The sequence below is a fragment of the Frankia sp. CgJB1 genome (genome assembly GCF_977947065.1).
In genome coordinates this window covers 1-54,934 of sequence record NZ_CDWTNB010000005.1, presented here as the reverse complement: position 1 = coordinate 54,934, position 54,934 = coordinate 1, and the positions used below count along the sequence as shown (strand labels likewise).

The window sequence follows — 54,934 nt, the reverse complement described above, 5'->3', positions numbered from 1 at the left end:
GACGACGAGCATCCGGCAGAAGCTCGCCGCCTTCTACAACGATACGCAGTAGGTCAGAACTCGGCGCACGGCTTCGACATCCGACACAGGTACGAACGGGCTCCGCACGACGCGCCATCGCAAGTCTATCCCGCTCGGCCCCGAGAATGGCCACCCGCGGCAGGCGATCGCCACGGTACCGCAGCTGGTCCCGATCGTCGAGGCGCACCAGCGGAGCCCCGTTCGGATCCGCTCCCACCGCCCTCGCCGGAGTCCTCGGTGTCAGAGTGGATGTCGATGCGCCACCCCGTCAGCCGGGCGGCGAGCCGGGCGTTCTGCCCCTCGCGACCGATGGCCAACGACAGCTGGTAATCGGGCACCACCACCCGCGCCGAGCGGCTCGCCGGGTCCGTCACCTCGACCCGGGCCACCCGGGCCGGGGACAGCGCGCTCCCGACAAAGGTTGCCGGGTCGGCCGACCAGTCGACGATGTCGATCTTCTCGCCCCGCAGCTCGGCCATGACGGCACGCACCCGGCTGCCCATCGGCCCGATGCACGCGCCCTTGGGGTTGACCCCGGCCACCCGGGACCGCACCGCTATCTTGCTGCGATGCCCAGCCTCGCGGGCGATCGCGGCGAGTTCCACGGTGCCGTCGGCGACCTCGGGCACCTCCAGCCGGAACAGCCCCTTCACCAGCTCGGGATGGGTGCGGGACAACGTCACCGTGGGTCCGTGCTGCCCCCGCGCGACGTGCACCACATAACACTTGATCCGGTCACCGTGCTCGAGCCGCTCGCCGGGAACCTGCTCGGCCGGCGGCAGGACACCCTCGACGGTGCCGAGATTGACGAGCACGACCCTGGAGCCGGCCCGCTGTTCGTGATGTTGCACCACACCGGAGACGATCTCGTGCTCCCGGTCAGCGTACTGGCCGTAGGTGACCTCCTGCTGGGCCTCGCGCAGCCGCTGCATGATCACCTGTTTAGCGATCATAGTCGCGATCCGCCCGAAGTCCGCCGGGGTGTCGTCGTACTCCCGGCTGGTGCCGTCCGGACCCCGTTCCCGGGCGAGGACGGAGACATCTCCGGTCGTCCGGTCGATCACCACCCGGGCGTCCTGCGCGGACCCGGCCGTGTGGTGATAGGCCGTCAGCAGTGCCGTCTCCATCGCCTGCACCAAGGTGTCAAAGGCAATGTCCTTCTCCTGCTCGATTCCGCGCAGCGCGGCCACGTCGAGCTTCACCGGGTCATCTCCTTACCGGCCGCGCCCCGGGGGCCGGCCTCCCGGCCGTCGTCATTAGGATTCCCTCCCCGGCGCCGCCGGAAGATCGTCGCTCGGCTCCCCAGACCCGAGATCGGCTGTCTCGCCGGGTTCCACCAACGCGGCGGACGAAGACGGCGTCTCCACCGACTCGACAGAAAGATCATCATACGCCTCGGCCGAGAACTCGACCTCGACAGTAGCCCGGGCCACCTGTGCGAAGGTCACCCGCGCAAGCCGCCGGCGCGGGGGGCGTCCGGGCCGCGCGGGATCCGTCGCCACCGCCAGGTCCGCCCCCGATTCGTCGGCGGAGAGGACACGCCCGGCGAGAACGATGCCGTCTCGATCACATACCGTGACAAGCCTGCCGATCGCGCGGCGCCAGTGCCGAGGCTCGGTCAGCGGCCGTTCGACGCCCGGTGAGGTGACCTCGAAAACATAAGGCCCGGCGACCAGGCCCTGGCCGTTGGTCTCGGCGGCGTCGAGCAGCTCGGAGGCGAGCCGGCTGGCGTCCGCGACCGCGTCCAGGTCGACTCCGCCGTCGCGGTCCACCACCACCCGCACCACGCTGCGCGATCCGGCCCGTGCCACCGTCACATCCTCGAGATCGAAACCCGCGTCGGCGAAGCCGGCCGCCAGCCGAGCCCGCAGCGCCGTCCGAACGCCGCCGCGCCCGCGGGCCGATCCGGATGGGCTCCGGTCGCGCGCGCGGCCGGCCTCCCCCGCCCCTGCCACTTCGACCGTCCCTTCCCGCATCCGCGATGCCTGATCATCCGCCGGACCCACGACGCCGCTCCCCACGCCGTAGGCCGGCCGCCACATTGTCATCTCCCGGGGGCGATACCCAGGTTCGGCCGGCGCCATCAAGCCGTGCGACCCTCGTCGACCCGACCTGCGGCACCGTCGAACAACGAGGACCGACCGCCGACGGTCCCGCCGGGCTGGGCCGTCACAGGGGCGAACGGCATCCCGGGTGAGATCCATAGCCTACGTCCGCCCCGACCGGAGTCCGTCGCGACCCGGGGGTAACCGGATCAGGCCGCGCGGACCACACGGCGATCCGGACGACAGCAGGGGATGTGCGAAGCTGCGACGGTGGATCCGGCGAACCTCACCCACGCCTCCCGACGACGGGTCCTCGCCGGGCTGACCGGCCTCACCCTCACCGGATTTGCCGGATTTACCGGATTCGAGGCCGCCGGGTGCAGCACCACGGTCGCGACGAACCGGACCGGTCCCGCAGTGGGCCTGGGCGGCGACGACCGCCGGGCGGCGAGGGCCGCCGCCGTCCGGGCGACCGCGCTGGCCGCGGCATACCGGACGGCGGCCGAGCGCCACCCGTCCCTGCGTCCCCTGTTCGACACGCTGCGGGCCCATCACGAAGTCCAGCTCCGGACCTTGGCCGAACAGTTCCCGGGCTCCGCACCGACCACGCCGGCCCAGGCAGCCATACCGACCCAGGCGGCCATGCCGACCCGGACGATCGGGCGCGACGGCGCCGGGACGGCGGGAACGGCGCAGCTCGTCGACGAGTCACCCACGGCCCGCGCCGCCACCATCGCCTCCCTGACCGGGATGGAGGGTGCGGCGACGAACGCGGCCCGCACCGACTGCCTGCGCGCGGGCGGTCCGCTCGCGTCCCTGCTGGCGAGCATGTGCGCCGCCGGGACCGCACATGCGGAGCTGCTGGCCCTCTCTGCGAGCCGGGTGTCCGGATGACCGCCGGCACACCACCGGGCGATCCGGCGTCGGCGACCCCCACGGAATCGACCGCCGCAACCGACCACCCGGATCCCGCGGGTGTCGCGGCGCTGGTCACGATGCTCACGGCCACGTATGCCGCCGTCTACGCCGCCGCGGCGGCGGGAGGTGCCCTCGCGCCGCTCGGCCCGGCCGCGGCGCAGGCGCGCGAGCTCGCACGACTGAGCTATCTGGCGCACCAGGCGCTGCGCGACGACCTCATCACCGCGATCCGGGCCCGCGGCGGGGAGGCGCCACCGGCACTGCCCGCCTATCGACTCCCCGTCGCACCGGAGGGAATCGGGGCGGCACTGGCCCTCCTGGCCAGGATCGAGGACGCCTGCGCCATGGCGGCCCACGACGCCGTCACCGTGCTCGTCGGGGACGTCCGTGCGCTGGCCCTGGACGCGCTGACCGGCACCGCCGTACGCGCGCAGCGGGCCCGCATCGCGGCCGGCATGCCGCTGGCGGCCGCGAGCCGCGCGCTACCGGGGACGTGACCTGGTGTCCAGGGAGGCCGGGCCCGCTCCAGGAAGCGGGCCGCTCCCGTCAGCGGGTGACCCACGCGTCGGGGTCGCCGCCGAGGGTGGTCACGATGTCCGGAAGCTGACCACTCGCCACGTCAGCGAGGGTCACGGCCTCCAGCACCCGCCGCAGGTTCACCCGAACCGCGATCCACACATCCTGCAGGTTCTTGGCCGCGCCGTCGTAGTTCGTGTCCTCGGGACGCCGGCCTCGCACGCTGGCGAGCGGACCGTCGGTCGCCCGGATCACCGTGGCGATGGTGATCCGGTCGGGAGGAAGGCTCAGCTGGTATCCCCCGTCCGCGCCCCGGCGGCTCTGGACCAGCCCCGCCCGGCGTAGATCGGTGAGGATGTTCTCGAGGAAGCGCAGCGGCAGATCCTGCGCCGCGGCAAGCGCCTCGCCCTTGACGAGCCGACCGTTGCTCGCGGCCAACGTCAGGAGTGCGCGCAATGCGTAGTCGGCGCGAGCGGAGATCTGCATGCATCCATTCTGCCGCCGGTCCTCGCCGAATGGGTGGGCCGGGTCGGCAGCGGGCGAGGCGCGGCCCCGCGCCAACGGGCGCTGTTCCCGCCGCCGGCTCGGTCGAACGAGCCTGCCGGCCAACGAACCTGCCGGCCGGGGAATCGGGGACTTCCTCAGCCAGCCCTCTCGGGATGGGGGGCGTCCGTGCCGCCGTCGGCGGAGGAGGTGGCCGTGGTGGCGGCTCCGACCGCCGCCACTTCCTTTGTACCGGCCGCGGCGGACCCGCCGGCGCTGCCGCCCCGGCGACGCCGAGCCGCCCGGACCGCCGTCGTATCCTCCGCAACCAGCCCACGGCGCTGCCGCATCCGCTGGTCCACCGCGTTGAATCCGGCATCGATGAGCACCCCGACCACGAAGATCGTGATCATCGAGGCCAGTACCCCGACCGTGTCGAGCAGTTCGCGGGCATTCTGCAGGTCGGCCCCGACGGACGGATGCCCCGGAACGATGACCAGCAACTCGCCGGCCATCAGGCTGCGCCAGGCGAACGCCCAGCCCTGCTTCAGGCCCGCGAGCACCGAGGGCAGGGCCGCCGGTACCACGATATACCGGTAGAGGGACAGACCACGCGCGCCCATGCTGCGGCCGACCTGGACCAGTAGAGGCGGCACGTAGTCCACGCCGTAGATGACGCCGTTGGCCACCGACGGCGCCGCCCCGAGCACCACCACGAACATGATCGCGGACTCGCTGAGCTTGAACAGCAGGACGGCGAGCGGGAACCAGACGATCGAGGGCATCGTCTGCACCGCGGTGATGAACGATCCCACCGCGGTACGCAGGACCCCGAAGCGGGACACCGCGATCCCGACCACGGTGCCGATGAGCACGGCGAGGGCGTATCCCTCCAGGGCCCGGACCAGGGTGCGGGCCAGAGCGTCCCAGAAGTGTCCGCTGCCCAGCTGGTCGACGAACTCGCCCAGCGCCTCGCCCGGCCCGGGCAGCACATAGCTGGGCTTCCAGCCGCTCCAGACGACGATCTGCCAAAACAGCAGGAACAGGAGCAGAGCGCCGAGCTTCGGCCAGGTGGCCGCCCAGGCGCGGGCCGCGAACGGCCGCCGTTGCGCGGTCGGGATGTCCAGCGCGTCGAGGCCGGCGAGGGCCACGTCGACGTCGAGGGGCTCGCCGGCCTCGACGCGCCCGGCACTCTTACGGCTGGGGACGCTGACGTCAGTGGCCATGGCGGCCAACCTCCTCGCGTAGCCGCGCGGTCACCTCGGTGGCGAGCTCCGAAACGTGGGTGGAGTCGAGCCGGCGGGGGCGGTCGATATCGACGTCGAAGATCTCCACGACCCGGCCGGGCCGGGAGGACAGCAGCACGATGCGGTCACCGAGCCGGACCGCCTCGCGCACATCGTGGGTGACGAAGATGACGGTGACCCCCGTCTCCCGCCAGATCCGTTCGAGTTCGTCGTGGAGCAGATCGCGGGTCATCGCGTCGAGCGCACCGAACGGCTCGTCCATGCACAGGATGTCGGCCTCCTGCGCGAAGGCCCGGGCCAGGCTCACCCGCTGGCGCATGCCGCCGGACAGCTCATGGGGGCGCTTCGCGGACAGGCCGGCCAGCCGGACCATCGCGAGCAGGCTCTCGACCCGGTCCCGCCGCTCGGCCTTGCCGATCCCCCGCAGCCGCAGCGGCACCTCCACGTTGCCGCCCGCCGTCAGCCAGGGCAGCAACGCCGAATCCTGGAACATCATCCCGACCCGCCGGCCGGTGGTGTCAACGACGCCCACGGAGGGCTGGTCGAGACCGGCGATCAGGGCGAGCAGGGTCGATTTCCCACAGCCGGACGCACCGAGGAGACAGACGAACTCGCCCGCCCGGACATCCAGGGAGACGTTGTCGAGCGCCTTGACGCTGGCGGGCCCGGATCCGAAGACCCGGCTGACGCGGTGGATGCGCAGCGCGGTGTCGGTGAGTACAGCGGTGTCGGTGAGTACAGCGGTCATGGTTCATTCCCCCGTCGCGGTGTATGCGGCCGGTGTGCATGGACGGACGGACGGATGGACCAAGCCGGGGCATCGATGATCGACACCCCGGTCCGGTCGTCGCCCTGTGGTCTCGGACCGAGGTTCAGCCGGCCCGGCTACCGGGGGTGCCGCGGGTCAGGAGTCGGAGACCGTCGGTGTGCCCTGCTTGGCGAGGATCTCGTTGAGGACCGTCAGATCGAACAGACCGTCGAGCTTCGGGTTCTCGATGAGGCCGAGCTCCTCCTGGTGCTTCGCTGAGGTGAACAGGGACGCCGCGATCGGGTCCGGAGTGAAGGTCAGCCCCTTCCAGGCCGAGGTGAGGATCTTGTCGGACAGCGGCTTGCCGCTCAGCTTGCCCAGTGCCGTGTTGGTGACCTTCGCGCCGGCGTCACGGTCGGCGTTGAGCGCGTTGATCGATTCCACGTTCGCCGTGATGAGCCGGCGGACGATCTCCGGGTTCTTCTTCAGGTAGTCCGTGCTCACCAGAAGCACCGTCGTGACGAACTGGCCCTTGGTCTCCGGCCACTCGTCGGCCTCGTTGACGAGCACCTTGCCCCCCGCGGCGACGAGCCGGGAGGCTATCGGCTCGGGCACCCAGGACCCGTCGATGGCCTTGCTGGCGAAGGCGTCCACCGTCACGGTGTTGTCCTGGGGCTTGATGGAGACATCACCCCCGCCCTGGGGGTCGGTCTTCAGCCCGTTCTCCTTGAGGAAGTACCGCAGCGCCACGTCCTGGGTGTTGCCCAGGCTCGGGGTGGCGAGCGTGGTGCCCTTGAGCTGCGCGACGGAGGTGATCTCAGGCTTGACCACCAGCGACGCACCACCCGAGGTGGCGCCGGAGACGATCCGAACCGCCTCCCCGTGCGACTTGATGAAGCTGTTGACCGCCGGGTTGGGACCGATATAGCCGGCATCGATGGCGCCGGACAGAATCGCCTCCGCCTCCTGCACGCCGGAGTTGAAGGTCGACGTCTTGAGCGTGACTCCAGAACCGAGGTCCTTGGCGAAGATCCCCTTCTCGACGCCGTAGAGAGCTGGCGCGTGGGTGAGGTTCGGGAAGTACCCGAGCCGCAGGGTGCCGGTGACCTGGCCGTCCGAGGCGACCGTCTGGGAGTCCCCGTCGTCACTCGAGCAGCCCACCACCGCCAGTACGAGCGCCCCCGCGGCGATGAGTGGCGTCGCTGCACGCCACAGTCTGCTCGGTCTCATAGATACCCCCTCACGCAGGCTGACGCCCGCGCCATGCATGTCGATCGAAGTCATCGGGATGGTAAGCATGCCAGATGGTGCCCATCCTGGCCATGTGACTTCATCGCGATGACATCGTTCTGCAATATCTTTGACCGGCCAGATGCACATAGCCGACAAAACGGACATTGCTGGGGATCAAAGAGGCCCCGGACACCATCGGAGCGGGTCCGGGATGGTCTCAGACCGGGATCGATCTCAGGACAAGATCAACATCAGAACAGGATCGACGCGAAGGTCCCGACCCGCTGGAAGCCCACCCGGTCGTAGACCCGGCGGGCGGCATGGTTGAAGTCGTTGACGTACAGGCTGACCAGTGGGGCGAAGGCGGCCCGCGCCAGCGCGACCACACTCGCGGTTCCCGCGGCGCCAAGGCCGCGCCCACGCAGCGCCGGGTCGACCCAGACGCCCTGGATCTGGCAGACGTCGCCCGCGACGGCGCCGATCTCGGCCTTGAACAGCACCCGGCCGTCGGCGATGTGGGCGAAGGAACGCCGCTGACCGACGAACTCGGCGACGCGGGCGCGGTAGAGGGCACCGCCGTCAGCGAGCACCGGGGACACCCCGATCTCCTCGGTGAACATGGCGATGCAGGCCGGCAGGATGACGTCCAGCTCGTCCGGGCGCACCGGGCGCACCGCCGGATCTGGGGCGACCCGCGGCGGGCGGTCGATCACGAGCAGGAGCTGGTCGGCCCGTACCTCCCGGGCCCGCCCCCAGGTCGGCTCCAGATGCTTCCACATCGCCGTCACGGAGGAGGAGACGCCGACGATGGACGAGCAGCGCCGTCCCTGCAGGCGAGCCCGCTCGGCGAACAGTCTCGCCGAGGTGGGGCCTGCCGCCACGGGCCAGAGGTTGGCGCCGGAATAACACAGAGCGACCAGGCAGCCATCCACGGTGTGCCCCCACATCTCGGCGCCGAGACGCCACGGGTCGAGCCCGGCCGCCTCGACCCGAGATGCGACGAACACATCGGCGACCGGGTTGCGGGCCAAGAGCTCGCGGACGGCCGGAAGATCCCTGTCGTCAAGCAGACGGGTCGGCGCGGACCGCAGAGGTAGGCCCATCCGGTCGAACGTTAACCCACGGAAACCGAGGGTTCGCCGGACGGGGTGCCGTCCGGCGCCATCGCCTCGGCCAGCCGCATGGCTTCCTCAATGAGGGTTTCCACTATCTGTGCCTCCGGAACGGTCTTCACGACCTCACCTCGGACGAAGATCTGACCCTTGCCGTTCCCGGAGGCGACGCCGAGATCGGCCTCCCTGGCCTCGCCCGGCCCGTTCACGACGCAGCCCATGACGGCGACGCGCAACGGGACCTCCATGCCCTCGAGACCGGCGCTGACCTGATTGGCAAGGGTGTAGACGTCAACCTGAGCCCGACCGCAGGAGGGGCAGGATACGATCTCGAGCTTACGCTGCCGAAGTCCTAGGGACTCCAGGATCGCGGTGCCGACCTTCACCTCCTCGACCGGCGGTGCCGACAGCGACACTCTGATCGTGTCACCGATTCCCTCGGCGAGCAGGGCCCCGAAGGCGACCGCGGACTTGACCGTGCCCTGGAAGGACGGCCCGGCCTCGGTGACACCGAGGTGCAGCGGGTAGTCGCAGGCCTGGGCGAGCAGCCGGTACGCCTGGATCATGACGACCGGGTCGTGGTGCTTCACCGAGATCTTGATGTCACGGAAGTCGTGCTCCTCGAACAGCGAGCATTCCCACAGGGCCGACTCCGTCAGCGCCTCCGGCGTGGCCTTGCCGTACTTCGCCAACAGCCGCTTGTCGAGCGAACCCGCGTTGACCCCGATCCGGATCGGAACGCCGGCGGCCTTCGCCGCGCGAGCAATCTCCCCGATCTTGTCGTCAAAAGCCTTGATGTTGCCGGGGTTGACCCGGACCGCGGCGCAGCCCGCGTCGATCGCGGCGAAGACGTACTTGGGCTGGAAATGGATATCGGCAATCACCGGGATCGGGGATTTGCGGGCGATCGCGGCGAGGGCGTCAGCGTCGTCCTGGCTTGGCACCGCGACCCGGACGATTTGGCATCCCGACGCTGTCAGCTGTGCGATCTGCTGCAGCGTGGCGTTGACGTCTGACGTCAACGTGGTGCACATCGACTGAACGGAGACCGGAGCGTCACCCCCGACCGGGACGTTGCCCACGTGGATCTGCCGGCTGTGCCGCCGCGTGCCGAGCGGACGGGCCGGAGCGGTTGGCATGCCCAGAGTTACGGTCACGTTGTCCTCACTGGCGAATCGGAGACGAAGATCGACGTGCGACTGACTCGGCCTGTCGGCTGCAGGAGGCAGGAGGCAGGAGGCACACCGTCGCGCATGTTCATACGGAATTACTGATTCAGGCGAATGGGATTGACAATGTCGGCGGACAGGACAAGCAGACTGAACCCGAGCAGTACGACGACCGTGGCGTACGTGGCTGGTAACAGTTTGGCGAAATCCACCTTCTGTACCGGACCGCGATAACCCCGGAGCCTGCGTAGGCCATGCCGGGCCTGCTCGAAGCCCAGCACGGCAATATGACCGCCGTCCAACGGGAGTAGGGGCAACAGGTTAAAAATTCCGACCGCGAGATTGATCGCGGCGACCAGAATGAGAAGATTCCGCACCCGGTCCACGGCCGAACTGCCCTCGGCCGAGACCACATCACCACCGATACGCGCCGCTCCCACCACGCTGATGAAACCCTGGGGGTCGCGGTCGTCGCTGAAGATATTAGCGATATCACCGATCCGGCGGGTCAGCGTCTCGTACATACCGGTGAACCCGGACCCGATGACATCGAAGGTGCGGGGCACGGCTTCGATCGGGTTGTAGTGCACTGTCTCGGTTCCCGGTCTGACGCCCAAGGCGCCGACCCGGTCGTCGCCCACCTGCCCGGTCTCCCGATCGCGCCTGACCTCCACCAGGTTCGGCGTGAGGGTGAGGGTGCGGCCGTCCCGTTCGACGACCATCACCGCAGGCCCCGCTCCGTGCGCACGCACCTGCCGGGTGAACTGCGCCCAAGTCGTGACCGGAACTCCGCCGAAGCTGACGATCCGGTCGCCCGGCCGCAGACCGGCCGCCGCGGCCGGCCCCGGTCCGGAACAGGTCGCGGTCGTGGCGACGCAGCTCGTCGCGCCGACCCTCGACTCGCTGATCGTGGTCGTGCCCAGGACGACAAGCACTCCGTAGACCAACACGATGGCGATGACGAAATGCACGAAAGAACCAGCCGACATGACCACGAGCCGGGCTCGCGCCCGCGCATTGTGGAAGGCGCGGGGTTCATCGGCCAGATCGATCTCCTCGAGCGGAGTCATCCCCTCGATCTTGACGAAACCGCCGGCCGGAATGGCCTTGATGCCGTACTCGGTCTCCCCCCGCCGCCAGGACCAGATAGTCGGCCCGAAACCGACGAAGAACTTGGAGGCCTTCATACCGTAGTGCCGGGCCGTCACGAAATGCCCGGCCTCGTGCGCGACGACCGACACCAGCAGGGCCAGTGCGAACGCCACAATGCCGAGAAGCTCCATCAGACCGCCCTCTCGGCGCCGGGGGGGCGACTCACACCATGTCCCGTTCGGTCTCGCGCCGGATCAGCCGCCCGGCCGCCGCCCGCGCGGCCCGTTCGGTGGCGAACACCTCCTCCACGCTGGGATGATCGATCACTTCGTGCTCGGCGATGACCTCGGCCACCAGGTCGACAATACGGATGAAGGGCAGCCGCCCGGCGAGGAAGGCGGCCACCGCCTCCTCGTTCGCGGCGTTGAAGACCGCGGGGGCGGTGCCGCCGCGCCGCCCGGCCGTGCGGGCGAGCTCCACCGCCGGGAACGCCACCTCGTCCAGCGGTTCGAAGGTGAGCGCCTGCGCCCGCGACCAGTCCATCGGCGGCTGCGCCTGCGCCACCCGGTCCGGCCAGCCGAGCGCCAGCGCGATGGGCAGCCGCATGTCCGGCGGGGAGACCTGAGCGATCGTCGAGCCGTCGGTGAACTCGACCATCGAGTGCACCAACGACTGGGGGTGCACGACGACCTCGATGTCGTCGTAGGGAACCCCGAAGAACAGGTGCGCCTCGATCAGCTCGAGCCCCTTGTTCATCAGGGTCGCCGAGTTGATCGTCACCAGGGGTCCCATATCCCAGGTGGGATGGGCCAACGCCTGCTCCGGGGTAACGGCGGCAAGCTCGTCGCGGCGGCGCCCGCGGAAGGGACCTCCGCTGGCGGTCAGCACCAGCTTGCGTACCTCGTCCCGTCGCCCGCCCCGCAGGCACTGCGCCAGTGCGGAGTGCTCGGAATCCACCGGCACCAGGCGGTCGGGGTCGCCACCGAGCGCGTCGAGCACCAACGGCCCCCCGGCGACCAGCGATTCCTTGTTCGCCAACGCCACCGTCCGGCCGGCGGCCAGCGCCGCGAGCGTCGGGGCCAACCCGACCGAGCCGGTGATGCCGTTGAGGACGATGTCGCACGGCCACGCCGCGATCTCGCTCGCGGCGTCGGGACCGGCGAGAATCTTTGGCACGGGGAACTCACCCCGACGGTAGCCCCGCCGCGACGCCTCGGCGAAGAAGGCCAACTGGAGGTCCTGAGCGGCCGAGGCCGCCGCCACTCCCACGGCCTGGACGCCGAGGTCCAGTGCCTGAGCGGCGAGCAGGTCCACCCGGGACCCGCCGCCCATCAACGCCACCACCCGGAACCGCTGCGGGTTGCGGCGTACGACATCTATCGCCTGGGTTCCGATCGAACCGGTGGACCCGAGCAGGACAACCTCACGCAGGATCGAAGCCTCCACCACGTCACCCATTCTCTCAGGCCCACCGACCGCTCGGCACCGCCCTGTTTGGTTCATGACAGGTGCCACCCGAAGATGCGCAATGGGTCCGGTGACAACTACGTTTCGTCAGGTCTGGTGGGCAGGACTTTGCGGTCGCCGCCCACCCCGATCGGCCACCCCGATCCGGGTGGCACGTCGGCCCGGTCGGTCACGTCGACGACGGCTCCGACGTCTGCTCATCCCCGGCCGGGCGAGAAAGAAGGTGTGGCGCCGGTTGCCGGCTGCCCGGACGGTTCGGCACCGGGGATGGCATCCGGGGAGGCGGACGACGCCGACGTGGTGGCGGGTCCGGAGGATGCGGCGGGTCCAGAGGATCCAGCCGCCGGTGCCGCGGGAGTCGGACTGGTGGCGACGCCCGGGCTGGCGGGACCGGCGGAGACGGCAGGGCCGGGCAGGCCACTCGTCGCGGACGTAGGCGTGTAACCGAAATAGGTCAACGCCACGATGGTGGCACTCAGGCTGACGGAGGTCGGACCCAGCGCCGGACGTGCCTGCGCCCCCGGCCAGGTGTGCCCCGCGCCCTGCATGGCCAACAGCCCGACGTCATGGCCGGCTGGGCAGCCGCTCCACACGGTGCGCTGCCAGGCAGCCGTGTCCCGGGAGGTCTGGCGGGCTCCGCTGCAGCCCAGAGCGGAGGCGTACCGGGCGAGCCGGTCCTCCACGGGCTGGGCGACGACTCCGGTGAAGGGGGCCGGCCGCGAAGCGCCTCCGCCGGTATACGGCGCGATCTGGTCCGAGGTCCCATGGATCTCCAGGACGTTGGTGGCGGGCTTGGCGCAGGAGCCGGGCAGCACGCTCGACCCGACGGTCACCGCCGCCGCAAGACGGCCCGGCAGCGCGCAGGCCAGCGTGAGCACCATGTTCGCGCCGTCCGCGTAGCCCACGGCGAAGACGCGTCCCGCCTCCAGGCACATCTGACCGACGAGGTCGTTGAGCAGCGCGCCGACGAAGAGCACGTCGTCGGGTCCCACCGCCTTCGATCTGGTGAAGTTCCACCGCCCCTGCATCCCGATCGGGGCGGCGACCACGAAGCCCGCCTTCGTCCCCTGATCGGCGAGCCGCGTGTACGCTTCCAGATCTTCCGGCGCCTGGTTCAGATCATGGAAATTGAAGATCAGCGGTAGTGGCCTGACCCGAGGACCCGCGGCCGGTACGGCGAGGACGTAGCCGCGCTCGGCTCCTCCCACCCGCAGCGTGCGGGTACCGATCCCGGACGGCAGGGTCTTCCCGGTGACGCAGCCGCTCTCGGGGGGTGGTGGGACCGTGGGCAACGGTATGGCCGACGCCACGGCGGCACCGGCGGCACGGCCGCCGGACGCCCCGAGAGCGGCCTGGGTCGCCGAGGTCTTCGCCGGCCCCGGCTCCTGGGACATCGCGTACCACAGGAGCAGCAGCAACACCCCGGCAGCGGCCGTGATCGGCAGCCATACGGTGTTCGTCGCCCGGATATCCGGGCGGGAGGCCCCCCGGCGTCGGCTCGTCGGACTACCGAAGGACACGGTCACCGTCAGACGTCGCGCTCCCCGCGCCACCGAACTCGGCGGGACGGTCGGATCCGACCTGCTCCGGCTGGTCCGTCCGCTCCGGCTTCCCGGCCGGCTCGGCCGCAAGCTGTCCGCAGGCTGCCGCGATCTCCCGGCCCCGGGTGTCGCGCACCGTCGTCACGATGCCGCGGTCACGGAGCCGGCGGACGAACGCGCGCTGGCCGGCCGGGACGCTGGCGCGCCATGAGGATCCACCGGTTGGATTCAACGGAATGAGGTTCACATGCGCGAGCCGGCCTACGAGCAGGTCCGCGAGGGCGTCGGCGCGTTCCACGTCATCGTTGACCCCATCGATCAGCGCGTACTCGACGCTTACCCGTCTGCCGGTCACCTCGGCGTACTCCCAGGCGGCCGCGAGCACCTCGGCCACCGGCCAACGGGTGTTGATGGGGACGAGTTCGTTCCGCAGAACGTCGTCCGGGGCGTGCAGGGACACCGCCAGAGTCACCGGCAGGCCCTCTCCGGCGAGGCGACGGATCGCCGGAACGAGGCCGACAGTGCTGACCGTCAGGCCGCGCGCCGACAGGCCCCGCCCGTCGGGAGGGTGAGCGGTGAGGCGGCGTAGCGCGACAATCACCGCGGCGTAGTTCGCCAGCGGCTCGCCCATCCCCATGAAGACCACGTTCGACAACCTGGTCGCGCCGCCCGCGAGCTCACGGCGCTGAAGAACCCGGGCGGCGTGCACGACCTGTTCGACGATCTCCGCGGTCGACAGGTTGCGGGTCAGCCCGCCCTGACCGGTGGCGCAGAACGGGCAGCCCATGCCGCAGCCCGCCTGGCTCGACACACAGACCGTCGCGCGACCCGGATATCTCATGATCACAGACTCGAGAGATGCGCCGTCCACGGCCCGCCACGCCGTCTTGCGGGTCAGACCGTCGTCGCAGCTCAGCGTCCGCACCGGGACGAGCAGCCTCGGCAGCAGGGCGTCGAGGAGCGGCTGGCGGTCCCGCTCCGGCAGGTCGGTCATCGCCTCGGGCTCATCGGCGGCGATCAACCGGGCATAATAGTGCCGGGCCACCTGATCGGCGCGGAAGGCCGGCTGCCCCAGCGACACCGCGACGTCACGTCGTTCCTGACGGGTCAGGTCGGCGAGGTGGCGCGGCACTCGGCCCGCTCGCCGGGTGAGCGTCAGCCGCACGGGCCAGCCCGCCTCGGCAGGTGAGGGCTGGTCCGGACGTCCGGATTCGGCGGTCGTGGCAGTCATCGCGGATCCAGTCTGCCAGGTGACCGCGACCGAGACGAATGCACGGATCTGTCCGAAGGGACCCACGAGAGGCGAGACCGGTCGGCTGAACCCGGTTCCGATCAGTTCAGGAAGGAAGTGATCAGAAGCCAGGCGACCGGGGCGGTGCACAACAACGAGTCCAAGCGGTCCATCAGGCCACCATGGCCGGGCAGCAGACTGCTCATGTCCTTGATGCCGATGTCGCGCTTGAGCAGGGACTCACCCAGGTCGCCGATCGTCGCGGTACACGCGACCGCCAGCCCGAGCAGAACGCCCTGCCAGGCCTCGGCCCCCAGCGGCCAGGCCAGCACGATCCCGGCGACGATCACACAGGTCACCGCCGAACCGACGAATCCCTCCCACGACTTCCCCGGGGAGACGGTAGGGGCCATCTTGTGCCGACCGCCGGAGAGGACACCGGCCGTGTAACCACCGACGTCGCTGGCCACCACCGTTCCCAGAAAGGCGACGACTCGCCAGCGACCATCGGAGGGTTCGGTGAGCAGCGCGGCGAAGCCAGCCGGAAAGCCGATGTAGCCGGCCACGAAGGCGGCGCCGGCGACGTCGCGGAGCAGACCCGTGGACGGCCCGAAAGCACGGACCAGCGCCGCCACGCCGATGGTGCCGGCGAGAGTCAGCAGCAGGCCGGTGGTCCCATCGACGTACGCGACGACCGGCATGGCCGCCGCCCCGGCAACCAGGGGAACCCGTACCTGCGTCAGTCGGATCGCGCGGACCACCTCGTGGGTGCCCAGGGCCATCGCAACACTGATCACCCCGACAAAGATCACCCGCAGGGTGAACAGCGGAACGAGGATGACGGCACCGAGAAAGATGCCGACACCGATGGCGGCCGGCAGGTTGCGGCCGGCACGTGAGGGCCGGGGCACCATCCCGGCGGGCCGACCGTGATTACCGGGCCCGCGGGGATTACCGGACTCAAGCGGATTACCGGGCCCATGCGAGGATCCCGGCGGCGCGGATGACCCGGACTCAGCCACCGCGCGGCCGTCGACAGTCGTCATGGCCGCCCGGCCGTGGGCAGCGACCGCCGCATCGCGCACGCGTCATGCGCGGATCCGGGGACCGTCCAGACGATTCCGAGACCATGGGAATCGAACATCGGAGCAGGCGGCCGGCATCGAGAACGGACGCAGGAATGATCAAACCGAGAGAAGATCCGATTCCTTGAGCCGAAGAAGTTCATCCACCTGCCCGACGTATCGGTGGGTTGCCTCGTCGAGATCCTTCTCACCCCGCCGGCCCTCGTCCTCGCCGGCATCGCCGTCCCGCACGATCCGATCGATCGTGTCCTTGGCGTGACGTCGGACGTTGCGGATGCTCACCCGGGCTTCCTCGGCCTTAGTCCGAGTTACCTTGACAAGATCGCGACGCCGTTGCTCGGACAGCTCCGGAAAAACACACCGGATGATCGTGCCGTCGTTGCTCGGGTTGACCCCGAGATCGGAATCGCGCACAGCCTTCTCGATCGCCCCCAGAGACGACTTGTCGTAAGGCGTAATGATCACCATACGCGGCTCCGGGATATGGAACGACGCGAGCTGCTGCACCGGTGTCGGAGCGCCGTAGTAATCCACCAGGATCTTGGAGAAGACCGCGGGAGTGATACGCCCCGTGCGGATGTTCGCGAAGTCCTCCTTGGCGACCGAGACCGCCTTCTCCATCTTCTCCTCGGCCTCGAGAAGCGTGTCGTCGATCACCGCATTTCCTTCCGTCTGTTCCTGGTCCGCCGGCGTCCACCGGGCGCCGGTCCTGTTATCATCGCAGTTCGGCCGAGCGCAGCCGAGTTCGTCGTCCCAGAGGCGAAGCCGTCCCGCCCGGTCCCGGATTCGCCTGACCGAGATCGCACAGCCGCCGCATGCAGTGTGCCTTACCACGGCGTCCCCGCTGACCTGGGCCGACACGGCACGCCGACCGGGCCGGGAAGCATCATCTTGTCATCTCGAGGCGTGGCCATCCCGATGCCGGTGGCGTGCCGGACCACCGCACCCACCGAGAAGCCTCGGAGCCGCCGGCCGCCCGATCAGGGAGCCGGCGATCCGACGACGCTCAGGCCTGGCGGATGTTGAACCGGGAGAACCGACCGACCTCGATCTTCTCACCCAGCGACGCGCCGGCCTGGTCAAGCAGAGCTCGGATGGTCACCTTGCCGTCCTTCACCCATGGCTGGTCAAGCAGCACGCTACTCTTCACATACCCGTTGACACGTCCTTCAACAATCTTCGCGATCGCCTGCTCGGGCTTGCCCTCCTCGCGGGCCGCGGCCTCGTAGATCTTTCGCTCCGCCTCGAGGACCTCGTTCGGGATCTGCTCGGCGGTGACATACAGCGGGTCCGCCGCGGCGATGTGCTGCGCGAGATCGCGGGCGAGTTGCTTGAAGTCCTCGGTCTTGGCCACGAAGTCCGTCTCGCAGCGAAGCTCGACGAGCACGCCGAGGGTAGGCGGGAGCTGCGGGCCGGTCCGGTGCAGGTAGGACTCGACCAGGCCGTTGGCGGCGCTGCGTGCCGCACGCTTGGCGACCTGTGCCTTGCCCTTCTCCCGCAGCCAGGACTTGGCCTTCTCGAAGTCCCCGGCGTTGTCGACCAGCGCCTTCTTGACGTCGCTCATCCCAGCGCCGGTGAGCTCCCGGAGCTTCCGGATGTCAGCGACTGAAATCTCTGCCATGGTGCTCTTCTCGTCGGTGTGGGTCTGGATGCTGTCGTAGTTCTACCGGCCCCGGCCCCGCGGTGCCCTTCGGGCGTCGCGGGAGCGCCCACCCGAGCGGCCCGGGGCCCGGGTCCGACCACCGGAACCAGGCCTGACATTCGGGAGCGGTGGTCCCCGACCCGACTCGGGGAACCACCGTCTTCCTCACACGATGTCACCGCTGGTCGATCGCCATCACCGCGGGCGAATGAGACGCGGTAGCGGGTCAGACCGTGGTGCCGACCGCGGCGTCCGGTCGTGTCCCGTCCGCGGGCCCCGCCGTCGCCGGCTCCACCGCACCCGGGGCCTCGACAGGTGCCTCACCACGCAGCAGTGCCTGCTCCCACTCGGCGAGCGGCTCCTTACCCGCAGACTGCTCGGGCTTGGCATCGGCAGAGCTCGAGGCGCCCGCACGGGCCATCAGACCGTCCGCGACCGCATCGGCGACCACCCGGGTGAGCAGCGCAGCGCTGCGGATCGCGTCGTCGTTGCCGGGGATCGGGTAATCGACCTCGTCCGGGTCGCAGTTCGTGTCGAGAATCGCCACGACGGGAATGCCGAGCTTGCGGGCCTCACCGACGGCGATGTGCTCCTTCTTCGTGTCGACGACCCACACCGCGCTCGGCACCCGGCTCATGTCGCGGATACCGCCGAGGGTGCGCTCGAGCTTGACCTTCTCCCGGGTCAGCACGAGCTGTTCCTTCTTCGTGCGCACCTCGGTGCCGCCGGTTACCTCGATCTCCTCGAGCTCCTTGAGCCGCTGAAGACGCTTGTAGACCGTGGAGAAGTTGGTCAGCATGCCACCGAGCCACCGCTCCTTGACGTACGGCATCCCGACTCGGGCCGCATGTTCCTCGATTGCCTCCTGGGCCTGCTTCTTCGTCCCGATGAACAGGACCGTCCCACCGTGCGCCACGGTCTCCTTGACGAAGTCGTAGGCGCGGTCGATGTAGGACAGCGTCTGCTGCAGGTCGATGATGTAAATGCCGTTACGTTCGGTGAAGATGTACCGCTTCATCTTCGGATTCCAGCGCTTGGTCTGGTGCCCGAAGTGCACACCGCTCTCCAGCAGCTGCTTCATGGTGACGACGGCCATCGGACGTCGCTCCTTCCCGCCCGGCCTGGGCCGGGACGCCTCGGTTGTGACGGCGCCATCTGACGACGGCAGCCCCTGACGCCCGATTGGTCGTGGCCGTCGCTGTGCGGCGGACCGAGGAGACCCTTCCGATGATCCGGATCGGATCATCGGAAGTGGGCGTGCGAACTGGGCCCGGTGGACGGGCCCTGCGAGCGATGATACCTGCCGGGTACGAGGATCCATCGGGCGACCACATCGGATCGGATCAACGGACCGGCCGGCGATGTCCACAGAGCGCGGGCACCGACAGCATGCGGCGGGAGTTATCCACAGATCACACGGCCGGTCTACCCAACGGCACCAAAACGCCGCACCGTGGACGAGGCCGGTCCGCTCCCCCCTCGGATCGGCACAGCGGCGGCCGGACGAGCGGACCTGGACCGGGTCCGGCCGCCGCGCCTCCCCCGGACCCGGAGGTGTCACCGTCATGCCCCCTTTGCCACGCTTCGACCCGCTCTGGCTCGTCATCCCGGCGGTCGCCATCCTGATCGCCCTGGGACGGCCCACTACGATGCCGATCAAGCCGCACGCCGACGGGCCACGCCTCGTCCTGGCCGCACGTGATCCGCAACGGAGCACCACCGCCTTGTCCGAGCCCTTGTCCGAGCCCGGGCGGTCCGCCCCGTCCGGTGCGACCGACTCCGCCGGTGGGCTCGGCCCCGGTGACGGGTTCGGTACCGCGCCCCGCCACGACGTCATCGAGCAGGCCCTGGGGGTCAGCCAGGTTCGGGCCGTGGTGGGGACCCCGGTCCCACCTCCTCTCAGGCTCACCCCCGGCACGTCGGCGGAACCCTCGACGACACCTGCTCCGTCCACAGCGCGGTCGACGCCGGCGGCGCATCCGGCCCCCTCGCCTCGCGCCCCCTCGCCGAAGGCAACCTCGTCACCTCGACGACCGGCGACTCCCACCGTCCGGCCTCCCTCCGCCCCACGATCTCCCCGGCCGGCGGACCGCCGAGCCGGGGAACGAACGCGGCCGGCCGTGACCCCGCCGGCCGCCGGCCCGCCGGGCGGCGGAGAAGGGGACGAGCACCCGGACCCGCCACCCGGCGACGTCGGACCGGAGAACTCCGCGGCACCGCCGGCCCACGGCGGCAGGGTCCGGGCTCTGCGATGGACGTTGTCGGGGGCCGTCACGGTGAGCCGCGGTTTCGAACGCCCGCTTTCGCCCTACGGACCGGGTCATCGCGGAATCGACCTCAAAGGATTCGGAATGAAATAACTTGTTCACTTCGGGATCCTCGCGAGCCCGTGACCTGCGAAGACGCATATTGGCTTGCATTAATTACTTCATTACGAATTCAAAGCCTCTCCGGCCGCCCCGGTTCTCGCCGCAGCCGACGGGGTGGTGAGTTTCGCCGGGTCCGTGGCGAACCGCGGCATCGTCACCGTCACGCATGGCGACCTCCGCACGACCTACGAACCACTGACGCCGGCGATCAGTCCCGGAACCGCGGTCCGAGCCGGGGACCTGCTCGGCTGGATGAGCGATGGCCATCCAGGCTGTCCGGTGGCCGCATGCCTGCACTGGGGGCTTCTGCGCCGGACGGACTACCTCAATCCTCTGCTGTTCTTCCGCAGAACTCCGCCCCGCCTCCTGCCCCTCGTCCCCCTAGCAGATCGCTCCCCTGGGTCCCCGGCCTTCTCTCAAGCCCGGGGATGAGCCTGCTCAAAGGCCGCGCGCAACCGTTCCGGCGTCACGTGGGTATAGATCTGCGTGGTCGCGAGACTTGCATGGCCGAGAAACTCCTGGACGGAGCGCAGATCGGCCCCGCCTTCCAGCATGTGCGTCGCCGCCGAATGTCGCAGACCATGCGGAGTCCGACCGGCCGGAGCAACACCGGCCGCCACCCTCGTCGTCAGAATCCGCCGTACCGTGCGCGGGTCGAGGCGACCTCCGCGCAGGCCGAGGAGCAGCGCACGCCCGCTACGGGCGGTCATCAGCCGCGGCCGTCCCGTTGATCGCCAGGACCGCAGGGAGGCCACCGCCGGCACACTGAACGGCACGCTGCGCTCCTTGCCGCCCTTACCGAGAACCCGCAGCAACCTCCGGTTGTCATCAATGTGCCCCAGGTCAAGACCGCACAGCTCGGACACCCGGATTCCGCTGCCGTACAGGAGCTCGAGAACGAGTGCGTCCCGCAGCTCCACCGCCCGCCGTACGGCCCGCTCGGAGTCTGCCGTCGAGTCCGGCAGCCCGGACGGCTGCGACGTGCCCGGGGGCGACACATCAGGCGAAGGGTTCTCAAGGAGCTGACGCGCGGCCGCGGCGGTAAGCACCTCAGGCACCCTTCTGACCGTACGGTTACCTACGAGCCGTGCGGCGACGTCGGTGTCGAGGAAGCCACGGCGCGCCGCATAGGAGGAGAAGACCCGGGCCATCGAGGCGCGCCGGGCCAGGCTTGCCGGCGCCGCCCCGGCGGCGCGCATCGAGGCGAGCCAGCTCCGCAGAAGCGCCAGATCGAGGTCGGCGAGGACCGAACAGCCCATCCGCTCCGCGTGAGCGCGCAGGTTAGCGAGGTCGGCGGTGTAGGCACGCACGGTCTCAGGAGATCGGTCCAGCTCCGCGGTGAGATGGCGGAGAAAACCCGCGACCGCCGTCTCCCAGCCGGACTCGGGTGTCTCGACTATCTCGCCTGGCCGGGCGTCTGATCCACGCGTCGATCGGGGGTGCTGCCGCGGCGGAAGTCGACCGTCGGCGGGCTCCTCGGTGCTCTCGCCTCGCAGGGCCATGCGACGACCGTGGCGGCATCGGCGGTTCTCGTCAAGACGCCGCGGCGTCCGCGACATTGCACCCGAGGACATTGCACCCAAGCTGCCTCAGGTCTCCCCATCGGGGTTTTCGCCGTCGAGTCCCGGATCCGCGGTACTGCGCGTCGGGGAACGATCGGCCCCGCCGTGGGCGGCACCCGGTCGGGTACCGGACCGCCTGCCGGACGTGGCGGGATGGGACGGGTTCGACGGCGCTCGGCCCAGATTCGTGAGGCGGTAACCGCCCGCCACGTTCTCGACCAGCCCCTCCACCACGAGTGGGCCCAGCATCGCCAGCACCGCCTCGGGGCGCAGGCCGGTGCGGCGCGCCAGCACAGCCACCCCGACGGCAGCGCGGGCCGGCATCGCGTCGAGAAGCTCGCGCACCGCCTCGGACAACCCGTCCCGCGGGCCATCCCCGCTCGCCGGCCGCTGTGCGAACGATCCGATACTCGCGATTTCCTCCCTGATGTCCTCGGCTCCGGTAACCAGGACCGTCTGTTCACGGAAGTCCCGGAGCAGCCGGTGACAGCCTGCGCTCATGGCGCTGGTCACCGGTCCCGGAACGACCATGACGGGACGACCGAGCCTACGGGTGTGGGCGACCGTGTTCAGCGCGCCGCTACGGTGGCCCGCCTCAACCAGGACCGTCCCCCGGGACAGAGCCGCGATGATGCGATTACGGGTGAGGAATCGGCGTCGGTACGGAGGCGTGCCCGGCGACACCTCGCTGACTACCGCCCCGGTACAGGCGATCTCCTCCAGCAGTTCCACATGGGCAGTCGGGTAGGGAACGTCGACACCCCCGGCGAGCACCGCCACCGTCGATCCGGCTGCGGCCAACGCCCCCCGGTGTGCTGCTGCGTCAATGCCGAACGCGGCTCCCGACACCACGGCCCATCCCTGTTCCGCCATCGCAAACGCGATCTCTCCGGCGAGGTACAGCCCGTAGCTGGTCGCGGTCCGGCAGCCCACGACAGTGACCGCCCGGGGTGGGAGCTCGCTCAGGTTGACCGGACCACGGACCCACAAAGCCAGTGGAATGCCGATCATCGAACCGTCTCCCTCGTCCCGAAAACGGTCCAGGGCATCCAGTTCGAGGGGCCACTCGGCGTCCTGGGGACAGACCAGCCGGGCGCCGGCGCGCCATGCCGCGTCCAGGTCCCGAACCGGATCGACACTCGGGTGCGCCGCCCGGAGCGCATTCCACACCTCGGACGCACCCCGGCGCCTGACCTCGACGGCCACGCGACGATGTTCCGGGCCGAAGACGCGGGCTAGGGCGACACGGGCCAACCGCTCGGGATCCGACCAGTCGGTGTCACCCGGTGCCACCCTCCCGGGCGCGGGACCGGGATCCGCCCCCCGGGCATCCGGCGGAGTCGTCGAGCTCATGTCCCACTCCCTGAAGACGGCACCGGATGCGGCTTCTTCCTCCTGCGCGACACGGTCTCCTGCGCGACACGGTTCACGTCACGGTCAGGAGCGTCCCCACGGGGGCCTCCCATGCTCATGCCGACCACCCGGGCAATCTCAGATCCAGCGCGGCACCGAACTGCTCGGGACCGGGCGTGCCCCGTCCGGCGAGATCGGCGAAGGTCCACACCAACTTCAGGACACGGTCGAGACCGCGCGCGGTGAGCAGGCCTCTTTCGAATGCCCGCTCGGCCACGGCCGTCGCCCTCGCCGGCAGCGGCCACAGTCGGCGCATCGCCGGCCCCGGCACCTCCGCGTTGAGCCGCCACGGCGTTCCGGCCAGCCGGACCCGGGTCGCCTCCTGGGCCGCGGCGACCCGCGCCGCGACGACCGCGGACGAATCACCCTGGCCACGGTCCGCCCGTAGCTCCGCCCGGCTGGGAGCGCTCAACGCCACCTGAATGTCGATCCAATCCAGGAGCGGCCCGGACAAACGGGCCAGATAGCGCCGACGGACCAGGCTCGGGCACTCGCAGCCCACCGCGCGTGGGCCACGGGCCTTCGAACACGGGCAGGGATTCGCGGCCAGAACCAGCTGGAAGCGGGCGGGAAACCGTGTCGTCGCGCGAGCGCGGGCGATCTCGATCTCGCCGCTCTCCAACGGTTGACGTAGCGCATCGAGACTTTGACGGGTAAACTCTGGCGCCTCGTCCAAAAACAGGATGCCCCGGTGCGCCTGACTGGCCAGCCCGGGCCGAATCACCGTCGAGCCTGCCCCGACGAGTGCCGCCGGGGTCGCGCTGTGGTGCGGACTACGATACGGCGGTCGGGTGACGAGCGGGCAGTCCGCGGGCAGCAGGCCGGCGACCGAATGGACCGCGGTCACCTCGAGAGCGGCCTCGGTACCGAGGTTCGGCAGCAGCCCGGGCAGTCTGTCGGCCAGCATGGTCTTGCCACTGCCGGGCGGCCCCTGCATGAACAGGTGATGGCCACCGGCCGCCGCGACCTCGACGGCCAGCCGGCCCCTGCTCTGCCCCGCCACGTCCGCCAGATCCCCGACCTGACCGTCGGTGGAGGCAGCTTCGGCCGTGGGGGCCGCCACGGGCTCGGCGGCGATCTCTCCCCGCAGGAGCGCCAGCACACTGGTGAGATCGACAGCGGGCTCTACCACCGCGCCCGGTACCAGCGCCGCCTCGGCGGCGTTGCCCGCCGGTACCACGACCCGTTCGATACCGGCAGCCACCGCCCGAAGTACCGCCGGGAGCACCCCGCGGACACCGCGCACCCGGCCATCCAGCGCCAGCTCGCCGATGAGTACCCGACGGAGCAGGGCGGCGCGCGGCACCACACCGGCCGCGGTGAGGATCGCCACCGCCATAGCCAGGTCGAAACCACTGCCCGATTTCGGGAGGGTGGCGGGGAACAACCCGAGCGTGATGCGCCGATCAGGCCACCGTTGGCCCGAGTTCACGATCGCGGCGCGAATCCGATCCCGCGACTCATGCAACGCGGCATCGGGCAGACCGATGAGAGTCAGCCGCGGAAGACCATTGGCGAGATCCGCCTCCACCTCGACGATGTGACCTTCGACCCCGACGACCGCCACCCCCCGGGCCCGCGCGAGGGCCATCAGAACGCTCCCCGGATGTGCTCGACACGAACCGGACCCGCCGGAGGGCGGGACACCAGGAGGACGTCGAAACGCACCAACGACGAGGCGTGGGGGTGCTCTGCGAGCCATCGGGCAGCCAGGCGTCTGATCCGAGCCGCCTTGCGACCCACGACGGCCTCGGCGGCCGATCCGTAACGCGTCCCGGATCGGGTCTTGACCTCGCAGAACACCAGGCTCTCACCGTCCTGCACAACGAGGTCGAGCTCGCCCTCGCGGCAGCGCCAGTTACGGTCGAGGATCTCGGCGCCGACCGCCGCCAGATGGCGGGCGGCGACATCTTCGCCGAACCTGCCCAGTGCGTCCTTTGCCCGCATCGCCGCTCCCGTTCGCCGGGGGACGGGTGCCCGCCGGTCGTGACCAGCGTGGACGTGGGCGGGCCGGAGAGCCATCCACATGATCGATATGTGGATGGCGAGGGTTTCTCCACAGGAACGAGCTGGGCGGACATCTCAGCGGGGCATCACGGGCTTCGGTGACGGGCCGACTCGCACTGTCGATCCAGGCGACGACCGACCGGAATGAGATGCCGATCTGCCGAACATACCGCCGAGACGATCAAAACGCCGAAGCGATCAAGCGGCCGGGGCTGGAAAGCGTGACGCCGAGAGTCGGCGTCAGAGCTCGGCCTTGGTCAACTCCTCGACGTTGATATCTTTAAAGGTGACTACTCGGACATTTTTAACAAAACGCGCAGGACGGAACATGTCCCACACCCAGGCGTCCCGTAAGATCAACTCGAAGAAGACCTCGCCGTCCGTGCTGTTCCTGACCTCGATCTGGTAGTCGTTCGCGAGGTAGAAGCGGCGCTCGGTTTCGATCACATACGAAAAAAGCCCCACCACGTCGCGGTACTCGCGATAGAGCTGCAACTCCATCTCGGTCTCGTACTTCTCGAGGTCTTCCGCGCTCATACAGTCTCCGTGACGCCATGCCGGCTGGTCACAAGCACCCTGTCCTCCAGCCGCAATGATCGTGCTTCCCTCGTCGTCGCCGCATGCGCAGCCACGTTGACGTACGACATCCGATGCTCGTCACACGGTCCGCAGCGCGCCAGCGCCGCCGCGTGGGCCGCGGTGACGTATCCCTTGTGCTGCGCGAAATCGTACTCGGCATAGCGCGTGTGCAACGCACGCATGATCCGGTCCCTCGTCACCTTCGCCACGACCGAGGCTGCCGCCACGCACGCGACCACCCGGTCTCCCTTCACCACCGCCAACGACTCCGCTCCGAAACCGGCGACCGCGAATCCATCCGTGAGCACGTACCCTGGGCGCACAGGCAGGCGCGCCACCGCGCGTCGCATTCCGGTGATGTTGGCTACGTGCAGGCTGACCCGATCGATCTCGGCCGCGGAGATGACGACGGTCGACCACGCCTCGGCGGCGGCCGTCACGTCCTCGAAAACACTCTCACGGATCTGCTCGGTCAGGAGCTTGGAGTCGGCCAACCGCGCCAGCCGTCGACGAGCCTCCGGAGCCAGAATCACCGCGGCGACGACCAAGGGTCCGGCGCATGCCCCACGACCCGCCTCGTCGACCCCTGCGACCGGACCGAGACCATGCCTGTTCAGAGCGCGCTCGTAACCGAACAGCCCCGCATCCCGGCGAAGAGCGGCACCGTAGTGTCTCATGACGGACCGCGGCGCCGAGCCGTCCCTGACGCGCGCGTGCGCGTGGGGCCTCGTGGCATCCGGCGGGGCCGACGGGTGGCGGTCCACGCCGGGGGGATTAGCACGGCAAGGGCGAACAGGGATGCGTCATCCGTGGCCGGGGAGCCCGGCAGCGGCACCGCGGCGTCGTCGGCGGAAGACAACGCGGCCGATGTGGCTGATGTGGCCGACCCGGCTGATGTAGCCGACCCGGCCGGCGCACGAGGAGCCGGAGGCACCACCGACTCGACGGGAATCCCGGCGAAATCGTTTGGAACGCCCAGGAATCCGAACCGGCCGAGTGGCCAGACACGGACGAAGGCCCGTCCCACCACCGCATGCTTCGGGATCGGCCCGTTCTGCCGGGCATCCGAGGAGGCCCCGCGATGGTCACCCATCACCCACAGGTAGCCAGCCGGGACGGTCAGCGGGCCGAACCGCTGATAGTCGTTCTGGTAGACGTACGGCTCGTCGAGCGGATGGCCGTTGACCGAGACTCTGCCCGCGGTATCGCAACACGCGACCGTGTCGCCGCCGACCGCTATGACGCGTTTGATGAAGTCGGTCTCGCTCGGAGCCCCGAGACCCAACAGGTTCTGCGCGCCACGAACGAACCTGCTGAACGCGTTGCTCGGCGGCGGGACGACGGACTCGGCATGATCGAATCCGGTTCCTTTGCCGTTGAAGACGACGATCTCACCCCGGTGCACGTCGCGGAAGTGGTAGACGACCTTGTTGACAAGAACCCGGTCGTCGACGAGCAGTGTCCGTTCCATCGACTCCGAGGGGATCCAGAACGCCTGGACCAGAAAAGCCTTGATGAGCAGGGCGAGCAGAAAGGCGATCAGCACAAGGACCGGGAGCTCGCGGAGGAACGAGCCACGGCCACGGGCCCGCGCCGCCTCGGGCCGGGCAACCCGACGACCGGTGGCTTCCAGACTGTCGGGCTGCGCCTGGTCCTTCGGGCCGTCTGGCTCGGTCGCAGGGCTCGACTGCGCGCCGTCCGGCTGGCCGCACTCGGTCCTTCCCGGTACCCGAGGCCCACTGGGATCGGATGCGTTCACGCCGCCACCTCGCAGGATCGACCGCCAAACCTCATCGGACCGGTCGACGTGCCACCAGCCGCACCTTGCGACAGCGTTGCGGACCGTGCCGCCTATCTTCTTCCATCAACGGCGACGGCACCTGCACGGGCAACCGGCAAGTCGCGGATGGAGAATCCGGACGCGTCACGGGGTGGCGGTAACCTCAGCGCGCGACCGGCTCACGCTTCTCCTTGATCTTGGCAGCCTTACCGCGCAGCTGACGCAGGTAGTACAGCTTGGCCCGTCGGACGTCACCGCGGCTCACGACCTCGATCTTCGAGACGATCGGGCTGTGGAGGGGAAAGGTCCGCTCCACGCCCACGCCGAAGCTGACCTTACGGACGGTGAAGGTCTCCCGCACCCCGCCACCCTGGCGGCGGATGACGGCACCCTGGAAGACCTGGATGCGCTGACGGTTTCCTTCGACAACCCGCACGTGGACCTTGAGGGTGTCGCCCGGCCAGAACTCGGGCACGTCGGTCCTCAGCGACTCGGCGTCGAGGCTGTCCAGGGTGTGCATGGCAGTCGCTTCCTGAAGAGTTGAGAATGGATCGTCCGCGGCCCCGGAACGCACCGAGACGGACAATCCATGGTCGAGGCCGATCTGGCCGGCATGGGTGGACGCAATCACCGCGAGGTGTCCCGCGGGGAAGACATGCGACCCGAGGCCGCCCGAACCGGTCACGAACCGACGGACACTGCATCCTACTGTGCCACACCTAGGAGAGAGACCGGACCGCCCTACCCCTCGACGTCACGACGATGGATCAGGCCAGTCCCCTCGGTGGGGGCCCGGCACCATCCGCCCGGCCGCCTCGGCAGCGAGTACGGCTCGGTCCGCTTCGGCGAACTCGCGGCGTTCCAGGAGGTCCGGGCGCCGCAACAGGGTACGACGAAGCGCCTGGGAACGACGCCAGCGGGCGATCGCCTCATGATCGCCGGAGCGGAGAACGGACGGCACCTCGGCCCCCCGCCATACCGGCGGACGGGTGTAGACCGGGCCTTCCAGCAAGCCGTCGGAGAAAGAGTCGTCGACGACCGAGGCACTGTTACCGAGGACTCCGGGCAGCAGCCGCGTAACCGCTTCGAGAATCACCAGAGTCGCGGCCTCGCCCCCGGCCAGCACATAGTCTCCGATGGAGATCTCGTCATCAGCCCAGGTCTCGATCATCCTGGCGTCGATACCCTCGTAGCGCCCGCAACAGAACACCAGCCAGGGCTCGCGCGCCAACTCTTCGGCATAGCGCTGAGTGAACGGAGTCCCCGCCGGGGTCGGCACGACGACCCGGGGCCGGCTACCGGCCACTCGTGCGGTGATCTCCGACAACGCCGCGTCCCAGGGCTCGGGCCGCATGACCATTCCCGGGCCTCCCCCGTAGGGGGCGTCATCCACGGTGCGATGAACATCCGTGGTCCACATCCGCAAATCATGTGTATGGATCTGCAGGGTTCCGCGCTCCTGGGCCCGGCCCACGAGCGACAGACGCAGTGGCTCGAGATAGGCCGGGAAGATGGTGACGATGTCGGCGCGCATCGGCTGCTTTCAGAGATATCGGTTCTCAGAGGTATCGGCTGCCTGCCGGGAAACCCGACCTGCCCGCCAGCCGAAGACCGGGCCGAGGCGGCGCAGCCAACTTCCGGCGCAGGACCCGAGTCAATCGAGATCGAGCAGGCCGGGCGGCGGATCCACGACGATCCGGCCGGCGGGGGGGTCGACGGTCGGCACGATGTCACGGACGAAGGGGACGAGATGCTCGCCACCGTCCGGGCCGCCGATCGCGAGCAGGTCTCCCGCAGGGGAGTGAATGATGTCGGTGACGTGCCCCAACAACATGCCCGCCGTGGTCACCGCCCGCAGGCCGACCAGGTCCCGATCCCACCACATCTCCACGGCCTCGCCGTCGGCGGCATCGTCGTCGAGCGGCGATCCCGCCTGATCCGCGTCGATAGCCAGGAGCACGCCGCGCAGCGCCTCCGCGGCGCCACGATCGTCCACCCCGCGAAAGTGAAGCAACAGGCGACCCGAGTGCCAACGAGCACCGGAGACGGTGAGCGGAGTTCCGCCCCCTTCGCGACCGAGGACTGCCCCTACGGCGAACCTGCGGTGGGGCACGTCGGTGCGAATCTCGATCGTGACCTCACCGCGGATGCCATGCGGCCGGCCGATCCGCCCGACGACGATCTCCTCAGCCACGACTTCTCGAGCAATCAGGACGAAGCTCGCGACAACATCGGCGGATGCTAATGATCCATATCGACAACGTCGATCCGAAGGCCCCGGCCTCCGACACCGCCCATCACCGTGCGCAGCGCACGAGCGGTACGGCCTCGCCGACCGATGACCTTCCCGAGATCTTCGGGGTGCACCCGCACCTCCAGGGTACGTCCACGCCGACCGTTGTTCAGGTCCACCCGGACGTCGTCGGGGTGATCGACGATGCCTCGCACAAGATGTTCGAGGGCCGCCTCCAGCACCTACTGCCCCGCGGTCGTCGGTGCGTCCGTGGCCGGGGCGGCTTCCTCTGCCGACTCTGCCGACCCGGACTTCTTGGCCTTCTTCGGCGTGGTGGCCGGCCGGTCCTCGGCGCCCGCGGCAGCCCGCGCGGCCGCCTGGAAGATCTCCCGCTTGTCCGCCTTTGGCTCGGCGACCTTCATCGGCGGGGGCGCCGGCAGGTTCTTGAACTTCTGCCAGTCCCCGGTGACCTTGAGGATCGCGAGGACGGGCTCGGTGGGCTGTGCACCGACCGAGAGCCAGTGCCCCACCCGCTCGGCGTCGACCTTGATGATGCTCGGGTCGGACTTGGGGTGGTACTGCCCGATGGACTCGATGACCCGACCATCCCGCTTGGTACGGGCATCGGCCACGACGATGCGGTAGTGCGGCTCGCGCATCTTGCCGAGACGCTGCAATTTAATCTTGGTTGCCACGGTGGTCGAACGGCTCCAGACATGTCGATGACCACTGGTTTTCCACGGCTGCGCATGGAGCCCCGGTGGTGGGAAGCACCCGCGCCGGACAACCACTCACACATCTCCCGCGCGACACCGCGAGGAACCGCGACACCGCGAGGAATGAGGGCAGCGACACCGGCGCTGGCAGGCAGGGCCTGTATTGAGCTTACAGTCTGCCAGATCGTGACCGCCGCGCACGACCGGGGAGCCCGTGCATCCACCACGGCCGCCTCGCGCGGGTCAACGGCCCCCGCGGGGGCCGCGCGGCGGCATCCCACCGAAGCCGTCCTGCTGCCGCATCAGCGCCGAGAGATCCGGCATGCCGTCCGGAAGCGCGGGGCCCTTCGCCAGCCGCTCCTGCGCAGTGGACTTCTGCGCCTTGGCCTGGGCCGCCCGTGCCGCCGGATTACCCTTGCGGCTGGCTCCCTTGCCCTTCTTCGCGGCCTTGCGAGCCGAGGCGGCCTTCGCTCGACCCATCCCCCCCGGCATCCCCATGCCGCCGGCCATCTGCCGCATCATCTTGCGGGCCTCGGCGAACCGGTCCAGCAACTGGTTGACCTCGGTGACCGTGACCCCGGATCCACGCGCGACCCGAGCCTTGCGGGACGCCTGCAGGATCCTGGGATCACGCCGTTCCGTCGGCGTCATGGACCGAATGATCGCAACCACCCGATCGACGTCCCGATCGTCGACCTGCGCCAGTTGATCCTTCATCTGGCCCATACCCGGCAGCATGCCGAGCAGGTTGCCGATCGGGCCCATCTTGCGGACCGCGAGCATCTGCTCGAGGAAATCCTCGAGAGTGAACTCGGAGGCGACCATCTTCGCCGCCATGGCCTCGGCCTGCTCGGCCTCGAACGCCTTCTCGGCCTGCTCGATGAGGGTGAGGACGTCACCCATACCGAGGATCCGCGACGCCATGCGTTCCGGGTGGAAGACGTCGAAGTCGTCCAGGGCCTCGCCGGTGGAGGCGAACATGATCGGCCGACCGGTCACCTGGGCGACCGAGAGGGCCGCACCACCGCGCGCGTCGCCATCAAGCTTGGTCAGGACCACTCCGCTGAATCCCACGCCATCGGCGAAGGCGCTCGCGGTCGCGACCGCGTCCTGACCGATCATCGCGTCCAGGACGAAGAGAATCTCATCCGGTGAGACGGCGTCGCGGATGTCGGCCGCCTGCCGCATCATCTCCTCGTCGACGCCGAGCCGCCCGGCCGTGTCGACGACGACCACATCGAAGACCTGCCGGCGCGCGTGCGCGAGCGCGTCGCGCGCGACGCGCACCGGATCCCCGACCCCGTTGCCGGGCTCGGGCGCGAAGACCTCCACCCCGGCCCGCGCCCCGACCACCTGCAGCTGGTTGACCGCGTTCGGACGCTGCAGGTCGGCCGCGACCAGCAGCGGGATGTGACCCTGGGCCTTGAGCCAGCGCCCGAGCTTGCCGGCCAGGGTGGTCTTACCCGTTCCCTGCAGGCCGGCGAGCAGGACCACCGTCGGCGGGGTCTTGGCGTACCGCAGCATCGTCGTGCCGCCGCCGAGGATCGCGACGAGCTCCTGATTGACAATCTTGATTACCTGCTGGGCAGGGTTCAACGACGCACTGACCTCGGCGCCGCGGGCACGCTCCTTCACCGCGGCCACGAAGCCACGGACGACCGGGAGCGCGACGTCCGCCTCGAGCAGAGCCACCCGGATCTCCCGCGCAGTGGCGTCGATGTCGGCATCGGTAAGGCGCCCTCTGCCACGCAGCGACGCGAAGACCTTGTCGAGGCGGCTGGAAAGGGTGTCGAACACGCGCACACACTCCGAGATCGCAGACGGACCGCAGGCACCAGCGTACGCACCCGACGACGAGGACAGCACACTCCCGCGTCCGATCAACCGACGACGTCACGCATCGGCCGATCGACGCGGACGCGACGTGCGCGGCCCGGCGAGGCATGCCCGCACGGACACCGACCTGGTCATTCACCTGCCGGGCCCGCCCTCTGCGCTGAGGAGGGCGAGACGCCTCGCCGGACGCTCACCCCCCGGCCAGGAGAACACCGAGGAACATGGCGCGGCTGACCACGGAGCCCCACAGCTCCGCTCAGTGATGAAGCTTAGGTCACATGCCGAACGACCGGAAGGCCTTGACGCTGAGCACGTTGTGGTCTTCGCCGATCCGGCGGCCACTCGATCGATCAGCCAGCTTCGCCCAACAGGGCGTCGACGAACGCCTCCGGCTCGAAGGGAGCAAGATCGTCTGGACCCTCTCCCAAGCCGATCAGTTTCACCGGCATGCCGAGCTCGCGCTGCACGGCGATGACGATCCCGCCCTTGGCCGTACCGTCCAGCTTGGTCAGCACGACTCCGGTGAGATCAACCGCCTGCGTGAACACCTGTGCCTGGACAAGCGCGTTCTGACCGGTCGTGGCGTCGAGCACGAGCAGCACCTCATCGACCGGACCGTGCTTGCCCACCACTCTTTTAATCTTCGCCAACTCGTCCATCAGGCCTGCCTTGGTGTGCAGCCGGCCGGCGGTGTCGATCAACACGGTGTCCACACCGCTCTGCGTGCCCTGTCGGACCGCATCGAACGCCACCGACGCGGGGTCACCCCCCTCGGCCCCGCGGACCGTGATCGCGCCGACCCGTTCACCCCAGGTCTGAAGCTGATCCGCGGCCGCGGCACGGAACGTGTCCGCCGCGCCCAGCACGACCGTACGCCCGTCCGCGACCAGCAGCCGCGCGATCTTTCCACAGGTCGTGGTCTTGCCCGTACCGTTGACACCGACGACGAGTACGACCGCGGGACGATCCGGGGCCGTCGTGCGCAGCGATCGGTCGGTCGTCGTACCGATCTGGGCAAGCAGCTCGTCGCGCAGCATCGCCCGCACATCCGCAGGCGTGCGGGCACCGAGCACCTTCGTGCGTTCCCGCAGCGCGGCGACCAGCTCGGTGGTCGCCGTAACCCCGACGTCGGCGAGGAGCAGGGTCGCCTCCACGTCTTCCCACGCGTCCTCGTCGAGATTGTCGCCGGACAGCAGGGAGAGCAATCCGCGACCGAGCGCGTTCTGCGAACGAGCCAGCCGCAGGCGCAGCCGGACGAGGCGGCCGGCGGCCGGCGGCGGTGCCTCCGGCGGGATCCGCTCCTGGACCGGGATCCCCGGCGCGGCCGGTATCTCGGCGGGCGGGGCGCCGACGCCCTCGGTCTCCGTCGGGGACGGCGGCAGCACATCGGGAAGACCGATGTCGTCGACCGTCCTGGTCGCCGAATCTCGGGGTACCTCGGCATCGTCACCGACCCCGGGACGGTAGTCGGCGCCCGGGCGCGGGCCTTCCTCGACGGATCGGCGGGGGCGTCGGCGCAGGGCCGTGCCGGCCACCAGGCCCACGGTGGCCAGTACGACGACGGCGATGACGACGATCAGGATGAGGAGCTCCACGTACCGATCCTGACAGATGACGCCACAAGGCCGTGGCGCTCGCCCGGCGGGAGGGCGGCGGCGTCAGAGCGCCGCCCGCTCCCGCAGCCGCTGACTGATCACTGTCGTCACCCCGTCGCCCCGCATGGCCACGCCGTACAGGGCGTCAGCGATCTCCATCGTCCGCTTCTGGTGGGTGACGATGATCAGCTGCGACTTCTCGCGCAGACCCTCGACAGCATCGAGCAGCCGGCCGAGGTTGCGGTCGTCCAGAGCTGCCTCGACCTCGTCGAGCACGTAGAAGGGCGAAGGACGGGCCCGGAATATCGCGAGCAGGAGAGCGAGTGCGGTCAGTGAACGCTCCCCGCCGGACAACAGCGACAGACGCTTCACCTTTTTTCCCGGCGGCCTCGCCTCGACCTCGATGCCCGTGGTGAGCATGTCATCAGGATCGGTAAGCACCAGCCGGCCCTCACCGCCCGGGAACAGCGTCGAGAAAACGATCTCGAACTCACGAGCGGTGTCCGCGAACGCGACGGCGAAGACCTCACGCACCCGCAGATCAACCTCCTCGACGACCAGTAGAAGATCCCGGCGGGTGCTCTTGATGTCTTCGAGCTGCGCGGATAAGAACGCCGCCCGCTCCTGAAGCGCGGCGAACTCCTCGAGGGCGAGGGGATTCACCCGCCCCAGCCGGGCCAGCTGCTTCTCCGCGGTGGCAGCCCGGGCGCTCTGCTCGGCTCGATCGAACGGCACCGCGGTGCCGTCGGGCTCATCCGGCGGGACCAGCGTGCCCGGCCCGAACTCCGCTACCAGGTCGTCCGCGTCGATGCCGTGCTCCTCCAGAGCCTTGGCTTCCAGCGTCTCCACCCGCAGCCGCTTCTCCGCTCGGGCCAGCTCGTCGCGATGGGCGGCGTCGCGCAGCGCCGCGAGTTCGGTGGCCAGGGCGCGCCCCTGGTCACGCACCCCGACCAGCTCCGTCTCGGCGGCCTTGCGCAGTGCGTCGGCCTCCTCCCGCTCCGCCGCGGCGCGAGCCAGCGAATGGTCCAGTCGGTCGAGAGCGACCTGGGCCGCCTCCCCCATCACCGTCGCGACGGCCGCCTGCCGCTCGCGGACCTCGTGCCGACGGGCCGCCGCGGCCCGTGCCGCCCGCTCGTTCGCCGCCGCGCGAATCAGTCCGTCGGCGCGTCCCTGCAGGCCTCGCACCCGCTCCTCGCTGGTACGGACGGCCAACCGGGCCTCGACCTCGGCGGCGCGCACGGCGGAGGTGACCGCGACGAGCCGGTCCCGTTCATCCGGAGCACGCTCCCCCGCCTCCGGCTGCTCAGATGTCGCGGCGAGCGACGCCTCGAGCTCGGTCAACGCTCCGTATGCCCGATCACGGGCTGTTTCGGCCCGTGATCGGGTATCCTCCAATCGGGCGATCTCGGATGCCGCGGCCCCTCCCGAACGATCGAGCTGCGCCATCTGCTCGGACAGCGCCCGGTGCCGGGCATCGGTCCCGTGCAGCGCCGCCAGTGCCGCGTCGATGGCGGTACGGGCCCGGGTCACCTCGGCACGCGCGGGCTCGAACGCCTCGTGGGCGGACTCGACGCGACGGGTCGCCTCCGCCACGCCGGCCTCGGCCTCGTCCGCCGCGGCCTGCAGTTCGATCGCAGACGGCGGGTTCGCGCTGCCACCGATCGAGAGGGGCGCACCGATGACGTCGCCGGCGCGGGTGACCACCCGCAGGTCGGGACGCAACGCCGTGGCCCGCTCGGCCGCTGCCAGATCCTCGACCACGACAGTCCGGGCGAGCAGGGACGACACGGCGGTACGGAACCGGTCGTCACCGATCTCCGCCAGATCCAGCGCGGCAACGGCACCGGCCGGGAGCGGACCGTCGGCGCTGGCCGCCCCCGGGTCGGTCGCCGCGCTGCCGACAGGGCCGGCGCAGGCGGCGGGATCGGCGCAAGCGTCAGGCTCATCCGCGACGGTGACGGCGGCCACCAGCGCTGCTCGGCCGGCGCCCGTTTCCCGCAGCCACGCAAAGGCCGCCATAGCATCTTCCGACGTGCCGACGAGCAGGGCGTCCGCCGCCGCGCCCAGCGCCGCGGCGATGGCCGCCTCCGCGCCGGCGGTCACGCTCAGGACGCCGGCCAGCCGGCCGATCACCTCGAGGGTCGGATCCAGTGCCGGAGCCGGGTCCTCCGCCGTGTTCGAGGCGCCCCGCCCGGTCTGCGCGGTCTGCGCGCCGGTAGCAGCCCTCAACAGTGCCGCGGCTCCGTCGGCCGGCGCGAGGGAGAGATGCAGCGCGTCACGTCGCGCAGCCCAGGAGGCGCGGTCACGCTCGGCGCTACGCTCCTCACCGCGCAGGACCTCGAGCCGCTCGGCGGCAGCGGCATGCACCGCCACGGCCGCGCTGTGCCGCTCGGTGAGATCCTCCCGTGCGCTCTCCATCCGGGAGAGTTCGATCTCGAGGGCCGAACGTGACGCCGAGGTCTCGGTCTCCCGCTCCCGCGCGGCGTCGAGTGCCTCGGTCGTCCGTGCTATCTCGTTCTCGGCACTGGTGACACGGGACCTGGCAGCCTCCACCTGGCCGGCAAGGCGCGCGATCTCCTCACGGCGAAAAGACGCCGCGCGTGCCGCGGCGATCAGTTCCTTCTCCTCCCGGGCGAGCGCGGCCTCGAGATCGGCACGCCTGGTGACCACCTCGGCGAGCAGGTCCCGATCACGCTCCAGCCGCTCGGTGAGGGCGATTTCCTGCTCCCGGACCGCCGTGGCCTCCTGTTCCAGTTCCTCGGGGTCGCGGCGCCCACGTACGTCGTCGGCCGCGGTACGCAACAGGCGACCCCGTTCGACGGCGAGCGAACGGGTGCCCCGCAGCCGTTCCCGCAGGGATGCCAGGGCGTACCAGGTCTCCTGGGCGCCGGTGGCGCGCGAAACGATCGCCGTCAGGTCGGCCTGCAGCTGCTCCTCCCGGCGGGCGACCGCGGCATGAGCGGCTTCGGTGGTCGTCAGCCGCGCCCGCAATGCCTCCTCGTCCGCGAGGTCGGAGGCGATCGCGGCCCGGGCACGATGGAGATCGTCGGCGAGAAGGCGCAGGCGGGCGTCCCGGAGCGAAGCCTGAATCACACCGGCCTTACGTGCGATCTCCGCCTGGCGACCGAGCGGCCCCAACTGCCGACGCAGCTCGGCGGACAGATCGGTGAGGCGGGTGAGGTTCGCCGACATCGCCTCGAGCTTGCGGAGTGCCTTCTCCTTGCGTTTACGGTGTTTGAGGACGCCGGCGGCCTCCTCGATGAAGGCGCGGCGATCCTCCGGGCGCGCGTGCAGGACCGCGTCGAGCTGACCCTGGCCGACGATCACGTGCAGCTCTCGGCCGATACCCGAGTCGCTCATCAGTTCCTGGATATCCAGCAGGCGACAACCGGTACCGTTGACCGTGTATTCGCTCTCGCCGCTGCGGAACATCAGCCGCCCGATGGTCACCTCGGTGTACTCGATGGGGAGCGCGCCGTCCGAGTTGTCGATCGTCAGGAGTACTTCGGCGCGCCCCAAGGCCGGGCGAGCGGGCGTGCCCGCGAAGATGACATCGGACATGGTGCCGCCACGCAGGGCCTTGGCACCCTGCTCCCCCAGTACCCAGGCGATGGCGTCGACGACGTTACTCTTGCCCGACCCGTTGGGCCCGACCACGCAGATTATTCCCGGCTCGAGATGCAGGGAGGTCGAGCTCGCAAAGGACTTGAAGCCCCGCAGGGTCAAGTTCTTGAGATGCACCAGTCTCCGGAGCGCTGGAAGGGTTCACCGGCTCGACCCGGGATGGCCGGACTCAGCCGACGTTCGACAGAGCCATCCTAGTCGGCAACCCGAAGCACCCAGCAGGCTACGCTCCGAAAAAAGCACAAAAAAGGCGAGGAGCGAGGTTGCCCGGCTCTTCCTGGGCATAGAGCCGCCAAAGTGATCCGAGACACACAGGCAACATCACTGGACAGAGACGAGCCGGCAAGAGAACGACCGATCCGACGATCTCAGCGACCTCGATGATCATGACACCCGTAGAAACGGAGCCTTGCCCACGTAACCGGGCATACCCACTATGAGGGGGCGCCTCCCCGGGAAACGCCCCGCCAGCTCAGCTGAACGCCGGTTCAGCGTCGAGCGCCCGGACATCCTCCGGCACGTCGACACCACCCACCAACGCCTCGTTGACTTCACGTACTCGAGCCAGTTCTGCCTCGAGCTCCGCTACACGGGCACGAAGCCGACGCATCTCGTAAGAGAGACGCAAGCCGCCGCCGGAACCGACGTGGCCAAAAAGGGCCTTCGCCATAGTGATGGTCCTCCACGATGAGTGACCTAGTGGGTGTCAGACAGCACAAGATCCGAATAGATCAGAGTGCGCCCCAAACAATGACTCCAGGCTCCCACGTCGAGTGACCGAAAGTCAAGAGCATGCCACATGCTCCCGAGCCGGTCCGGTGAACATGTAAAAAGCGGACGGTCATTCCCACGACAGTTCCGACAACACAGCGTCTGCAACCAGTCACTTTCGCCGGAAGTCGGTCAGATCGCTCTGCGCCACCTGCCACACAGCCTCCACCCTGTCCGTCCGCCCAGGGGTGTGACCCGTCATCAACAAGTGCAGAAGGTCACGACAGGCCGGCTCCGGCCCTTCCGCAACCACCTCGACCGCCCCGTCCGGGAGGTTGGTGGCGGATCCGACCAGGCCCAGGCGCCGGCCCCGGGTACGCACGTAGTCACGAAAGCCGACGCCCTGGACAAGGCCGGCGACCCGGGCAGTGAATCGGACCACGGCGTGTCCGGACTCCCTCTGCTCCGCGGATACATCGCTCATCAGCACGGTAGGGTACTGGCCATTGTGGATACCACATACTTCCCAGACATGGCAGGCCGACCGAGAGGGACACGGCGGCAGGATGATCATCGACTGGAACGGCCGGACCGGCCACGTTTCCGCCGCCGGTCCGCTGCCGTGCTACTCGCGTGTGGAGCTCTCGGCTCGGCACTCCTTCTCAGCGGTTGCGGCCAGAACTTCTCCCAGGACGGCGGCACGCTACCCGCCCCGCACGCGAGCACCGATGGTGACCGCCAGGTGACCCCGGAGCCGGTCGACAGCGCAGACAAGATTATTGGTCCTGGCTACGCCCCGCCGCGTACCGCAGGGCCTACCCAGACAGCGGTGCCCAATCTGCCGGGCGGCAAATAGTAGTCAGTACCACTCATAACTACCACCCCTACGATTCACCTCATGCCGATCGCCGGTGAGACGCGGCTGGACACCCGGTTACCCAAACCAAGATCAGCCTGCTCGCCGGCCTGGTAACCCGCACGACCGCCGCTCCCGGAGAGCTGGCGTGTCCTTGGCGCTCGCAACCTGGGGTAGACGCTTGCCAGGTGCGCATCCACCCGCTGGCTTCGATTCGCCAGGACGACGGCCACCGACGGCGTCGTCGAGGGCCCGTCTGATCCGTTCTCCCGGGTCTGCTTCTGCTGGGTCTGCGCCCGCTCCCGGGCCATCCGCTCCGTCCTGGTCAGTCTCTCCGCCACCGCCACCGCGAAGCCGGCCATCCACGACCGACGAAACGCCCGCGGGTCCTCCCGGCGTGGTGGACGGGCGAGAGCCAACCCCTGTGCCTGCTGGACCAGCAACGAGGTAAACAACATCTGCACGCGGTGGATATCCGCATCCATCCCGAACAGATGAGCGGAGTGCCCCGTCCCCACTGCACGCTGCTCGGTCCGGTACACGAGCCGGCAACCAAGCGGTGCGGCAATGCCCGCGAGCAACGAGATCTTGTCCCGGGCATAGGGCGAATCGACGGCCACCACCAGGTCAGCCGCCTCGACGCGGTGCGGCGACGCCTCCTCGACCAGCGCGCGGTCGATCCCGTACTGGGCGATCAGCTCGGCTGCCTTGCTGTTATAGGTTTCGCGGGCGGCTTCGCTCAGCCCCTCCGCCTCCGCCATCGCCAACAGCTTCCGTATACGACCGAGCAGGGCATCCGGATTCATCGCGCCTCCGTCCATGTCGCGTCGGGGGCAGGCCAGCCAACCGACGTGTCGGATGATGCCTCACCGATCCCGGCAGCCCGGTCTCGGCCCTGGACGAGGCGATAACTGTGAACGCCGCGGCAGGTCTGGCTCCCCACCGACTATCGCGGACGCCACGCCCGGCACCCCACCCGAGAGTCGCGGGATTCGAACGTGTGATCTAACCTTACCATCTGGCCCGCCCTGGGTGCGGCTGGCAGGTGGGGCAGGTGAAGCTCGACCGGTTCATGAAAGCGTCCCGGCGCACCGCGTCTCCGCATCGTGTGCACGGCCGACCCGCACGGCCGTACACCTGTAGCGACCGTTCGAACAGCCCGCTGACTCCGTCCGCCGACACGTACAGGCGGTCGAAGGACGTACCGCCCGCCTCGAGAGCCGCGGTCATCACCGTCCGCGCGCAATCCAGCAGCCTGCCGACCTCCGCCCGAGTGAGGGTCTCGGTCGGCCGCGCGTAGTGCAGCTTCGCGGCCCACAGGGCCTCGTCCGCGTAGATGTTCCCGACCCCGCTGACAAGTGTCTGATCGAGCAGGGCCCGCTTCACGCCGGTACGGCGTCGACGCATCCTCTCCGTGACGAGACGCTCGTCGAAGGCGAGGTCCAGGGGATCCCTGGCGATGTGCGCGACGGGAGCAGGCAGATCCGCTTCCCCCACCGCGACCGCCAGGCCACCGAAGGTACGTTGATCCACAAATCGCAGTTCGCGTCCTCCGTCCGTGAAGACGAACCGGATCCGCAGATGCTTCTGGTCGGGGGTGGCGGGTGGAACGACGAGCAACTGTCCGCTCATCCCGAGATGGGCGATCAGCGCATCCCCCTGGGCCGGATGACCTGGGGGCAGGGCAGGCGGAGACATCTCGGCCAGCACGGCAGCTGATTCCTCCTCCGGTGGTTCTTCTGGAACCACCGGAGCGCACGCCGCATGGTCTACCGGCGGCTGAATCACCAGCCACAGATACTTGCCGCGACGTCGTGCCGCCGTTATCCGGCGGCCGACGAGCAGCGCCGAGAAGTCGGCGGCACCGGCCAGATGACGGCGCACCGCACGAGGATGGTGGACGTCAACCGATGCGATGACGCGACCGACGACACCACGTTCCAGACCGCGGCGAACAACCTCTACTTCGGGGAGTTCTGGCATGATCTCCGGTCATCGGGCCGGGTCAGTGGGATGACACCGGACCCTCGACGTGGCTCGATGGATCTGTCGCCACCGCTGAGCCTGTCGCCACCACTGAGGAAGCGAATCGAGGCAACGGGTGATCACCCGCTCTCACGGGCCCGAGACCCGATCGTGATCGAGGCCGCCGATGGCGGACTTCTCGTGATCTCCGCCGACGACATCCACGCCCGAACCGTCCTCCCGCCCCAGGGCCGACCGTTCCTCGAGAACCGCGAAAGCCGCGGCGGCCGCCCGCTGCTCAGCCTCCTTCTTACTTCCCCCTTCGCCCTCGCCCAGTGGCTCTCCCGCGATCCTCGCGTAGGCGGTGAACCGCTTCGCGTGGTCCGGACCGGCCTCCTCGACGACATATTCAGGCGGTCCGAGAGCCAGCACCGCCGTCTGTTCTTGCAGTGAGGTCTTCCAGTCAAGCCCTGCGCCCCGGCCGGCGGCCTCGTCCAGCAGGGGATCGAAGAGACGGTGCACGAAACCGGAGGCCACGTCGAAGCCTGAGGACAGATAGACCGCCCCGATGATGGCCTCGAGGGTGTCGGCGAGAATGCTCGCCTTGTTGCGCCCCCCGGTGGTCTCCTCCCCCCGGCCCAGCAGTAGGTACGGACCGAGCCCGGTGGGTCCGATCCCCCGTGCCACGTCCGCGAGAGCCCGCATGTTCACAACCGAGGCCCGCTGCTTGGCGAGCTGCCCCTCGGGAAGATCCGGGTGGCGGATGAACAATGCCGCCGTCACCACCAGACCAAGCACCGCATCGCCCAGGAACTCCAGGCGTTCGTTGGTGGGCAGGCCGCCCTTCTCGTAGGCGTAGGAGCGGTGCGTGAGTGCGCGGTCGAGCAGCTCGGGGTCGATGGCGACCTCGAGTACCTCGATCAGGCCGTCCCGCGGCGGCGGGGGTGGCAACTGGCGGGTCATCCGACCAGCCCGGCCAAGGCCCGGCGATGCGCCACCAAGGTCGCCATCGCCGCTCGGGTCCGAGAAGCCAGGTCCGCATGGACCGCGGCCGACGCCGCCCTCAGCGCCGCGAGCAGCCCGACTGCCTGGCTGTCGCCGGCTTCACCCGGCGCCCGCTCCGCGTGGACCGCGACACCATCGACCCCCAGCACGATCGTTCCCCCCCGCACATCAGGATCTTCCAACGTTCCCCATCCCGGATCCAGACCGGCCCTGGGCGGGTGCCCCGTACCCCGATGAGATTCCCACCATCGCATCCCCCGGATGACGGACATCAGGACATCTCCGGTGAATCCGTCGGTGACCGCCACGTCGACTCCGCGGCGATGATCGATCCTCTGGCCGTCGCCCGGCTCGCCCGTCCACGGAGCCGCGAGGAGCCGATCAGCCGTCAGCGGGCCGACATAGTGCAGATCAAGCGATCGGAGCAGCTCGTCGGCGGCTCGCCGCAAGGTGCCGGGGAGCGCTGGACGCGCCGTCAGAAGCCCGACGCGAGGAGCGTCAACGGCGAAGCGAACCGCGGCGTACGCGCTGCCCGCGACCGCGAACTGGGCGAGTTCGTCCGCCGTCACATCAACCGTCGCCCCCGCGTCACACAGCACGACGGGGGCATTCGACCCGCCGACAATCGAGGCGAGGGTGGCCCGCGTCGCCCCGGGTAGCAGACCGTAGGTGAACTGAGCCGAGGCGACCACGGCTTCGGCCGGGGCTACCGAGACCATCGCATCGGCATGTCCGTCGCGGACCAGGCGCGCCGCTACCCGGACGCCGGAGTCCCGACGTGCTCGCACTTCACGCAATGCCTCCGGGCCCGCCGAAACGCCGCGAGCGGCCGTGGCGAGCAGAACGCGCTCGCCTGGCACAATTCCCAGGCAAGCAAGGTCATCCCGGACGGCGTCACCGGATGTCACCAGAGTGAGCACCAGATGCGGATCGGCGTCGAGCGCACTGGGCAATGCCTCGAGGAGAGGCCCGGAAGGGGACCCCTCCCCCACCAGGTCAACAGCGATACGTGTCACACCGGGTCAGACGTCAAGCACCTGACGGTCATTGTACCGGCCGCACGTGCCACAGACGGTGTGCGGCCGGATCACGTGCCCCCGCGAGCACTTTGCGAGGGTCGGCACCTTGGCCTTCCACTGCGAACGCCGGGACCGGGTGTTGCTGCGCGAGGTGCGCCGCTTCGGGACGGCCACTATTCCTTCTCCTTGCTCTCATGAGGGTCGGTGCGACCCTTCTCGGTTCCCGTTGCTCCGCTGTCGGCCAGCGCGGACAGCGCCGCCCATCTCGGGTCGGATCGCGCATGGGAATGTCCAGGCTCGACATCGTCGAGACGCACCCCGCAATCCACGCAGAGTCCCGCACAGTCCGGGCGGCAGATGGGTGACAGCGGAAGGTTGAGCACCAGGGCATCCCGCACCACGGGCTCGATGTCCGCATGATCATCGATTAGTACCCGAGCGTCTTCGTCGTCACCCAGGTCCACGGCTCGGTCAGGGTAGTAGAATAGCTCGCGAAACTCGACCATGCTGGCCTCAGACACGTCGTCCAGGCAGCGCGCACATTCACCCCGAAGCGGCGCCACGACGGTCCCGCTGACCAGAACACCCTCGATCACCGATTCGAGACGCAGGTCCAAGGTGGCGCTCGCGCCAGCCGGCACCCACATCATCTCGGTTCCGAGACCGGCGGGAAGTTCCGCCTCCGCCCGGACAAGCCGCATCGACCCGGGCCGCCGACCGAGCTCACGGGTGTCCAGCACAAGGGGACCCTTCGGGGTCCGACGGCGAGAGTGGGATCCAGTCATCGCGGCAGTCAAATTCACATCTACGTCAATGTCAGGAAGCCCGGCCGAAACAGGGCCTTCGTGGTGGTATAGCTACCCGGCGTCGCTGACGACGGAGGCGGCCCGGCATCGACGGCGCCCTGGACCCTCCCAGAGGCCTGGACCCTCCCAGAGGATCGACGAACAGACTCCAGCCGGTCAGCTACTGCGAGCCGGTCAGCTACTGCGGTCCTAGCCTATCCGATCGGCGCCGCGGACGATCCGATCAGGCTGCCGAGATCTCCGGGCACCCGAGCCCGGCGGGCGGCGGACCTCCGCCCAGGAACCCACTCGGGCACCGCTCACCCCCCCCCGCGACCGGCCCGGAGCCCGGACGGTCGGGAACGGCGGGAGAGCCCGGCGGAAGTCGGTCGGCGGCTACCCACCCGGCGGGAGTTACTGAGCGAGACGCTCACGGAGCTGTTTGAGTACCACATCGGGTACCAGCCCCGACACATCACCCCCGTAACGCGCGACCTCCTTCACCAGACTGGAGGACAAAAAAGCGTATTGCGGGTTCGTGCTCATGAAAAGAGTCTCCACGCCCGCAAGCGAATTGTTCATCTGCGCCATCTGAAGCTCATAGTCGAAGTCGCTGACCGCACGCAGTCCTTTGACGATCGACTGGATACCCCTGCTCCGACAAAAATCGACGATCAGCCCGTGGGACGCATCCACCAGGACGTTGGACGGCGCCATCGGATGATCACGCAGGGCCTCCCTGATGAGCTCCATCCGCTCGTCGACGGTGAACAAGGTGACTTTGTTCTTGTTGATCGATACGGCGACCACGACCTCATCGAAGAGTCTGCTCGCTCGGACGATGATGTCGAGATGACCGTTGGTGATCGGATCAAATGAACCGGGACAGGCCGCCCTCCTCATGATCGAATACCGTACCAGAGAGCGCCCTCCCCGTACCTCCGGTCGCGCAGCGCACACAACCCGTCAGGCCAGGCGACCGGGCCCGAGCGGTGCGATCTTTCGACAACGCAGACACTGTCCGCAGTCAACCAGGCGGCCGCCAGCAGCTTTGACAGCACTTCGCCGAGTTCCGGGTCGCGCATCGCGTACGGCGGATCGAGGAAAACCATGTCGTAGGGATTACCCAAGGCGTTCTGCACCACACGCTCTACCACGGCTTGCACGATCTTCGCGCCCGACAGTCCCAGCGCTGTCACGTTCCGCCGCAGAGTGCGTATCACGACCGGATCGCGGTCAACGAGAAGGGCATGAGTGGCACCCCGAGACAGCGCTTCCAGACCGACCGCACCAGATCCGGCATAAAGATCGGCAACCCGAGCGCCCCGCAGATCCAGGCAGGTCGACAAGGTGTTGAACAATCCCTCACGGGCACGTTCCGAGGTCGGACGGGTGGTTGTCCCGGGTGGAACCACGAGCCGCCGACCACCCGCGGTCCCACTGATGATGCGCGTCATCGGGCCACCCGGTCATCCCTTCTCGAGGAAGGCGACACTGGTGTCGTCGAGAACCGCGTCGAGCAGCCGGCGCAGTGCGGGATGCCGGTCCAACCCGGGGTCGTCGTCAACCAGGCGACCGGCCTCCGCGCGTGCGTCGCGGATCAGGTCCTCGTCACGAAGAAGTTCCAGGAGCTTCAGGGATCGTCGCCCGCCGGACTGAGCGGCCCCAAGCACATCGCCCTCCCGACGCTGCGCGAGGTCGAGACGGGCCAGCTTCGCCCCGTCGCTGGTGGCGGCGACCGCGCTGAGCCGCTCCCAGGCGGGGGATCCCGGCTCGGCCGCTGTATGCAGAAGACACCAGCCGGGCGCGGTGCCCCGGCCGACCCTCCCGCGCAACTGGTGCAGCTGGGACACGCCGAACCTGTCCGCGTCCAGGACGACCATCACTGTTGCGTTCGGTACGTTCACTCCCACCTCGATGACGGTGGTGGCGACCAGCACGTCGACCTCGCCGGCCGCGAATCGGTTCATGGTGGCCTCCCGCTGCCCGGGTGCGAGACGACCGTGCAGTGGTTCAACCCTGAGATCCGCAAGATCGCCATCCACCAGCAGGGGCAGCACCTCACACACTGTCGCAGCTGGTCGGGACGCTCGCGGATCCGGACCAGCCGCCGAGGATCCGGCGGGGTCATCCTCCCCGCACTCATCCTCCCCGCTCGCACCGATCCGGGGACACACGACATAGGCCTGATGCCCGGCGGCCACCTCGTCGCGGATTCGTCCCCACATCCGATCCGTCCAGGATCTCTGGCTCGCCGGCACCACGAACGTCCCGATGGGAGAGCGTCCCGCCGGCAGTTCAGTGAGCTCGGAGACTTCGAGATCACCGAACACGGTCATCGCGACCGTCCGGGGAATCGGCGTCGCGGTCATCACAAGAAGGTGGGGAGGACGTCGTCCACGCGCTCGCAGCGTGTCCCGCTGTTCGACGCCGAAACGATGCTGTTCGTCAACGACGATCAGACCAAGATCGCTAAAGATCACCTCATCGTGCAGCAGGGCATGAGTGCCGACCACCAGACCGGTGGAACCGTCTGCGATCTCCGCCAGAGCCTCCCGCCGCGCACGCGCCCCCATCGATCCGGTGACCAACGTCACCCGCGTGGCCCGATGATCGGCTCCTAGTTCTCCTGCCCGGGCCAGGTCGCCGAGCATCTCCCGGAGGCTTCGGCTGTGCTGAGCGGCAAGAGTTTCGGTGGGCGCCAGGAGTACCGCCTGACCGCCCGTGTCGACCACGGTGAGCATCGCCCGCAGGGCGACCAGTGTCTTGCCCGAACCCACCTCTCCCTGCAGCAGGCGATGCATCGGAACGGGCCGACCGATCTCGGCCGCGATCGTCTTCCCCACCTCGCGCTGGCCCGTCGTGAGGGGGAAGGGCAGAGCGGCGTCGAACGCCGTCAGTAGACCATCCGGACGCTGCGGCCGGGGTGTCGTCGCCATCGCCTCCACCTCACGACGCCGTTGGGCCAACGCCACCTGCAACACCAGCGCCTCATCCCAGGTGAGGCGCCGACGACCGGAGGCGATCTCACCACGGTTCGCGGGCTGGTGAACCAGCCGGAAGGCCTCGGCCAGAGCGGGCAGGCGGTACCGGCTGCGGAGATCGTCCGGCAGCGGATCCTCGACGGGATCGAGAGAGTCCAACGCCAGCCGGACGCACCTCGCCAGCGTCCAGCTCGGCACCTTGGCGGAGGCGGGGTAGATCGGAACCAGCGCGTTCGCGAACGGCGCACCGCTGGCGGCTTCCCCGTTCTCCTCGGGTTCGAGGAGCTGGACCTCCGGGTTGGTCAGCTGACGCCGCCGGCGGAACTCGTCGACCTTGCCGGCGAACAGCGCGGTCGTCCCGGGACGGAGGTCACGCTCCCGCCAGCTCTGATTGAAGAAGGTCAGCGACAGTGAATGCCGGCCGTCCGTCACCGTCACGCGCACCATCGACTTCCGGGTGCCGCGCATCGGGCGGCGTTCTGTCTTCTCGACCCGGGCCTGGACCGTCACCGTCTCACCGACGACGAGGTCCGCGAGGTCCGTCAGCTCGCCTCTCTCGTGGTACCGGCGGGGCAGGTGCCCCAGCAGATCACCAACCAGCCTCAGCTCCAGGCCATCGGCCAAGAGGACGGCGGCACGCGCGCCGACGAGAGCCTTCAGGGGCGTGTCGAGGTCGACCACATCACCGATAGTGCACCGGACCACCGACAGTACCGAGACCCACCGGCTCCCGCCGCATCATCTGGACCACAGAAGGTGGGGTAACCTCAAGCGGGTCATCGCTACGCGCGTCCCCCGGCGGCGCCGTCGGGGTTGCGGGTTGCGGGTTGCGTACGATCCTGGTTCTGAGTCCCCTGACGTCCCGGGCACGCCTACCGGGACCGATACTACTTCGACTTCGGCTACTACTTCGACGGAGTGTTTCTCGTGTCTTCGGTGTGTGACGTCTGCGGCAAGGGGCCGGGCTTCGGTATGTCGGTCTCCCACTCCCACCGACGCACGCGCCGTCGGTGGAACCCCAACATCCAGACCGTGCGCACGGTCGTGGGCGGGACCCCCAAGCGGCTGAACGTCTGCGCTTCCTGCATCAAGGCGGGCAAGGTCTCTCGCGCCTGAGCCCTCCGGCCGGAGGGGGCGACACCGGACGCGGGCCTCCCGCGGACGTCGAGGCGGAGCACGGCCACATCCACGTCGGGTACGGTGCCGGTCACCGACGCCGATCCGTTGCCGATCCGTTAGTATCCCGGCATGGCAGGCTCCAGGCGTCGGATTCGGCTCGCCCTCCTGTTCGGTGGCCGCAGCACCGAACACGCGATCTCCTGTGTATCGGCCAGCGGCGTACTGCGAGCCCTGGATCGTGACGTCTACGACGTCGTCCCGGTCGGCATCGACATGCATGGCCGCTGGGTCATGCTGCCGGACGACCCGACCGCCCTCGCGGTGACGGGAGACCGGCTGCCCGCCGTCGTCGCGGCCCGCGGTGAGAGCGTCGTCCTGGCCGCGGATCCGACGACGCCCGGTCTGCTGCCGCGCCGCCCCCGCGGCGGCCCCGACGCTGCCAGGAGCACCCTCGGGAGCGGCGACACCCTCGGGGACATCGACGTGGTCTTCCTGCTGCTCCACGGCCCCTTCGGGGAGGATGGGACGGTCCAGGGCCTCCTGGAGATGGCCGGCCTGCCCTACGTCGGCTCCGGGGTGTTCGCCAGCGCGGCCGCCATGGACAAGCAACACATGAAGGCACTGCTGCGGGCCGCCGGCCTTCCCGTCGGGTCCTACGCCGTCCTGCGGGCCGGTGACACGCTCACCGGGGCCGACCAGGAACGGCTGGGGCTGCCCGTCTTCGTGAAGCCCGCGCGCGGCGGGTCGAGTATCGGGATCAGCCGGGTCGATGCCTGGGCGGACCTGGACACCGCGATCAAGGCAGCCCGCGCCAGCGACCCCAAGGTCCTGGTGGAGTCGGCGATCGTCGGCCGCGAGATCGAGTGCGGGGTCCTCGGAACTCTGGACGGCCCCGGTGTCGAGGCGAGCGTGCCCGCCGAGATCATCGTCACATCTTCGGCCGGCTTCTACGACTTCGAGGCCAAGTACATGTCCGACGCCACCCACTTCGACGTCCCGGCCAATTTGCCCCACACGGTACGGGAGGAGGTGCGGAGAGTGGCAATCGCGGCATTCGAGGCCTTGGACTGCGCCGGGCTCGCGCGGGTTGACATGTTTGTCACGGCTGACGACCATGTGATTATCAACGAGGTCAACACGATGCCCGGTTTCACCCCTACCTCGATGTTCCCGCGGATGTGGGAGGCGAGCGGGGTCACCTATCCGCAGTTGGTGGACCGGCTCGTCAGGCTGGCCCTGCGCGACGGAGCGGGGCTGCGCTGACCGCCCGGCACCTCACGCCACCCGGGCCCGTGACGGCGCAGAGGCGTTCCGCCGGGCGGAATGGCCGGGAGCTCGTCTCAGGATGTCGTTGACCTGCTGTGCGCCCGCACGGCGGGGGCGACCGAGACGAGTACCTCGAACGCCTGCACGTCGGCGGGCAGGATAAGAACCACCTGGGGCTGCCGCGTCGGAGTGGAATAGCGCACCGTCGTCCCGCCCAGGTCCTCGGCAAACCACCCCACATCGTCGACGACGGACAGCATCGCATCGGGACGGTAGCTTGCCGGAAGACCCGACGCGCCGCAGGTGAGCACCACCGGCGTCGCGCCGTAGGCCGCTGCCGTGGTCTGCGGGGGGTCCAGTGCCCGGCGGTCGAGGTCGTCCCCGAGCGACGGGGGAAGGTCGTGGACCAGGTCCACGCACGACGAGCGGGCCGACTCCGCGGGAATCGGCACGTTGGTCAGCCGGATCGATCCGGGACCGCCGCATCCGACCAGCGCGAGCAGGACCCACGAGGCGACGAACACCGGAGACCGACCTGACCGCCCCGGCCGGCGCCTGCCCCGTGCCGGGCGCCCGCCCCACTCGGCTTGCTCACCACCGGTGGCCATGTCCCGATTCTGGCGCGCCACCGGCGTCACCGGGTCCCCCCGTCCCGGAGCCGACCTGACCCACGTCGGGACGGAGAAGCTCAGAAGTGAACAACCGGGCAGGTCAGCGTGCGGGTGATGCCGTCGACCGACTGCACTCTCGCCATGACCATCTTCCCGAGGTCGTCGACGGTGGCCGCCTCCGCCCGGACGATGACGTCATAGGGGCCGGTGACGTCCTCGGCCTGAGTGACCCCGGGGATCTGCTCGATCTCCTTGGCAACCGAGGAGGACTTGCCGACCTCGGTCTGGATAAGGATGTACGCGTGGACCACAGACGCTCCCTCGTCGGACGTCGACAGCCCGTCGAGCAGAACTACGGGCCGACAGAAGATAACAGGCAAACGGCCCGGATGAGAGCCTCCGAGGTCGAGGAATTTACTCAGATCGGCCAGCGGCGACCGACCGAGGGGTCGCCAGGCCTCATCCGGAACCCCAATCGTGGGGGTCAGCTGGTCGGCTCGGTACCCGGTTGTGATGGCAACCACGACGACGCTACCCAGAGCGATGAATAGGAGACACGTGAACGCTCGGAGTATCCGGAGCGAGCCGCCGCCGGGACCGAGCCCCGCCCCGCCCCGCGTACTGACGATCGCCGGATCGGATTCGGGCGGCGGCGCGGGCATCCAGGCGGATCTCAAGACGATGCTCGCCCTCGGCGTCCATGGCATGAGTGCGATCGTCGCGGTGACGGCACAGAATTCCCTGGGCGTCCATGGTGTGTGGGATCTCCCTCCGGAAGCGGTCCGAGCCCAGATCAGAGCGGTCGTGGCGGACATCGGGGTCGACGCGGTGAAGACGGGGATGCTCTCCTCCGCCGCACTGGTCTCGTTGGTCGCCGCCGAGCTCTCGCGGCTCGACGTGCCCGTCGTGGTCGATCCGGTCAGCGTCTCCAAGCACGGCGACCCCCTGCTGGCCCCGGAGGCGGTCGAGGTGGTCCGTACGGAGCTCATGCCCCGTGCCACCATCGCCACACCGAACCTCGACGAGGTACGTCTGCTGACCGGGGTGGAGGTGCGGGACGTCGCCGGCCTGCCCAGAGCCGCCGAGGCGATGCTTGCCCTGGGCCCGCGCTGGGTGCTGGTGAAGGGCGGGCATCTTCCCGGCGACGCGGTCGACCTGCTCACCGACGGGACCACCGAGGTCGTCCTCCGAAGCCCCCGCCTGGACCGGCGGCACACCCATGGCACCGGCTGCACGCTGGCCTCCGCGATCGCCGCGCACCTGGCGCAGGGGCGTGGTCACGCCGAGGCCGCACAGTCCGCCAAGGCCTACGTCAGTGGCGCCCTGGCCAGCGGCTTTCCGCTCGGCGCGGGGATCGGCCCGGTAGACCATGGCTATCGTCACCGTAGGTAGCGGCCTGAGAGTCGGGCTCGGGCCGCGCCGGTGGCGTCTGATTCAATCGCCCCGCCGCACGTGACCTGACGCACGTCACGCATCCGCATCATCACCGTGGAGGTAGCCCGTGGGGGCGCACAGCTCGGGAGTGGTACCATCCACCAGCACGGACCGAAGATGGTACCGCATCGTCGGCGGTACTCCGCTCACCGGCTCGGTCGAGGCGTCCGGGGCCAAGAACTCGGTCACCAAGCTGCTCGTCGCCACCCTCCTCACGCCAGAGCCGTGCACCCTGACCCGGGTGCCTCGGATCGCCGAGGTCGACGTGGTCTTGAGCATGCTCGCCGAACTCGGCACTCAGGTGGAGTGGCTGGACGAGCACACTGTGCGACTCGCCACCGAAAAGATCATCGACGCGTCGCTGTCCGAGGCCTACTCCGGGGTCAACCGGATACCGATCCTGATGATGGGCCCGCTCCTGCACCGCGTCGGCGAAGCCGTGATCCCACTGCCCGGCGGTTGCCGGATCGGCAAGCGCCCCGTCGACTTCCACCTCACCGGCCTGCGTGCCATGGGTGCAGAGATCGTCGAGCAGATACGTTCCGTCCAGGTCAAGACGCTGGGTCTGCACGGGGCACCCATGTCGCACTGCCGTTCCCGAGCGTCGGCGCGACCGAGAACCTGCTCCTGGCCGCGGTCCGGGCACAGGGTACGACCGTCATCTCGAATGCGGCGGTGGAACCCGAGGTCATCGACCTCATCATGTTCCTGCAGCAGATGGGCGCCCTCGTCGACGTGGAAGTCGACCGCACGATCGTGGTGCAGGGGGTCGGCGCACTGCGGGGAGCCACCCACGCCCCGATCCACGACCGCATCGAAGCGGCGTCCTTCGCCTCGGCCGCGGTGGCCACCGACGGCAGGGTGGAGGTGGTCGGTGCCCGCCAGGAACATCTGGCGACCTTCCTCAACCACCTCCGCCGGCTCGGTGGCGAGTTCGAGGTCACCCCGCGGGGAATGACCTTCTTCCGGGCCCGGCCGTTGACCGCGTCACATGTGCAGACCGACGTGCACCCCGGGTTCATGACCGACTGGCAGCAGCCCCTGGTCGTCCTGCTCACCCAGGCTGGGGGTGCCTCCGTGATCCACGAGACGATCTACGAGGACCGGTTCGGGTACACCAGACAGCTGGCCGAGATGGGCGCCGACATCGCCCTGTCGACCCTGTGCCTCGGTGGGAAGGCCTGCCGGTTCGCGTCCCGGGACTTCGAGCATTCGGCGGTCGTGAGCGGGCCGACCTCCCTCACCGGCGGTGATCTGGCGATCCCCGACCTGCGCGCCGGCTTTGCCTACGTGCTGGCCGCGCTGGTGGCCGACGGCACCAGCGTCATCCGCGGGACCCGTTTCCTCGAACGCGGTTACGAGGGCCCGGTGGGTAAGTTGCGCTCGATCGGAGCGCTCATCGACACGCAGGCCGTGGGTTCGCCCCCCGGCACCGACCACGCCCCGGCCTGACCGGAACGATGGTGCTGCCGGGCCAGGCGCGGGCAGGTCAGGCGCGCGGGCAGGTCAGAGACGGAGCCGGTACTCCGGGCCCGGCTCCCGACTCATCAGATCCTTGACGGCCTCCATCGGAGGAAGACCCTCATAGAGGACCCGTTCGACCTGACGGGTGATCGGCATGGAGACGCCCAGGTCATCGGCCATGGCGAGCAGGGGGCGGCAGGAGCGCACCCCCTCGGCGACCTGCTGCTGTTCGGCCTCCACCTGCGCGAGCGTAAGGCCACGCCCGAGTTTCTCGCCGAAGGTGCGGTTGCGCGAGAGCGGGGAGCCGCAGGTCGCCACGAGGTCCCCCAGTCCCGCCAGTCCCGCGAAGGTCATCGGATCGGCACCCAGCGCGACCCCGAGTCGGAGGGTCTCGGCCAGGCCGCGCGTCATCAACGAGGCGAGGCTGTTGGTGCCGAAACCCATTCCCTCCAGCATGCCGGCAGCCAGCGCGATGACGTTCTTGATCGCTCCGCCCAGCTCGCAGCCGATCACGTCGGTGTTGGTGTAGGGGCGGAAATAGGCCGTCCAGCACGCCGCCTGGACGGCCTCCGCCGTGCTCGTCGAGGTACTGGCGATCACAGTCGCCGCCGGCTGCTCGGCGGCGATCTCGGGCGCCAGATTCGGACCGCTCACCACCGCGATCCGGTCCGGCGACACGCCCGTGACCTGCGTGATGACCTCGCTCATCCGCAACTGACTGCCCACCTCCACCCCCTTCATCAGGCTGACGTAGACGGCGTCGGGCCCAATCAGGGGCGCCCATCCCGCGAGGACGGAGCGCAGCGCCTGAGACGGTACGGCCAGCACCACGAACTCCGCGCCGGCCAGCGCCTCCCCCGCGTCGGACATCGCGCGCACCCGGTCCGGCAGCTGGATCGCCGGCAGATAGCGCGGATTGACATGGCGGGTGTTGACCGCCCGGACGATCTCAGGGTCACGGGCGACCAGGTTGACCCGCGCTCCGGCATCCGCGAGGACCTTCGCGAACACGCTTCCCCAGGACCCGGCCGTAAGCACCGCGGCCCGTCTCACCTCGTCCCCCGGGAAACGTCCGGCCGAGCGCGGGGAGCGATCGCAACCCCGACGATGGGTACGAGGAAGGCGACACCGATCGAGGCGTTTTCTACCTTGTGGCGGGAATCGACAATAATTGTGCCCTCCGGATGGATCGCGCGCATGGTACCGACGTCCGGCCGGCTGGACACCTCGCACCTCGCATCCCGCCGCGTCCTCACTCTGACCGTAGACGCCGATCTGACGGGTACCACGCAGGATGCGCCGCATGCTGGGGACGCGCCACGGCTCCGGCGTTCAGCCCGCGCCCGGAGGACCCGGGGCACCACGGGGTCGGCATGGCCTATGGTCGCCTTCGTGTGGCTCCCACGAAACGGAGTGTCCTGGACAGTCGTGCTGCCGCTGAAGAACCTCACCCGGGCGAAGACCCGGCTGGACCGCCCCGACCGGAGCCGGCTGGCCCTTGCGATGGCCTTGGACACGGTGACGGCGGTACTTGAGTCCGAGACCAGTCTGGTCGGCGCCGTGATAATCGTGACGAACGATCAGACGGCCGACCACGCTCTGTCGGCTCTCCCCAATCTCCACTATATCGGCGCAGATCAACCGGACCTTTCCCCGGCTGCGAGGGGTGCTCGGCTCGTCGTGATTCCGGACGAACCCGACCGAGGTCTCAATCCCGCCCTGGTGCACGGCGCCGCGCTGGCCTCGGCCCGCTGGCCCACCCGTGCGGTGGCTGCCCTCTCCGCCGACCTTCCCGCGCTGCGCCCCCCCGAGCTGCATCAGGCGCTGTCCGAGGCGAGCCAGCACCGTCGCGCGGTTCTCGCCGACGCGGCCGGAACGGGAACCGTTCTGCTGACCGCGTCGGCCGGCGCCATCCTGCAGCCCGCATTCGGACCACACAGTCACGCCACGCACCGTCGCTCCGGAGCGGTGGATCTGACGGGAACCCTCGGTGGCTCGGTACCGGGACTGCGACGTGACGTCGACACGCTGGCGGATCTGGCGCAGGCCCGGGACCTGGGGGTGGGCTGGGCCACCAGGGCGGCGCTGACCGCCGGGTATCACTCCCCGCTCACGGCGGAGGACTCCGGCGGACCCGGCGGCGAACCGGGCACCTCGGCGGAGCCAGGGCTGTCCGTACCGCCGGGGATCGTAGGCGGAACCCAGCGCCGGATCGTGAGCGACGCGAGCGGACCAGGTCGGGCGAAGAAGTATCCCTGACCCAGCTCGCAACCCAGCTCCTCGAGCTCGGCGATCTGTCCTTCCCGCTCGATGCCCTCAGCCACGACGACGGCACCGAGGGCGTGCGCGAGACTGATCATCGATCGACGCATCGTCGCCACCCGGTGTCCGTCCCTGGGCAGTTCGAGCAGCGTCCGATCGAGCTTCACGACGTCCACCGGCAGTTGATGG

At 69.3% G+C, this 54,934-nt stretch carries 52 protein-coding genes and 3 pseudogenes; 9 read left to right on the top strand and 46 right to left on the bottom strand.

Annotated features, from left to right (window positions below):
* Window positions 1-125 precede the first annotated feature (125 nt).
* Entirely contained in the window at window positions 126-1,223 is a 1,098-nt protein-coding gene (gene nusA / locus AC08OT_RS01480) for a transcription termination factor NusA (RefSeq protein WP_476592379.1), read from the bottom strand.
* Window positions 1,224-1,277: 54 nt separating this feature from the next.
* Window positions 1,278-1,976, bottom strand: coding sequence for a ribosome maturation factor RimP (rimP, locus tag AC08OT_RS01475; RefSeq protein ID WP_476592380.1), 699 nt, complete (start codon window positions 1,974-1,976; stop codon window positions 1,278-1,280).
* Window positions 1,977-2,336: 360 nt separating this feature from the next.
* Between rimP and AC08OT_RS01470 the strand changes: the two genes are divergently transcribed.
* Both AC08OT_RS01470 and AC08OT_RS01465 read left to right on the top strand, forming a co-directional pair.
* Window positions 2,337-2,960 (top strand): hypothetical protein, encoded by a 624-nt coding sequence (locus AC08OT_RS01470; protein ID WP_476592381.1) that lies wholly within the window; start codon window positions 2,337-2,339, stop codon window positions 2,958-2,960.
* The gene (locus tag AC08OT_RS01465) at window positions 2,957-3,481 is read left to right on the top strand and encodes a DUF4439 domain-containing protein (RefSeq protein ID WP_476592382.1); all 525 of its coding nucleotides are present in this window, start codon (window positions 2,957-2,959) and stop codon (window positions 3,479-3,481) included. Before AC08OT_RS01470 ends, AC08OT_RS01465 begins: the two co-directional genes overlap by 4 nt.
* A gap of 49 nt (window positions 3,482-3,530) precedes the next feature.
* On the opposite strand, the gene AC08OT_RS01460 is transcribed toward AC08OT_RS01465, so the two are convergent.
* The 14 genes from AC08OT_RS01460 to rpsB all read right to left on the bottom strand — a co-directional run bounded on the left by AC08OT_RS01460 (window position 3,531) and on the right by rpsB (window position 18,646).
* On the bottom strand, window positions 3,531-3,986 hold the full coding sequence (locus AC08OT_RS01460) for an RrF2 family transcriptional regulator (RefSeq protein WP_462185778.1): 456 nt from the start codon (window positions 3,984-3,986) through the stop codon (window positions 3,531-3,533).
* 155 nt (window positions 3,987-4,141) lie between these two features.
* Window positions 4,142-5,209 carry an ABC transporter permease gene (locus AC08OT_RS01455; RefSeq protein WP_476592383.1) on the bottom strand — a complete coding sequence of 356 codons (1,068 nt, stop codon included), beginning with the start codon at window positions 5,207-5,209 and terminating at the stop codon, window positions 4,142-4,144.
* Window positions 5,199-5,978: an ABC transporter ATP-binding protein gene (locus tag AC08OT_RS01450; protein ID WP_476592384.1), complete on the bottom strand. Its 780-nt coding sequence runs from the start codon at window positions 5,976-5,978 to the stop codon at window positions 5,199-5,201. The genes AC08OT_RS01455 and AC08OT_RS01450 overlap by 11 nt, the downstream gene beginning before the upstream one ends.
* 156 nt (window positions 5,979-6,134) lie before the next feature.
* Complete coding sequence (locus tag AC08OT_RS01445; RefSeq protein WP_476592385.1) at window positions 6,135-7,208, bottom strand: ABC transporter substrate-binding protein; 1,074 nt, start codon at window positions 7,206-7,208, stop codon at window positions 6,135-6,137.
* 254 nt (window positions 7,209-7,462) lie between these two features.
* Entirely contained in the window at window positions 7,463-8,314 is an 852-nt protein-coding gene (locus AC08OT_RS01440; RefSeq protein ID WP_476592386.1) for a GNAT family N-acetyltransferase, read from the bottom strand.
* An 11-nt stretch (window positions 8,315-8,325) separates the two neighbouring features.
* Window positions 8,326-9,480, bottom strand: coding sequence for a flavodoxin-dependent (E)-4-hydroxy-3-methylbut-2-enyl-diphosphate synthase (gene ispG, locus AC08OT_RS01435; protein WP_476592387.1), 1,155 nt, complete (start codon window positions 9,478-9,480; stop codon window positions 8,326-8,328).
* Window positions 9,481-9,590: 110 nt separating this feature from the next.
* Window positions 9,591-10,775 (bottom strand): M50 family metallopeptidase, encoded by a 1,185-nt coding sequence (locus AC08OT_RS01430; protein ID WP_476592388.1) that lies wholly within the window; start codon window positions 10,773-10,775, stop codon window positions 9,591-9,593.
* Between the two features lie 31 nt (window positions 10,776-10,806).
* Window positions 10,807-12,042: a 1-deoxy-D-xylulose-5-phosphate reductoisomerase gene (gene dxr, locus AC08OT_RS01425; RefSeq protein ID WP_476592389.1), complete on the bottom strand. Its 1,236-nt coding sequence runs from the start codon at window positions 12,040-12,042 to the stop codon at window positions 10,807-10,809.
* Window positions 12,043-12,248: 206 nt separating this feature from the next.
* Window positions 12,249-13,577, bottom strand: a complete 1,329-nt coding sequence (locus AC08OT_RS01420; RefSeq protein ID WP_476592390.1) for a CE1 family esterase — start codon at window positions 13,575-13,577, stop codon at window positions 12,249-12,251.
* Entirely contained in the window at window positions 13,558-14,823 is a 1,266-nt protein-coding gene (gene rlmN / locus AC08OT_RS01415) for a dual-specificity RNA methyltransferase RlmN (protein WP_476594805.1), read from the bottom strand. The genes AC08OT_RS01420 and rlmN overlap by 20 nt, the downstream gene beginning before the upstream one ends.
* A gap of 101 nt (window positions 14,824-14,924) precedes the next feature.
* A complete protein-coding gene (locus tag AC08OT_RS01410; RefSeq protein ID WP_476592392.1) occupies window positions 14,925-15,737 on the bottom strand; it encodes a phosphatidate cytidylyltransferase in 813 nt (270 codons plus the stop codon).
* A 270-nt stretch (window positions 15,738-16,007) separates the two neighbouring features.
* Complete coding sequence (gene frr, locus AC08OT_RS01405) at window positions 16,008-16,565, bottom strand: ribosome recycling factor (protein ID WP_476592393.1); 558 nt, start codon at window positions 16,563-16,565, stop codon at window positions 16,008-16,010.
* Window positions 16,566-16,914: 349 nt separating this feature from the next.
* Window positions 16,915-17,529, bottom strand: coding sequence for a translation elongation factor Ts (locus AC08OT_RS01400; protein ID WP_476592394.1), 615 nt, complete (start codon window positions 17,527-17,529; stop codon window positions 16,915-16,917).
* A gap of 247 nt (window positions 17,530-17,776) precedes the next feature.
* Entirely contained in the window at window positions 17,777-18,646 is an 870-nt protein-coding gene (gene rpsB / locus AC08OT_RS01395) for a 30S ribosomal protein S2 (RefSeq protein ID WP_476592395.1), read from the bottom strand.
* Window positions 18,647-19,115: 469 nt separating this feature from the next.
* Between rpsB and AC08OT_RS01390 the strand changes: the two genes are divergently transcribed.
* Together AC08OT_RS01390 and AC08OT_RS01385 are read left to right on the top strand one after the other, a co-directional pair.
* Window positions 19,116-19,910: a hypothetical protein gene (locus AC08OT_RS01390; protein WP_476592396.1), complete on the top strand. Its 795-nt coding sequence runs from the start codon at window positions 19,116-19,118 to the stop codon at window positions 19,908-19,910.
* A gap of 87 nt (window positions 19,911-19,997) precedes the next feature.
* Window positions 19,998-20,351: pseudogene (locus AC08OT_RS01385) on the top strand (M23 family metallopeptidase); the annotation flags it as partial.
* Here the strand turns inward: AC08OT_RS01385 and AC08OT_RS01380 are convergent.
* From AC08OT_RS01380 to recG, 26 genes are all read right to left on the bottom strand, one after another.
* Window positions 20,336-21,493: a tyrosine-type recombinase/integrase gene (locus tag AC08OT_RS01380; RefSeq protein ID WP_476591590.1), complete on the bottom strand. Its 1,158-nt coding sequence runs from the start codon at window positions 21,491-21,493 to the stop codon at window positions 20,336-20,338. The pseudogene AC08OT_RS01385 and the gene AC08OT_RS01380 overlap by 16 nt on opposite strands.
* Window positions 21,494-21,508: 15 nt before the next feature.
* Window positions 21,509-22,834, bottom strand: a complete 1,326-nt coding sequence (gene dprA / locus AC08OT_RS01375; RefSeq protein ID WP_476591589.1) for a DNA-processing protein DprA — start codon at window positions 22,832-22,834, stop codon at window positions 21,509-21,511.
* Between the two features lie 115 nt (window positions 22,835-22,949).
* Window positions 22,950-24,485, bottom strand: coding sequence for a YifB family Mg chelatase-like AAA ATPase (locus AC08OT_RS01370; RefSeq protein WP_476591588.1), 1,536 nt, complete (start codon window positions 24,483-24,485; stop codon window positions 22,950-22,952).
* Window positions 24,485-24,841, bottom strand: a complete 357-nt coding sequence (locus AC08OT_RS01365; protein ID WP_476591587.1) for a YraN family protein — start codon at window positions 24,839-24,841, stop codon at window positions 24,485-24,487. Before AC08OT_RS01365 ends, AC08OT_RS01370 begins: the two co-directional genes overlap by 1 nt.
* Before the next feature lie 300 nt (window positions 24,842-25,141).
* Window positions 25,142-25,438, bottom strand: coding sequence for a DUF2469 domain-containing protein (locus AC08OT_RS01360; protein WP_011437963.1), 297 nt, complete (start codon window positions 25,436-25,438; stop codon window positions 25,142-25,144).
* Entirely contained in the window at window positions 25,435-26,157 is a 723-nt protein-coding gene (locus AC08OT_RS01355) for a ribonuclease HII (RefSeq protein WP_462187770.1), read from the bottom strand. Before AC08OT_RS01355 ends, AC08OT_RS01360 begins: the two co-directional genes overlap by 4 nt.
* The gene (gene lepB, locus AC08OT_RS01350; protein WP_476594801.1) at window positions 26,154-27,239 is read right to left on the bottom strand and encodes a signal peptidase I; all 1,086 of its coding nucleotides are present in this window, start codon (window positions 27,237-27,239) and stop codon (window positions 26,154-26,156) included. Before lepB ends, AC08OT_RS01355 begins: the two co-directional genes overlap by 4 nt.
* 184 nt (window positions 27,240-27,423) lie before the next feature.
* On the bottom strand, window positions 27,424-27,780 hold the full coding sequence (gene rplS / locus AC08OT_RS01345) for a 50S ribosomal protein L19 (RefSeq protein ID WP_462187772.1): 357 nt from the start codon (window positions 27,778-27,780) through the stop codon (window positions 27,424-27,426).
* 234 nt (window positions 27,781-28,014) lie between these two features.
* On the bottom strand, window positions 28,015-28,794 hold the full coding sequence (trmD, locus tag AC08OT_RS01340) for a tRNA (guanosine(37)-N1)-methyltransferase TrmD (RefSeq protein ID WP_476591585.1): 780 nt from the start codon (window positions 28,792-28,794) through the stop codon (window positions 28,015-28,017).
* Window positions 28,795-28,914: 120 nt separating this feature from the next.
* On the bottom strand, window positions 28,915-29,454 hold the full coding sequence (gene rimM, locus AC08OT_RS01335) for a ribosome maturation factor RimM (protein ID WP_476591584.1): 540 nt from the start codon (window positions 29,452-29,454) through the stop codon (window positions 28,915-28,917).
* Between the two features lie 47 nt (window positions 29,455-29,501).
* The gene (locus AC08OT_RS01330; RefSeq protein ID WP_476591583.1) at window positions 29,502-29,735 is read right to left on the bottom strand and encodes an RNA-binding protein; all 234 of its coding nucleotides are present in this window, start codon (window positions 29,733-29,735) and stop codon (window positions 29,502-29,504) included.
* Window positions 29,736-30,188, bottom strand: a complete 453-nt coding sequence (rpsP, locus tag AC08OT_RS01325; RefSeq protein ID WP_476591582.1) for a 30S ribosomal protein S16 — start codon at window positions 30,186-30,188, stop codon at window positions 29,736-29,738.
* Window positions 30,189-30,452: 264 nt separating this feature from the next.
* On the bottom strand, window positions 30,453-32,006 hold the full coding sequence (ffh, locus tag AC08OT_RS01320; RefSeq protein WP_476591581.1) for a signal recognition particle protein: 1,554 nt from the start codon (window positions 32,004-32,006) through the stop codon (window positions 30,453-30,455).
* 389 nt (window positions 32,007-32,395) lie between these two features.
* Window positions 32,396-33,640: a signal recognition particle-docking protein FtsY gene (ftsY, locus tag AC08OT_RS01315; protein WP_476591580.1), complete on the bottom strand. Its 1,245-nt coding sequence runs from the start codon at window positions 33,638-33,640 to the stop codon at window positions 32,396-32,398.
* A gap of 63 nt (window positions 33,641-33,703) precedes the next feature.
* On the bottom strand, window positions 33,704-37,381 hold the full coding sequence (gene smc / locus AC08OT_RS01310) for a chromosome segregation protein SMC (protein WP_476591579.1): 3,678 nt from the start codon (window positions 37,379-37,381) through the stop codon (window positions 33,704-33,706).
* A gap of 355 nt (window positions 37,382-37,736) precedes the next feature.
* The gene (locus AC08OT_RS01305) at window positions 37,737-37,934 is read right to left on the bottom strand and encodes a hypothetical protein (protein ID WP_476591578.1); all 198 of its coding nucleotides are present in this window, start codon (window positions 37,932-37,934) and stop codon (window positions 37,737-37,739) included.
* A 213-nt stretch (window positions 37,935-38,147) separates the two neighbouring features.
* The gene (locus AC08OT_RS01300) at window positions 38,148-38,459 is read right to left on the bottom strand and encodes an acylphosphatase (RefSeq protein ID WP_035731396.1); all 312 of its coding nucleotides are present in this window, start codon (window positions 38,457-38,459) and stop codon (window positions 38,148-38,150) included.
* Window positions 38,460-38,866: 407 nt separating this feature from the next.
* The gene (locus AC08OT_RS01295; protein WP_476591577.1) at window positions 38,867-39,637 is read right to left on the bottom strand and encodes a DUF2786 domain-containing protein; all 771 of its coding nucleotides are present in this window, start codon (window positions 39,635-39,637) and stop codon (window positions 38,867-38,869) included.
* Window positions 39,638-39,842: 205 nt separating this feature from the next.
* Window positions 39,843-40,814 carry a bifunctional DNA-formamidopyrimidine glycosylase/DNA-(apurinic or apyrimidinic site) lyase gene (mutM, locus tag AC08OT_RS01290; RefSeq protein WP_476591576.1) on the bottom strand — a complete coding sequence of 324 codons (972 nt, stop codon included), beginning with the start codon at window positions 40,812-40,814 and terminating at the stop codon, window positions 39,843-39,845.
* 132 nt (window positions 40,815-40,946) lie between these two features.
* A complete protein-coding gene (rnc, locus tag AC08OT_RS01285) occupies window positions 40,947-41,759 on the bottom strand; it encodes a ribonuclease III (RefSeq protein WP_462186108.1) in 813 nt (270 codons plus the stop codon).
* Window positions 41,756-42,817 carry a phosphate starvation-inducible protein PhoH gene (locus AC08OT_RS01280; protein WP_476591575.1) on the bottom strand — a complete coding sequence of 354 codons (1,062 nt, stop codon included), beginning with the start codon at window positions 42,815-42,817 and terminating at the stop codon, window positions 41,756-41,758. The genes rnc and AC08OT_RS01280 overlap by 4 nt, the downstream gene beginning before the upstream one ends.
* A 6-nt stretch (window positions 42,818-42,823) precedes the next feature.
* Window positions 42,824-42,994 (bottom strand): 50S ribosomal protein L32, encoded by a 171-nt coding sequence (gene rpmF / locus AC08OT_RS01275; RefSeq protein WP_011437979.1) that lies wholly within the window; start codon window positions 42,992-42,994, stop codon window positions 42,824-42,826.
* Window positions 42,994-43,605 (bottom strand): YceD family protein, encoded by a 612-nt coding sequence (locus tag AC08OT_RS01270; protein WP_476591574.1) that lies wholly within the window; start codon window positions 43,603-43,605, stop codon window positions 42,994-42,996. Before AC08OT_RS01270 ends, rpmF begins: the two co-directional genes overlap by 1 nt.
* A 414-nt stretch (window positions 43,606-44,019) precedes the next feature.
* Window positions 44,020-44,508, bottom strand: coding sequence for a pantetheine-phosphate adenylyltransferase (gene coaD / locus AC08OT_RS01265; protein ID WP_011437981.1), 489 nt, complete (start codon window positions 44,506-44,508; stop codon window positions 44,020-44,022).
* The gene (rsmD, locus tag AC08OT_RS01260; protein WP_476591573.1) at window positions 44,505-45,062 is read right to left on the bottom strand and encodes a 16S rRNA (guanine(966)-N(2))-methyltransferase RsmD; all 558 of its coding nucleotides are present in this window, start codon (window positions 45,060-45,062) and stop codon (window positions 44,505-44,507) included. The genes coaD and rsmD overlap by 4 nt, the downstream gene beginning before the upstream one ends.
* Window positions 45,063-45,074: 12 nt before the next feature.
* Window positions 45,075-47,270 carry an ATP-dependent DNA helicase RecG gene (gene recG, locus AC08OT_RS01255; RefSeq protein WP_476591591.1) on the bottom strand — a complete coding sequence of 732 codons (2,196 nt, stop codon included), beginning with the start codon at window positions 47,268-47,270 and terminating at the stop codon, window positions 45,075-45,077.
* A gap of 246 nt (window positions 47,271-47,516) precedes the next feature.
* On the opposite strand from recG, the gene rpmB reads away from it, so the two are divergent.
* On the top strand, window positions 47,517-47,705 hold the full coding sequence (rpmB, locus tag AC08OT_RS01250; protein WP_011437984.1) for a 50S ribosomal protein L28: 189 nt from the start codon (window positions 47,517-47,519) through the stop codon (window positions 47,703-47,705).
* Window positions 47,706-47,837: 132 nt separating this feature from the next.
* On the top strand, window positions 47,838-48,971 hold the full coding sequence (locus AC08OT_RS01245) for a D-alanine--D-alanine ligase family protein (RefSeq protein ID WP_476591572.1): 1,134 nt from the start codon (window positions 47,838-47,840) through the stop codon (window positions 48,969-48,971).
* 77 nt (window positions 48,972-49,048) lie between these two features.
* Here the strand turns inward: AC08OT_RS01245 and AC08OT_RS01240 are convergent, their stop codons facing one another.
* Both AC08OT_RS01240 and AC08OT_RS01235 read right to left on the bottom strand, forming a co-directional pair.
* Complete coding sequence (locus AC08OT_RS01240; RefSeq protein ID WP_462186113.1) at window positions 49,049-49,498, bottom strand: DUF3515 family protein; 450 nt, start codon at window positions 49,496-49,498, stop codon at window positions 49,049-49,051.
* A gap of 164 nt (window positions 49,499-49,662) precedes the next feature.
* Window positions 49,663-49,896 carry an Lrp/AsnC family transcriptional regulator gene (locus AC08OT_RS01235; protein WP_011437987.1) on the bottom strand — a complete coding sequence of 78 codons (234 nt, stop codon included), beginning with the start codon at window positions 49,894-49,896 and terminating at the stop codon, window positions 49,663-49,665.
* 247 nt (window positions 49,897-50,143) lie between these two features.
* Here AC08OT_RS01235 and thiD point away from each other — a divergent pair, with 247 nt between their 5' ends.
* Window positions 50,144-50,977 (top strand): bifunctional hydroxymethylpyrimidine kinase/phosphomethylpyrimidine kinase, encoded by an 834-nt coding sequence (thiD, locus tag AC08OT_RS01230; RefSeq protein WP_476591571.1) that lies wholly within the window; start codon window positions 50,144-50,146, stop codon window positions 50,975-50,977.
* Window positions 50,978-51,086: 109 nt separating this feature from the next.
* Window positions 51,087-52,578 (top strand): annotated as a pseudogene (gene murA / locus AC08OT_RS01225) (UDP-N-acetylglucosamine 1-carboxyvinyltransferase).
* Here the strand turns inward: murA and AC08OT_RS01220 are convergent.
* Window positions 52,526-53,536 (bottom strand): NAD(P)H-dependent glycerol-3-phosphate dehydrogenase, encoded by a 1,011-nt coding sequence (locus AC08OT_RS01220; RefSeq protein WP_462186117.1) that lies wholly within the window; start codon window positions 53,534-53,536, stop codon window positions 52,526-52,528. The pseudogene murA and the gene AC08OT_RS01220 sit on opposite strands and share 53 nt — an antisense overlap.
* A 54-nt stretch (window positions 53,537-53,590) precedes the next feature.
* Between AC08OT_RS01220 and cofC the strand changes: the two are divergent.
* Window positions 53,591-54,496: pseudogene (cofC, locus tag AC08OT_RS01215) on the top strand (2-phospho-L-lactate guanylyltransferase); the annotation flags it as partial.
* A gap of 86 nt (window positions 54,497-54,582) precedes the next feature.
* Here cofC and AC08OT_RS01210 read toward each other — a convergent pair.
* Window positions 54,583-54,934 (bottom strand): EAL domain-containing protein (locus tag AC08OT_RS01210; protein WP_476602472.1); only part of this gene is annotated, 352 nt, incomplete at its 5' end.

Excerpts from the sequence above, each read along its gene's own strand:
- AC08OT_RS01465 (WP_476592382.1), top strand. The coding sequence starts at position 2,957 with ATGACCGCCGGCACACCACCGGGCGATCCGGCGTCGGCGACCCCCACG.
- AC08OT_RS01460 (WP_462185778.1), bottom strand. The coding sequence starts at position 3,986 with ATGCAGATCTCCGCTCGCGCCGACTACGCATTGCGCGCACTCCTGACG.
- AC08OT_RS01455 (WP_476592383.1), bottom strand. The coding sequence starts at position 5,209 with ATGGCCACTGACGTCAGCGTCCCCAGCCGTAAGAGTGCCGGGCGCGTC.
- AC08OT_RS01450 (WP_476592384.1), bottom strand. The coding sequence starts at position 5,978 with ATGACCGCTGTACTCACCGACACCGCTGTACTCACCGACACCGCGCTG.
- AC08OT_RS01445 (WP_476592385.1), bottom strand. The coding sequence starts at position 7,208 with ATGAGACCGAGCAGACTGTGGCGTGCAGCGACGCCACTCATCGCCGCG.
- AC08OT_RS01440 (WP_476592386.1), bottom strand. The coding sequence starts at position 8,314 with ATGGGCCTACCTCTGCGGTCCGCGCCGACCCGTCTGCTTGACGACAGG.
- AC08OT_RS01430 (WP_476592388.1), bottom strand. The coding sequence starts at position 10,775 with ATGGAGCTTCTCGGCATTGTGGCGTTCGCACTGGCCCTGCTGGTGTCG.
- dxr (WP_476592389.1), bottom strand. The coding sequence starts at position 12,042 with ATGGGTGACGTGGTGGAGGCTTCGATCCTGCGTGAGGTTGTCCTGCTC.
- rlmN (WP_476594805.1), bottom strand. The coding sequence starts at position 14,823 with ATGACTGCCACGACCGCCGAATCCGGACGTCCGGACCAGCCCTCACCT.
- AC08OT_RS01410 (WP_476592392.1), bottom strand. The coding sequence starts at position 15,737 with ATGGTGCCCCGGCCCTCACGTGCCGGCCGCAACCTGCCGGCCGCCATC.
- AC08OT_RS01400 (WP_476592394.1), bottom strand. The coding sequence starts at position 17,529 with ATGGCAGAGATTTCAGTCGCTGACATCCGGAAGCTCCGGGAGCTCACC.
- rpsB (WP_476592395.1), bottom strand. The coding sequence starts at position 18,646 with ATGGCCGTCGTCACCATGAAGCAGCTGCTGGAGAGCGGTGTGCACTTC.
- AC08OT_RS01390 (WP_476592396.1), top strand. The coding sequence starts at position 19,116 with ATGCCCCCTTTGCCACGCTTCGACCCGCTCTGGCTCGTCATCCCGGCG.
- AC08OT_RS01380 (WP_476591590.1), bottom strand. The coding sequence starts at position 21,493 with ATGTCCTCGGGTGCAATGTCGCGGACGCCGCGGCGTCTTGACGAGAAC.
- dprA (WP_476591589.1), bottom strand. The coding sequence starts at position 22,834 with ATGAGCTCGACGACTCCGCCGGATGCCCGGGGGGCGGATCCCGGTCCC.
- AC08OT_RS01370 (WP_476591588.1), bottom strand. The coding sequence starts at position 24,485 with ATGGCCCTCGCGCGGGCCCGGGGGGTGGCGGTCGTCGGGGTCGAAGGT.
- AC08OT_RS01365 (WP_476591587.1), bottom strand. The coding sequence starts at position 24,841 with ATGCGGGCAAAGGACGCACTGGGCAGGTTCGGCGAAGATGTCGCCGCC.
- AC08OT_RS01360 (WP_011437963.1), bottom strand. The coding sequence starts at position 25,438 with ATGAGCGCGGAAGACCTCGAGAAGTACGAGACCGAGATGGAGTTGCAG.
- AC08OT_RS01355 (WP_462187770.1), bottom strand. The coding sequence starts at position 26,157 with ATGAGACACTACGGTGCCGCTCTTCGCCGGGATGCGGGGCTGTTCGGT.
- rplS (WP_462187772.1), bottom strand. The coding sequence starts at position 27,780 with ATGCACACCCTGGACAGCCTCGACGCCGAGTCGCTGAGGACCGACGTG.
- trmD (WP_476591585.1), bottom strand. The coding sequence starts at position 28,794 with ATGCGCGCCGACATCGTCACCATCTTCCCGGCCTATCTCGAGCCACTG.
- AC08OT_RS01305 (WP_476591578.1), bottom strand. The coding sequence starts at position 37,934 with ATGGCGAAGGCCCTTTTTGGCCACGTCGGTTCCGGCGGCGGCTTGCGT.
- AC08OT_RS01300 (WP_035731396.1), bottom strand. The coding sequence starts at position 38,459 with ATGAGCGATGTATCCGCGGAGCAGAGGGAGTCCGGACACGCCGTGGTC.
- AC08OT_RS01295 (WP_476591577.1), bottom strand. The coding sequence starts at position 39,637 with ATGAATCCGGATGCCCTGCTCGGTCGTATACGGAAGCTGTTGGCGATG.
- mutM (WP_476591576.1), bottom strand. The coding sequence starts at position 40,814 with ATGCCAGAACTCCCCGAAGTAGAGGTTGTTCGCCGCGGTCTGGAACGT.
- rnc (WP_462186108.1), bottom strand. The coding sequence starts at position 41,759 with ATGACCCGCCAGTTGCCACCCCCGCCGCCGCGGGACGGCCTGATCGAG.
- AC08OT_RS01270 (WP_476591574.1), bottom strand. The coding sequence starts at position 43,605 with ATGACTGGATCCCACTCTCGCCGTCGGACCCCGAAGGGTCCCCTTGTG.
- coaD (WP_011437981.1), bottom strand. The coding sequence starts at position 44,508 with ATGAGGAGGGCGGCCTGTCCCGGTTCATTTGATCCGATCACCAACGGT.
- rsmD (WP_476591573.1), bottom strand. The coding sequence starts at position 45,062 with ATGACGCGCATCATCAGTGGGACCGCGGGTGGTCGGCGGCTCGTGGTT.
- AC08OT_RS01245 (WP_476591572.1), top strand. The coding sequence starts at position 47,838 with ATGGCAGGCTCCAGGCGTCGGATTCGGCTCGCCCTCCTGTTCGGTGGC.